This is a genomic window from Tsukamurella sp. II2bb, from assembly GCF_057815145.1.
The window spans coordinates 1-56,571 of record NZ_JBYPZI010000014.1 but is presented as its reverse complement, the minus strand read 5'-3'; the positions used below and the strand labels follow the sequence as shown (position 1 = coordinate 56,571).

54 protein-coding genes, 1 rRNA gene and 1 pseudogene (1 of these 56 only partly in view) are annotated in these 56,571 nt (G+C 70.2%); 38 read left to right on the top strand and 18 right to left on the bottom strand.

What is annotated here, in order from left to right; all coding sequences use genetic code 11:
• A protein-coding gene (locus AC21LY_RS23045) for a HelD family protein (RefSeq protein WP_489048904.1) crosses the window boundary here: on the bottom strand, window positions 1–388 show its 5' end (the start). It extends 1,937 nt beyond the left edge of the window; 388 of the gene's 2,325 nt are visible here — the first part of the coding sequence; the start codon lies at window positions 386–388; the stop codon falls past the left edge of the window.
• 561 nt (window positions 389–949) lie between these two features.
• On the opposite strand from AC21LY_RS23045, the gene AC21LY_RS23040 reads away from it, so the two are divergent.
• The 3 genes from AC21LY_RS23040 to AC21LY_RS23030 all read left to right on the top strand — a co-directional run bounded on the left by AC21LY_RS23040 (window position 950) and on the right by AC21LY_RS23030 (window position 4,231).
• A complete protein-coding gene (locus AC21LY_RS23040) occupies window positions 950–2,446 on the top strand; it encodes a long-chain-fatty-acid--CoA ligase (protein WP_489048903.1) in 1,497 nt (498 codons plus the stop codon).
• A 643-nt stretch (window positions 2,447–3,089) separates the two neighbouring features.
• Window positions 3,090–3,764 (top strand): hypothetical protein, encoded by a 675-nt coding sequence (locus AC21LY_RS23035; RefSeq protein ID WP_489048902.1) that lies wholly within the window; start codon window positions 3,090–3,092, stop codon window positions 3,762–3,764.
• A 29-nt stretch (window positions 3,765–3,793) separates the two neighbouring features.
• Window positions 3,794–4,231, top strand: a complete 438-nt coding sequence (locus AC21LY_RS23030) for a MarR family winged helix-turn-helix transcriptional regulator (protein WP_489048901.1) — start codon at window positions 3,794–3,796, stop codon at window positions 4,229–4,231.
• A 60-nt stretch (window positions 4,232–4,291) separates the two neighbouring features.
• On the opposite strand, the gene AC21LY_RS23025 is transcribed toward AC21LY_RS23030, so the two are convergent.
• The gene (locus AC21LY_RS23025) at window positions 4,292–4,861 is read right to left on the bottom strand and encodes an MBL fold metallo-hydrolase (protein WP_489048924.1); all 570 of its coding nucleotides are present in this window, start codon (window positions 4,859–4,861) and stop codon (window positions 4,292–4,294) included.
• A gap of 136 nt (window positions 4,862–4,997) precedes the next feature.
• On the opposite strand from AC21LY_RS23025, the gene uvrA reads away from it, so the two are divergent.
• Window positions 4,998–7,859, top strand: coding sequence for an excinuclease ABC subunit UvrA (gene uvrA, locus AC21LY_RS23020; RefSeq protein ID WP_489048900.1), 2,862 nt, complete (start codon window positions 4,998–5,000; stop codon window positions 7,857–7,859).
• A 124-nt stretch (window positions 7,860–7,983) separates the two neighbouring features.
• A complete protein-coding gene (gene nrdH / locus AC21LY_RS23015) occupies window positions 7,984–8,238 on the top strand; it encodes a glutaredoxin-like protein NrdH (protein ID WP_489048899.1) in 255 nt (84 codons plus the stop codon).
• A 64-nt stretch (window positions 8,239–8,302) separates the two neighbouring features.
• Here nrdH and AC21LY_RS23010 read toward each other — a convergent pair whose 3' ends face one another.
• Window positions 8,303–8,431 carry a hypothetical protein gene (locus AC21LY_RS23010; RefSeq protein ID WP_489048898.1) on the bottom strand — a complete coding sequence of 43 codons (129 nt, stop codon included), beginning with the start codon at window positions 8,429–8,431 and terminating at the stop codon, window positions 8,303–8,305.
• Between AC21LY_RS23010 and AC21LY_RS23005 the strand changes: the two genes are divergently transcribed.
• On the top strand, window positions 8,430–8,966 hold the full coding sequence (locus tag AC21LY_RS23005; RefSeq protein WP_489048923.1) for an SDR family NAD(P)-dependent oxidoreductase: 537 nt from the start codon (window positions 8,430–8,432) through the stop codon (window positions 8,964–8,966). The two genes, AC21LY_RS23010 and AC21LY_RS23005, sit on opposite strands and share 2 nt — an antisense overlap.
• 30 nt (window positions 8,967–8,996) lie before the next feature.
• Here the strand turns inward: AC21LY_RS23005 and AC21LY_RS23000 are convergent, their stop codons facing one another.
• From AC21LY_RS23000 to AC21LY_RS22985, 4 genes and pseudogenes are all read right to left on the bottom strand, one after another.
• Window positions 8,997–9,911, bottom strand: a complete 915-nt coding sequence (locus AC21LY_RS23000; RefSeq protein ID WP_489048897.1) for an NADP-dependent oxidoreductase — start codon at window positions 9,909–9,911, stop codon at window positions 8,997–8,999.
• 62 nt (window positions 9,912–9,973) lie between these two features.
• A complete protein-coding gene (gene sigJ / locus AC21LY_RS22995) occupies window positions 9,974–10,888 on the bottom strand; it encodes an RNA polymerase sigma factor SigJ (protein WP_489048896.1) in 915 nt (304 codons plus the stop codon).
• 272 nt (window positions 10,889–11,160) lie between these two features.
• Window positions 11,161–11,553 (bottom strand): aromatic-ring hydroxylase C-terminal domain-containing protein, encoded by a 393-nt coding sequence (locus tag AC21LY_RS22990; RefSeq protein ID WP_489048922.1) that lies wholly within the window; start codon window positions 11,551–11,553, stop codon window positions 11,161–11,163.
• Between the two features lie 130 nt (window positions 11,554–11,683).
• Window positions 11,684–12,685, bottom strand: a pseudogene (locus tag AC21LY_RS22985) (FAD-dependent monooxygenase); the annotation flags it as partial.
• Window positions 12,686–12,771: 86 nt separating this feature from the next.
• Between AC21LY_RS22985 and AC21LY_RS22980 the strand changes: the two are divergent.
• The gene (locus tag AC21LY_RS22980) at window positions 12,772–13,398 is read left to right on the top strand and encodes a TetR/AcrR family transcriptional regulator (protein ID WP_489048895.1); all 627 of its coding nucleotides are present in this window, start codon (window positions 12,772–12,774) and stop codon (window positions 13,396–13,398) included.
• A 138-nt stretch (window positions 13,399–13,536) separates the two neighbouring features.
• On the opposite strand, the gene AC21LY_RS22975 is transcribed toward AC21LY_RS22980, so the two are convergent.
• The gene (locus tag AC21LY_RS22975; protein ID WP_489048894.1) at window positions 13,537–13,899 is read right to left on the bottom strand and encodes a hypothetical protein; all 363 of its coding nucleotides are present in this window, start codon (window positions 13,897–13,899) and stop codon (window positions 13,537–13,539) included.
• An 83-nt stretch (window positions 13,900–13,982) separates the two neighbouring features.
• A complete protein-coding gene (locus AC21LY_RS22970) occupies window positions 13,983–14,369 on the bottom strand; it encodes a recombinase RecA (RefSeq protein WP_489048893.1) in 387 nt (128 codons plus the stop codon).
• Between the two features lie 280 nt (window positions 14,370–14,649).
• Here AC21LY_RS22970 and infC point away from each other — a divergent pair, with 280 nt between their 5' ends.
• The 4 genes from infC to AC21LY_RS22950 are packed head-to-tail and all read left to right on the top strand — an operon-like array spanning window position 14,650 to window position 16,760.
• Window positions 14,650–15,288 carry a translation initiation factor IF-3 gene (gene infC / locus AC21LY_RS22965; protein ID WP_146437343.1) on the top strand — a complete coding sequence of 213 codons (639 nt, stop codon included), beginning with the start codon at window positions 14,650–14,652 and terminating at the stop codon, window positions 15,286–15,288.
• A gap of 46 nt (window positions 15,289–15,334) precedes the next feature.
• On the top strand, window positions 15,335–15,529 hold the full coding sequence (gene rpmI, locus AC21LY_RS22960; protein ID WP_013127045.1) for a 50S ribosomal protein L35: 195 nt from the start codon (window positions 15,335–15,337) through the stop codon (window positions 15,527–15,529).
• 51 nt (window positions 15,530–15,580) lie between these two features.
• Window positions 15,581–15,961, top strand: coding sequence for a 50S ribosomal protein L20 (rplT, locus tag AC21LY_RS22955; protein WP_146437342.1), 381 nt, complete (start codon window positions 15,581–15,583; stop codon window positions 15,959–15,961).
• Window position 15,962: 1 nt separating this feature from the next.
• Complete coding sequence (locus AC21LY_RS22950) at window positions 15,963–16,760, top strand: TrmH family RNA methyltransferase (RefSeq protein ID WP_489048892.1); 798 nt, start codon at window positions 15,963–15,965, stop codon at window positions 16,758–16,760.
• A 3-nt stretch (window positions 16,761–16,763) separates the two neighbouring features.
• Here the strand turns inward: AC21LY_RS22950 and AC21LY_RS22945 are convergent, their stop codons facing one another.
• Window positions 16,764–17,495: a GAF and ANTAR domain-containing protein gene (locus AC21LY_RS22945; protein WP_489048891.1), complete on the bottom strand. Its 732-nt coding sequence runs from the start codon at window positions 17,493–17,495 to the stop codon at window positions 16,764–16,766.
• 389 nt (window positions 17,496–17,884) lie between these two features.
• On the opposite strand from AC21LY_RS22945, the gene AC21LY_RS22940 reads away from it, so the two are divergent.
• From AC21LY_RS22940 to AC21LY_RS22920, 5 genes are read left to right on the top strand one after another with little or no spacing between them, the layout of a single operon-like run.
• On the top strand, window positions 17,885–19,963 hold the full coding sequence (locus tag AC21LY_RS22940) for a catalase (protein ID WP_489048890.1): 2,079 nt from the start codon (window positions 17,885–17,887) through the stop codon (window positions 19,961–19,963).
• Between the two features lie 10 nt (window positions 19,964–19,973).
• The gene (locus AC21LY_RS22935; protein WP_489048888.1) at window positions 19,974–21,035 is read left to right on the top strand and encodes an acyl-CoA dehydrogenase; all 1,062 of its coding nucleotides are present in this window, start codon (window positions 19,974–19,976) and stop codon (window positions 21,033–21,035) included.
• Complete coding sequence (locus tag AC21LY_RS22930) at window positions 21,032–22,396, top strand: PIG-L family deacetylase (protein WP_489048887.1); 1,365 nt, start codon at window positions 21,032–21,034, stop codon at window positions 22,394–22,396. The genes AC21LY_RS22935 and AC21LY_RS22930 overlap by 4 nt, the downstream gene beginning before the upstream one ends.
• Window positions 22,393–23,172, top strand: a complete 780-nt coding sequence (locus tag AC21LY_RS22925) for a glycosyltransferase family 2 protein (RefSeq protein ID WP_489048886.1) — start codon at window positions 22,393–22,395, stop codon at window positions 23,170–23,172. The genes AC21LY_RS22930 and AC21LY_RS22925 overlap by 4 nt, the downstream gene beginning before the upstream one ends.
• Window positions 23,173–23,207: 35 nt before the next feature.
• Window positions 23,208–24,608 carry an acyltransferase family protein gene (locus AC21LY_RS22920; protein WP_489048885.1) on the top strand — a complete coding sequence of 467 codons (1,401 nt, stop codon included), beginning with the start codon at window positions 23,208–23,210 and terminating at the stop codon, window positions 24,606–24,608.
• Here AC21LY_RS22920 and AC21LY_RS22915 read toward each other — a convergent pair.
• Both AC21LY_RS22915 and AC21LY_RS22910 read right to left on the bottom strand, forming a co-directional pair.
• On the bottom strand, window positions 24,539–26,026 hold the full coding sequence (locus AC21LY_RS22915) for a nucleobase:cation symporter-2 family protein (protein WP_489048884.1): 1,488 nt from the start codon (window positions 26,024–26,026) through the stop codon (window positions 24,539–24,541). The two genes, AC21LY_RS22920 and AC21LY_RS22915, sit on opposite strands and share 70 nt — an antisense overlap.
• 61 nt (window positions 26,027–26,087) lie before the next feature.
• A complete protein-coding gene (locus tag AC21LY_RS22910) occupies window positions 26,088–26,690 on the bottom strand; it encodes a nucleoside deaminase (protein WP_489048883.1) in 603 nt (200 codons plus the stop codon).
• A 214-nt stretch (window positions 26,691–26,904) separates the two neighbouring features.
• Between AC21LY_RS22910 and pheS the strand changes: the two genes are divergently transcribed.
• Together pheS and pheT are read left to right on the top strand one after the other, a co-directional pair.
• Window positions 26,905–27,960, top strand: a complete 1,056-nt coding sequence (gene pheS / locus AC21LY_RS22905) for a phenylalanine--tRNA ligase subunit alpha (RefSeq protein WP_489048882.1) — start codon at window positions 26,905–26,907, stop codon at window positions 27,958–27,960.
• 49 nt (window positions 27,961–28,009) lie between these two features.
• The gene (pheT, locus tag AC21LY_RS22900) at window positions 28,010–30,505 is read left to right on the top strand and encodes a phenylalanine--tRNA ligase subunit beta (RefSeq protein WP_489048881.1); all 2,496 of its coding nucleotides are present in this window, start codon (window positions 28,010–28,012) and stop codon (window positions 30,503–30,505) included.
• Between the two features lie 71 nt (window positions 30,506–30,576).
• Here the strand turns inward: pheT and AC21LY_RS22895 are convergent, their stop codons facing one another.
• Entirely contained in the window at window positions 30,577–32,409 is a 1,833-nt protein-coding gene (locus tag AC21LY_RS22895) for a flavin-containing monooxygenase (protein ID WP_489048880.1), read from the bottom strand.
• Between the two features lie 138 nt (window positions 32,410–32,547).
• Between AC21LY_RS22895 and AC21LY_RS22890 the strand changes: the two genes are divergently transcribed.
• From AC21LY_RS22890 to AC21LY_RS22875, 4 genes are all read left to right on the top strand, one after another.
• On the top strand, window positions 32,548–33,750 hold the full coding sequence (locus AC21LY_RS22890; protein WP_489048879.1) for a GAF domain-containing protein: 1,203 nt from the start codon (window positions 32,548–32,550) through the stop codon (window positions 33,748–33,750).
• A 91-nt stretch (window positions 33,751–33,841) separates the two neighbouring features.
• Window positions 33,842–34,612, top strand: coding sequence for an acetoin reductase (locus tag AC21LY_RS22885; protein ID WP_489048878.1), 771 nt, complete (start codon window positions 33,842–33,844; stop codon window positions 34,610–34,612).
• Window positions 34,613–34,632: 20 nt separating this feature from the next.
• A complete protein-coding gene (locus AC21LY_RS22880; RefSeq protein WP_489048877.1) occupies window positions 34,633–35,826 on the top strand; it encodes a GAF domain-containing protein in 1,194 nt (397 codons plus the stop codon).
• A 27-nt stretch (window positions 35,827–35,853) separates the two neighbouring features.
• Entirely contained in the window at window positions 35,854–36,513 is a 660-nt protein-coding gene (locus AC21LY_RS22875) for a PIG-L deacetylase family protein (protein WP_489048876.1), read from the top strand.
• Here the strand turns inward: AC21LY_RS22875 and AC21LY_RS22870 are convergent, their stop codons facing one another.
• A complete protein-coding gene (locus AC21LY_RS22870) occupies window positions 36,514–36,732 on the bottom strand; it encodes a hypothetical protein (protein ID WP_489048875.1) in 219 nt (72 codons plus the stop codon).
• Between the two features lie 138 nt (window positions 36,733–36,870).
• Between AC21LY_RS22870 and AC21LY_RS22865 the strand changes: the two genes are divergently transcribed.
• Window positions 36,871–37,476, top strand: coding sequence for a TetR/AcrR family transcriptional regulator (locus tag AC21LY_RS22865; RefSeq protein ID WP_489048874.1), 606 nt, complete (start codon window positions 36,871–36,873; stop codon window positions 37,474–37,476).
• 1 nt (window position 37,477) lies between these two features.
• Here the strand turns inward: AC21LY_RS22865 and AC21LY_RS22860 are convergent, their stop codons facing one another.
• Window positions 37,478–38,275 (bottom strand): SDR family NAD(P)-dependent oxidoreductase, encoded by a 798-nt coding sequence (locus AC21LY_RS22860; protein WP_489048873.1) that lies wholly within the window; start codon window positions 38,273–38,275, stop codon window positions 37,478–37,480.
• Between the two features lie 107 nt (window positions 38,276–38,382).
• On the opposite strand from AC21LY_RS22860, the gene argC reads away from it, so the two are divergent.
• The 8 genes from argC to argH are packed head-to-tail and all read left to right on the top strand — an operon-like array spanning window position 38,383 to window position 47,106.
• Window positions 38,383–39,417, top strand: coding sequence for an N-acetyl-gamma-glutamyl-phosphate reductase (gene argC, locus AC21LY_RS22855; RefSeq protein ID WP_489048872.1), 1,035 nt, complete (start codon window positions 38,383–38,385; stop codon window positions 39,415–39,417).
• Window positions 39,372–40,622: a bifunctional glutamate N-acetyltransferase/amino-acid acetyltransferase ArgJ gene (gene argJ / locus AC21LY_RS22850; protein ID WP_489048871.1), complete on the top strand. Its 1,251-nt coding sequence runs from the start codon at window positions 39,372–39,374 to the stop codon at window positions 40,620–40,622. The genes argC and argJ overlap by 46 nt, the downstream gene beginning before the upstream one ends.
• Window positions 40,619–41,554 carry an acetylglutamate kinase gene (argB, locus tag AC21LY_RS22845; RefSeq protein ID WP_489048870.1) on the top strand — a complete coding sequence of 312 codons (936 nt, stop codon included), beginning with the start codon at window positions 40,619–40,621 and terminating at the stop codon, window positions 41,552–41,554. The genes argJ and argB overlap by 4 nt, the downstream gene beginning before the upstream one ends.
• A gap of 10 nt (window positions 41,555–41,564) precedes the next feature.
• Entirely contained in the window at window positions 41,565–42,758 is a 1,194-nt protein-coding gene (locus AC21LY_RS22840; protein ID WP_489048869.1) for an acetylornithine transaminase, read from the top strand.
• A complete protein-coding gene (argF, locus tag AC21LY_RS22835; protein ID WP_489048868.1) occupies window positions 42,755–43,693 on the top strand; it encodes an ornithine carbamoyltransferase in 939 nt (312 codons plus the stop codon). Before AC21LY_RS22840 ends, argF begins: the two co-directional genes overlap by 4 nt.
• Window positions 43,694–43,730: 37 nt before the next feature.
• Window positions 43,731–44,216, top strand: coding sequence for an arginine repressor (locus tag AC21LY_RS22830; protein ID WP_489048867.1), 486 nt, complete (start codon window positions 43,731–43,733; stop codon window positions 44,214–44,216).
• A gap of 35 nt (window positions 44,217–44,251) precedes the next feature.
• Complete coding sequence (argG, locus tag AC21LY_RS22825; RefSeq protein WP_489048866.1) at window positions 44,252–45,673, top strand: argininosuccinate synthase; 1,422 nt, start codon at window positions 44,252–44,254, stop codon at window positions 45,671–45,673.
• Window positions 45,674–45,681: 8 nt separating this feature from the next.
• A complete protein-coding gene (argH, locus tag AC21LY_RS22820; protein ID WP_489048865.1) occupies window positions 45,682–47,106 on the top strand; it encodes an argininosuccinate lyase in 1,425 nt (474 codons plus the stop codon).
• Here the strand turns inward: argH and AC21LY_RS22815 are convergent.
• From AC21LY_RS22815 to AC21LY_RS22805, 3 genes are read right to left on the bottom strand one after another with little or no spacing between them, the layout of a single operon-like run.
• Window positions 47,096–47,710, bottom strand: a complete 615-nt coding sequence (locus AC21LY_RS22815; protein WP_489048864.1) for a TetR/AcrR family transcriptional regulator — start codon at window positions 47,708–47,710, stop codon at window positions 47,096–47,098. The genes argH and AC21LY_RS22815 overlap by 11 nt on opposite strands.
• Window positions 47,707–48,465 (bottom strand): ABC transporter permease, encoded by a 759-nt coding sequence (locus AC21LY_RS22810; RefSeq protein ID WP_489048863.1) that lies wholly within the window; start codon window positions 48,463–48,465, stop codon window positions 47,707–47,709. Before AC21LY_RS22810 ends, AC21LY_RS22815 begins: the two co-directional genes overlap by 4 nt.
• Window positions 48,462–49,193: an ABC transporter ATP-binding protein gene (locus tag AC21LY_RS22805; protein WP_489048862.1), complete on the bottom strand. Its 732-nt coding sequence runs from the start codon at window positions 49,191–49,193 to the stop codon at window positions 48,462–48,464. Before AC21LY_RS22805 ends, AC21LY_RS22810 begins: the two co-directional genes overlap by 4 nt.
• 139 nt (window positions 49,194–49,332) lie before the next feature.
• Here AC21LY_RS22805 and AC21LY_RS22800 point away from each other — a divergent pair, with 139 nt between their 5' ends.
• The 7 genes from AC21LY_RS22800 to AC21LY_RS22770 all read left to right on the top strand — a co-directional run bounded on the left by AC21LY_RS22800 (window position 49,333) and on the right by AC21LY_RS22770 (window position 56,561).
• Window positions 49,333–49,857, top strand: coding sequence for a DUF4334 domain-containing protein (locus AC21LY_RS22800; RefSeq protein ID WP_489048861.1), 525 nt, complete (start codon window positions 49,333–49,335; stop codon window positions 49,855–49,857).
• A complete protein-coding gene (locus AC21LY_RS22795; protein WP_489048860.1) occupies window positions 49,854–50,927 on the top strand; it encodes an NAD(P)-dependent alcohol dehydrogenase in 1,074 nt (357 codons plus the stop codon). The genes AC21LY_RS22800 and AC21LY_RS22795 overlap by 4 nt, the downstream gene beginning before the upstream one ends.
• A 9-nt stretch (window positions 50,928–50,936) precedes the next feature.
• Complete coding sequence (locus tag AC21LY_RS22790; protein ID WP_489048859.1) at window positions 50,937–51,143, top strand: Trm112 family protein; 207 nt, start codon at window positions 50,937–50,939, stop codon at window positions 51,141–51,143.
• A gap of 23 nt (window positions 51,144–51,166) precedes the next feature.
• Window positions 51,167–51,724 carry a DNA-3-methyladenine glycosylase gene (locus AC21LY_RS22785; RefSeq protein WP_489048921.1) on the top strand — a complete coding sequence of 186 codons (558 nt, stop codon included), beginning with the start codon at window positions 51,167–51,169 and terminating at the stop codon, window positions 51,722–51,724.
• A 57-nt stretch (window positions 51,725–51,781) separates the two neighbouring features.
• The gene (locus AC21LY_RS22780) at window positions 51,782–52,969 is read left to right on the top strand and encodes a hypothetical protein (RefSeq protein ID WP_489048858.1); all 1,188 of its coding nucleotides are present in this window, start codon (window positions 51,782–51,784) and stop codon (window positions 52,967–52,969) included.
• A complete protein-coding gene (tyrS, locus tag AC21LY_RS22775) occupies window positions 52,959–54,227 on the top strand; it encodes a tyrosine--tRNA ligase (RefSeq protein WP_489048857.1) in 1,269 nt (422 codons plus the stop codon). The genes AC21LY_RS22780 and tyrS overlap by 11 nt, the downstream gene beginning before the upstream one ends.
• 813 nt (window positions 54,228–55,040) lie before the next feature.
• Window positions 55,041–56,561: ribosomal RNA gene (locus AC21LY_RS22770) — 16S ribosomal RNA — on the top strand.
• Window positions 56,562–56,571: the final 10 nt, after the last annotated feature.

The window sequence follows — 56,571 nt, the reverse complement described above, 5'->3', positions numbered from 1 at the left end:
CGACCCCCTCCGGCTGGGCGGGGGTGGCGAGGTAGAACGGGCGCGCGAGCGGCGCGCGCCAGTCGAGGAGCAGGGTGCTCAGGTCCTCGTCGTCATCGAGGACGCCGATCCGCCCGATGCGGCGGACCGCGTCGGTGTCCTCGCCGGCCATGTCGAGGCGGCCGAAGTAGAGGTTCTGCTCGGCGGCGTCGTACTTGGCGATGTCGTCGGTGTAGAGCTGGTGGTACGAGTCCCGCTCGGAGATCTCCTGCGGGTTCTCGCCGACCTCCTGCAGGTTGTCGGCCCGCCGGCGGTTCGCGGTGCTGCGCATGGCGTCGATCCGGGCGTACACGCGATCGAGGTGGGCCTGCTCCTCGGTGAGCAGGGGATCGACGGCGTCGGTGGTCACAGGACTCCTCGTGGACGGCTGCGCTGAATCAGACCGTCCATTCTCCACGATCCGCTGAGTTCGCGCTGCGACCCCCGTCCGGCCCGAGAGGGACGGGCGTCGGTCGGCGGCCCCGTCCGTCGCCCGAGCACACGTGAACCGCGTTCACGATTCATCCTTTCTGCCCGGTATTCGGCGTGATGCAACGAATACTCGCGTGATCACTGCTACTTCACAGTGTTCGATCTCATAGGAACAGCGGGGTGACGGAACGATTGTTGTTACTTACAGTAAAGCCGGAGAGCGCGTCACACGTGGTGGTGGTGGGATTCCGCCATTCACCCCGTAGTGGAGCCCGCTCTCGGAGTATCGGATGGATTGTGAGTATTTGCTGGTGCCGCGCTTCACTGTTGCGCTACTTCGGTAGACCTGCTCTGCATCGAAGAATGGAGCGCGGCGCCAGACCATGATCACCTCGGTACCCGGTTACCCGGCCGCTGCGGCACGATCGACGGCCACGGTCTGTGCGTCACAGCGCGTGCGGATCATCTGAGCTCTCAGGATGTTCCGAAGGGAGAGAACATGTCCAATCTCGCCGAGGCGTTGGTGACCACGGCCGGGGTCCGTCCGGACTCGCTGGCGCTCAAATGTGATGCAGCCGAGTACAGCTACGCCGCGTTGGACGAGGCTTCTGCTCGCGTCGCGTCGTTTCTCGGGGATTTGGGGGTGGGACCGGGGGATCGCGTGGGGGTGATGTTGCCGAATACGCCGGCATTCGCGATCGTCTTCTACGGGATTCTGCGACGCGGAGCGGTGGTGGTTCCGATGAATCCGTTGTTGAAAGCGGGCGAGGTGGAGTACTACCTGGCCAATAGTGGGGCGAGGATTCTGTTCGCTGATCCGGTGTTCGTGGAGGAGGCCGAGGCGGGTGCGCGGGCGGCCGGGGCGGCCGTGCACGTGGCCGATGACGACGCGCTCACGGCCCTGCTGTCCGGGGTCGAACCGCTGTGGTCGGTCGAGCCTCGTGCGGATTCCGACACCGCCGTCATCCTGCACACATCGGGTACGACAGGGAAGCCGAAAGGCGCGACCTTGACGCACACCGGGATGGGGCGCAATGCCGAGGTGTTCGGCCGGACGCTGGGGCAGTACTCACCGGATGACGTGGTGATGGGGTGCCTGCCGTTGTTCCACGTCTTCGGCCTGAGCTGTGGGCTTCTTGCATCCGTGTTGTTCGGTGCTTCGTTGACGTTGATGGCGCGGTTCGACGCGCGCAAGGCAATCGAGGTGATCGCCCGCGACCGCGTCACCGTCTTCCTCGGCGTCCCGACGATGTACGGCGCCATGGTCGCCGCGATTCGGCCCGACGACGACGTCTCCTCGCTCCGGACCTGCTGCTCCGGCGGCGCTGCCCTGCCGGTGCGGGTGATCTCCGACTTCGAGGAGGCGTTCGGCGCGATCATCATGGAAGGCTACGGACTCTCCGAGACGTCGCCGGTCGCGTCGTACAACCACCCGGACAAGCCCCGGAAGGCCGGGACCATCGGCACGCCCATCGAGGGCGTCGAGATGCGGGTGATCGGCGACGACGGTGCGCCCGTTCCCACGGGGGAGCGCGGCGAGATCCAGGTACGCGGCCACAACGTGATGAGGGGCTACTGGAACATGCCCGAGGCCACCGCCGCCGCGATCGACGAGGACGGGTGGTTCTCCACCGGCGACATCGGCATCGTGGACGAGGACGGCTACTTCTCCATCGTCGACCGCAAGAAGGAACTGATCATCCGCGGCGGATACAACGTCTACCCCCGCGAGATCGAGGAGGTGCTCTACGGGCACCCCGGGATCGCCGAGGCCGCCGTCGTCGGGCTCCCGCACGAGTCGCTCGGCGAGGAGGTCGGCGCCGCCGTGGTCCTCAAACCGGGCGTCACCGTCACCACCGATGAGATCCGCGCGTACGTCAAGGACCGGGTCGCCTCCTACAAGTACCCGCGCCACGTCTGGCTGATGCCCGAGCTCCCCAAGGGCGCCACCGGCAAGGTCCAGAAGCGCGACATCGACATCCCCTCGACGCTGTGACCCGTCCCCCCGGGAAAACCACGAGGGCGGACGGAGAGCGTCCGCGACGACCTTCGATCGGCCCGTGAAGCAGGGAAATCGGCATAGTCGTTCCGTGCTGCTCGTCGTCGACCTCGTGTCGATTCCCGTCGACATTCGCCTCATGTGATCCGGGCCACTCGCCCGTTAGTTTGCTCACTTCCGGCATCCGTACGGACGCAGGCGATTCCAGTCGATACCGGCGCGCACAGTGATTCACCTGGGAGTTTTGGTTAAGTAACGATTTTGCCAGGCGCGTCAGCGGCTCCCGGTGTGTTCGGTGGGGCGGTGCCACGGTTGCCCTGATCTCGAACGTGGGTCAATATACCGATCAACGTTGAAGCCGGTGTGGACCTCAGAACCCATGCGCCAGGCCTCGACGACCCTTCCTGGGGCAGCAGGAGAGGTGACGCTCGGATGCCGGTTCGGATGGCGCGGAATCGGATTCGAGTACAGATCGACGGTGTACCCCCGACTCCTGTGTGGATTGATGGGGCGGCTCAGGCGCACCATCCCGCTTGAGGGATGCCTTAACAGAGCTATGCCGATCGATGGTGTTCCCGCGGCCTCGCGCCGGCGGCGACGCCGAGTGCCGCACACATCGGAGTGAGAGGTGGGTAGACGTATGACGGATCCGTGGGGTAGCCGCACCGACAATGGGAAGGTCGATTCTCCCGACGATCCGCCGACGACCGGGCGCGAAACCCAGGGGGACGACCACGTCTGCCTCGCGGGTCTTCTGTCGCTGGTGACTCCGCCGGAGGTGGCGCCTCGTCCGAGGGATTGGGATTCCATCGAATCCGAACTGGGGCGGCTGCCCGACGACTACAAGGCGATCATCGACACGTACGGGCCGGGCCGATTCCGGTCGTGCATCAGCGTCTGGAGTCCTGAGCAGATCCTTGCTCGCCGACGCGATCTCAACAATCTGCTCGGCATGCTCAAGTTCTACTGTCAGCAGGGCGCCTACACGATCGACGTCGCACCGCTCGGCGTCGGCCACGAAGCGATCGGCGAGTGCGACGACACCTACTTGCCCTGGGGTGAGGCGCGGCGCGGAACCATCGGGCTGTGGCGGACCACCAGGTTCTCACCGGACGACTGGCCGGTTCTGCTGATGTCGCTGGGCGCCATCGACTACGAATCCGAGGGCCTCGCTCCGTACCTCGTCGCGAACCTCTCGGGCCGATTCCGAAGCCTCGTGGTCAACAACGCGGTCGTCCAAGCACGGAACTTCGAAGCCGACACCTGTGAGGCCTGTGGGCACCAACGTGGCGACGGAGACGTTCCAGAGCGCTGACGCCCACCATGGACGGAAAGGTACGCACCATGCCAGACGCGAACGAGGTGCTCGCCGGACGGATCGTCGCGGCCGTGACCGCTCTCGCGCGCCAACTGCGCTACCGCCATCTCCATGTCGAGCTGACGTTGTCGCCGATGTCGGCGCTCGCCACGATCGCCCACGACGGTCCGCTGACACTGCGCGAGCTCGCCCGCACCGAACACGTGCGCCCGCAGACATTGGCCCCGATCGTGGTCGCGCTGACCTGTAGTGGCCTGGTGGCACGGTACCGTCCGGACTGCACCGGGCGGCCGGTCCGGGTCGCCGCATCAGCCCGAGGCGAGAGTCTGGTCGAGTCGGACGAATCCGCCGAGTGGCGTTGGCTCGCCGCCAGGCTCGAAGCGCTCACCGTCACCGAACTGGCGACACTGGCCGACGCCACGGAGATCATCGACTCCCTCGCCGCAGCGGAGCGCACCGAGTAGATCGACGGCAGGAGCGTCCCGGTGGGTCGCCGGCCGCGCAGGGCGAGCCGGCCGCGTGAGTCACCAGCCGCGCTCGCGCCATTCGGCGAGGTGCGGGCGCTCGGCGCCGAGGGTGGTGCCCTTGCCGTGGCCGGGATGCACGACGGTGTCGTCGTCGTACCGGTCGAAGAGCTTGGTGGTCACATCGGTGTACAGGCGGTCGAAGTCCTCGGGCGAACCGGTCTTGCCCACGCCGCCGGGGAACAGGCTGTCGCCCGTGAACAGGTGGACCGGGGCACCGTCGAACTCCGGGCGTAGGGCGAGGGCGATCGATCCGGGTGTGTGTCCGACCAGCTCGATGACGTCGAAGGTGAGATCGCCCACGGTGAGCACCTCGCCGTCGGCGAGGGTTCGATCGGTGGGGGCGTCGATGCCCTCGGCGTCGTGGACGCCGGCGGCGGCGGGGACGACCAGGCCCTCGCGGACCTCCGCCAGCGCATACCAATGGTCCAGGTGACGGTGCGTGGTGACGATCAGCTCCACCCCGCCCGCGTCCCGCGCGAAGTCGAGGATCCGCGCGGCCTCGTTGGCAGCGTCGATCAGGAGCGCGTGCCCGGCGGAATCACTCACCAGGTACACGTTGTTGTCCATACCGCCGACGGAAATCTGATTGATCGTGGTGGTCACGGGCCTCACGCTACCGCGCGGAGAAAAACTTGTCGGTGGAGATCTCTAGCATTGATCCGGGCTCGTCTACGGGCCTGCAAGGCCGGACGAAAGGAAGACGGTGGCTGATCGCCTGATCGTGCGCGGGGCGCGCGAACACAACCTGCGGGGTGTCGATGTGGACCTCCCGCGCGACAGCCTGATCGTCTTCACCGGGCTGTCCGGGTCGGGCAAGTCCAGTCTCGCCTTCGACACGATCTTCGCGGAGGGGCAGCGGCGGTACGTCGAATCGCTGTCCGCGTACGCGCGGCAGTTCCTCGGGCAGATGGACAAGCCCGATGTCGACTTCATCGAGGGCCTCTCGCCCGCGGTGTCGATCGACCAGAAGTCGACCAACCGCAACCCGCGGTCCACGGTCGGCACCATCACCGAGGTGTACGACTACCTGCGCCTGCTCTACGCCCGCGCCGGCACCCCGCACTGTCCGGAGTGCGGCTCGGTGATCGCTCGGCAGACGCCGCAGCAGATCGTCGACCAGGTACTGGACATGGAGCCGGGTACCCGGTTCCAGGTGCTCGCCCCCGTCGTCCGCACCCGCAAGGGCGAGTTCGTCGACCTGTTCAATCAGCTGCAGACCCAGGGCTACTCCCGCGCCCGGATCGACGGGGTGGTGTACCAGCTCGCCGAGCCGCCGAAGCTCAAGAAGCAGGAGAAGCACGACATCGAGGTGGTGATCGATCGCCTCGCGGTGAAGGCGACGGCCAAGCAGCGTCTCACCGACTCGATCGAGACGGCCCTGCGGCTGGCCGACGGCATCGTCGTGCTCGATTTCGTGGACCGGGAGGAGAACGATCCCGAGCGGGAGCGTCGTTTCTCCGAGAAGATGGCCTGCCCCAACGGTCATCCGATCGCGGTCGACGACGTCGAGCCCCGCTCCTTCTCCTTCAACTCGCCGTACGGCGCCTGCCCCGAGTGCGATGGCCTCGGCGTGCGCAAGGAGGTCGATCCGGAGCTCGTCGTGCCCGACCCGTTGCTCTCGCTGGCCGACGGTGCCATCGCGCCCTGGTCGTCGGGGCAGAGCGCGGAGTACTTCCTGCGGTTGCTCTCGGGGCTGGCCGACGCGATGGGCTTCGACCTGAACACTCCCTGGAAGGACCTGCCGGCGAAGGCGCGCAAGGCCGTGATCGAGGGGTCCGAGCATCAGGTCCACGTGAAGTACCGCAACCGGTACGGCCGCACCCGCTCGTACTACGCCGAGTTCGAGGGCGTCATGCCCTTCCTGCACCGCCGCCTCGAGTCCACCGAGTCGGAGCAGATGAAGGAGCGCTACGAGGGCTACATGCGCGACGTGCCGTGTCCCGCGTGCTCGGGCGCGCGGCTGCGGCCCGAGATCCTCGCGGTCACGCTCGACCACCCGCGCTTCGGGGAGAAATCGATCGCCGAGGTCGCGGCCATGTCCGTGGGGGAGTGCTCGGACTACCTTTCCGATCTCAAACTCGGGGCGCGTGAGGCCGCGATCGCCGGCCGCGTCCTCAAGGAGGTACAGGCTCGCATCGCCTTCCTGCTGGACGTGGGCCTGGAGTACCTCTCGCTCTCGCGCGCGGCGGGCTCGCTCTCCGGCGGCGAGGCACAGCGCATCCGCCTCGCCACGCAGATCGGCTCGGGGCTCGCCGGCGTGCTGTACGTGCTCGACGAGCCGTCGATCGGACTGCACCAGCGCGACAACCGCCGCCTCATCGACACCCTCGTGCGCCTGCGCGACCTGGGTAACACGCTCATCGTGGTCGAGCACGACGAGGACACGATCCGGATGGCCGATTGGGTGGTCGACATCGGGCCGTACGCGGGCGAGCACGGCGGCAAGGTCGTGCACAGCGGCACCTACAAGGCGCTGCTCAAGAACAAGGAATCGCTGACCGGCGCCTACCTGTCGGGCAGGCGTTCGCTACCGGTGCCCGCTGTGCGGCGCCCGGTGAACAAGAAACGCCAGCTCAAGGTGGTCGGCGCGCGCGAGCACAACCTCAAGAACATCGATGTCTCGTTCCCGCTGGGTGTGCTGACGGCCGTCACCGGGGTGTCCGGCTCCGGCAAGTCGACCCTCGTCAACGACATCCTGGCGACGGTGCTGGCGAACAAGCTCAACGGCGCGCGGCAGGTCCCCGGGCGGCACAGCCGGGTGACCGGCTTGGACGACCTGGACAAGCTCGTCCAGGTCGATCAGTCGCCGATCGGCCGGACGCCGCGGTCGAACCCGGCCACCTACACGGGCGTCTTCGACAAGGTCCGCACCCTCTTCGCGGCGACGACCGAGGCGAAGGTGCGCGGCTATCAGCCGGGTCGGTTCTCCTTCAACGTCAAGGGCGGCCGCTGCGAGGCCTGTTCGGGCGACGGCACGATCAAGATCGAGATGAACTTCCTGCCGGACGTCTACGTCCCGTGCGAGGTCTGCCACGGCGCCCGGTACAACCGCGAGACGCTCGAGGTGCACTACAAGGGCAAGAACATCGCCGAGGTGCTCGACATGCCGATCGAGGAGGCCGCCGAGTTCTTCGAGGCGGTCACCTCGATCCACCGCTACCTCAAGACGCTGGTGGAGGTCGGTCTCGGCTACGTCCGGCTGGGGCAGCCCGCCACCACTCTCTCGGGCGGGGAGGCGCAGCGCGTGAAGCTGGCGGCCGAGCTGCAGAAGCGGTCCAACGGCCGCACGGTCTACATCCTCGACGAGCCCACGACGGGCCTGCATTTCGAGGACATCGCCAAGCTGCTGCAGGTGATCGACGGGCTGGTCGACAAGGGGAACTCGGTGATCGTCATCGAGCACAACCTGGACGTCATCAAGACCGCCGACTGGATCGTCGACATGGGGCCGGAGGGCGGTAGTGGGGGCGGCACCGTCGTCGCGCAGGGCACACCTGAGGACGTCGCCGCGGTGCCCGAGTCGTACACAGGCTCCTTCCTCGCGGAGGTGCTGCCCTCGTCGTAGGGCGTGTCGTCCTGGGGATGCGGCTGTGGACGAACGGTGGAGACGCTGGGGATGACTGTGGAGCGTCTTCCACAGCATCTTGTGTAAATTGCACGCATGTGACACTAGATGTAGTGTTGATGGCATGAGCAACGTGACCGTCTACACCAAGCCCGCGTGCGTGCAGTGCACGGCGACCTACCGTGCGCTCGACAAGGCCGGTGTCGAGTACAGGTCGGTCGACATCAGCCTCGACGAGGAGGCGCGGGAGTACGTCCTGGCGCTCGGCTACCTGCAGGCGCCGGTGGTCGTGGTCGACGGCACCGAGCACTGGTCGGGCTTCCGTCCGGACCTGATCAAGGCGCTGGCGTCCGCTCCGGTCGCCGTCGCCGGCGCGTAGCCGGTCAGCGCGCACGACGGACGGGCCCTCAGTCGCGGGGATGCGACTGAGGGCCCGTTCGTCGTCACCGATCCGTGTATCCGTTCAGCAGCGCGGTGAGGATCCTCGTCAGGCGCGGCTCGACGTCGACCACTGCGTGCCCGAGGTCCGGGTCGGTCTCGTAGAGGTCGCGCAGCGACGTCTTCGGCCTCATCGCCCTGAACAAGGCGTTCATCCCGATCTTCCGGGAGCAGCGGTCGGGGGTGATCGTCAACGTCAGCTCGATCAGCGCCGACGGCGGCTACCCGTACACCTCGGTGTACCAGGCGTCGAAGGCCGCCGTCGCGTCGCTCACCGAGGGCCTGCACGCGGAGCTCGCAGAGTTCGGCGTGCAGGTCAAGGCTCTGCACCCGGGCAGCCACGAAACGAAGATCTTCACCAAGGTCGACCGCGCTGAGGACGTACCTCCCGACTACGCCGAATCCGCGGCGAAGTTCGCCTCGCTCAACCTCACCCGCTCCGATCCTGCGATCACCGCCGACGTCATGTACCGAATGGTCGTCGACGGCGACCGGAAGAAGATCCACTACTACAGCGGCCCGGACTCCGAGGCGATCCCGCGCGTCAAGCAGCTGCTCGGCCAGGACTGGTACCTCGAAGAACTCGCCGCCCGAAACCGCAACGTCGCCAGCCCGCTCTGGCAGGCCCTGATGCCCAGCCCCGTCGCCACCGGCGCCGCCCCCGCATGAGGTGCACTCCACGCCTCCTGGCGTCGGCGTTCAGCCGATTGTCACAATGATCTTTCCCGCGGGTCGCGCGGCCCGGTTGAACGCCGCAGGGGCACCGTCGAGCGGGACACGTTCGCCGATGACGGTGCGGAGCCGACCGTCCGCGACCCGGCGCCCGATCTCGCGCAGCTGAGCCCGGTCGGATTCGACGACGAAGAAGATCGCCCGGCCGTCGGCCGGTTGTGTCGCCGGCGGACCGGCGATCGTGACGAGCGTGCCGCCGGCGCCGACCACCTCGGTCGACCGTGCGCCGATCTCACCGCCGATCACGTCGACGACCAGGTCGACGGGATCGAGCTCCTCCAGCCCGGGGCCGGCGAGGTCGATGAACTCGTGAGCGCCGAACTCGAGCGCGCGATCCCGATCCGCCGCCCGGCCGCCGCCGACCACGTACGCGCCCGCCTCCCGGGCGAGCTGGACCGCGACGGAGCCGACGCCGCCGGCGGCGCCGTGAATCAGGACCCGCTGCCCGACCTCGAGACGTCCGTGGGTGAAGAGGCACTGCCAGGCCGTCAGTCCGGAGATCGGCAGGCTCGCGGCGACGGCGAAGTCCACGTCGGCGCGGAGGGGCGCCAGGTTCCGCGCCTCGACGGCGACGTACTCGGCCATGGACCCGTCGCGGGTCCAGTCGGTGAGCCCGAACACCCGCTGGCCGACGGTGAACCCCGTCGTTCCATAGCCGAGTTCGGCGACGACACCGGCCACCTCGTGGCCCGGGATGCTCGGTGTCCTATTGCGGCCCGCACGGTCGGTCCACGTGCCGGGCCACGCCAGCTCGCCGGGCGTGAAGCCTGAGGCGTGAACGCGGACGATCACGTCGTTCTCGGCGGCGTGCGGGTGCGGACGGTCAGCGAGGTGCATGCCGCTCGTTCCGGCGGAGCGATCAGTGACGACGACGGCCTTCATGGGAGCCCTTTCGCATGGGTGATGGGGAGTCACTCATATCGACGAGGCAGCACGTCGGAATGTCAGGCGGTTCCGTCGTTCCAGGTCCGGAGCTTGTCCGGGTTCCACTGGATCCATACGTGTGACGTGCCGCTCGGTGTCGCCCGGAGGTTGAGGACGCCGGTGATCGCGCCGTCGCGGACCATCGCGAGCGCGGCACCGTCGCCCGTGGTGACCGGCCGCAACAGCACGCCCGCCTGTCTGTCGAGCACGCCGAGCACGAACCGTGCCACCTTGCTCGCGCCGTCGATGACGTTGCGAGCGGCCCGCGCCCTGCCGCCGCCGTCGGTAGTCAGGGAGACGGAGGGGTCGAGCAGTCCGATCAGCCCGTCGAGATCACCGCCCTCGCACGCAGTGGCGAACGCTGCGACCATCCGGCCGTGCTCCGTGGGTTCGACGCTGGCGGCACGCTCCTGGTCGATGCGACGGCGCGCCGACCACGCGAGCTGGCGAGCGGCGGCGGACGACCTGTCGACGATGGCCCCCACCTCGGCGAATCCGTATTCGAAGACGTCATGGAGCACGAACGCGACGCGCTCGGCCGGAGTCATCAACTCCATCACGACCAGCAGCGCCGTGCTGACGGACTCGTTCTGCACCGCCACCTGGAGCGGATCATCGGCGATCTGCGGATCGTCGACTGCCCGAATCGGCTCGGGCAGCCACGGTCCGACGTACGCCTCGCGCCGCACCCGTGCCGAGCGCAAGACGTCGAGACAGACCCGGCTGGTCACGCGCGTGAGCCAGGCCGCGGGGTTGAGCACGCCCGCACGTTCGGCCTCGGGGAGCCGATACCACCGCACGTAGGCCTCCTGCACGGCGTCCTCGGCGTCCGTCTTCGTTCCCAGCAGCCGGAAAGCGATGCCGGACAAGTGCGGTCGGGCATCGTCGGCCTCGGAGCCGGCGCTGGGAGACGACGAGTTCTTCGAGGCGGTCACCCTGTGATGGTAGGCACTGCAGCTCGTGTCATCTTCGACTCCTCGCGGTGCGCGCACTCCACCCCGCGGATCCGGTGCACCCCGCGCATCGTGGCGCTCCGGTACGCCGAGAGGATCCGAGCAGAACTCGTAGAGATCGCGTCAGCCGGGCAGCCCGCGGCGGCGACGGTCCCGCGAAGGTCGCAGTCGACCTGGTCGAGAGGCTCGCACGGGCCGCCGCCGCTGTCCGGTCAGGGGTGCTCGCGTCTGCCTCGCGGTGACCAGACGGTCCGTCACTGTGCTTGTGCCACAACGAACCCGGCGCTCAGCTCGTGCCGGAGCACACCGGAGTCCCTGTCCGCGTCGCCGGCCCAGGCGACGTACCCGTCAGGGCGCACGAGTACGGCTTTCGGGGTGGCGATCGTTCCGACGCCCGGCACGTCCCACTCGGTAGTGAGCGGCGTGGCGGAGACGTACCTGATGCGGTCGCCGCACTCGCTGATGAGCTTCGTCCAGTCCCGCGTATCGGGATCGGCCGCCAGGTCGAGGAAGACCGGTCGGGCGGGCGTGAGGAGTTCGAAGACGCGCCGCGCCCCGTCCGGCGTGGTGATGTCCGCATCGGGTACCCGGCGACCGGCGAGGGGGTGTGCGCTCGCCGTGGGGTACGCGAGGGCGAGCCCCGACACGATCGTGCTGAGGTGCGCGTTGGCCTCGTCCAGCTCCACGAAGTCGGCGACGACGTCGGCCAGGTCGGCGATTCCCGCCCCCGGGCTCGACGAGGAGGGATTGCGCGCGAATCAGTTCGAGCATCGCGGCGTCCGCGGCGTGGCGTTCGTCGTGGTAGCTGTCGAGCAGTTCGACGGGTGCGTCGCCGTGGATCACGGCTGCGAGCTTCCAGCCGAGGTTGAAGGCGTCCTGCATGCCCATGCTGATGCCGTGTCCGCCGACCGGGAGGTGGATGTGGGCGGAGTCGCCCGCGAGGAACATGCGGCCGGAGCGGTACCGGTCGGCCTGCCGGTTGGCATTCGTGAACGAGGAGATCCACCGCGGGCTGTGCATTCCGTAGTCGGTGCCGGCGACTCGGACGGCGGTCGTCTGGAGTTCTTCGAAGGTGACGGCGTCGTCGTACCCGGGCAGCCGTTCGTTCAAGGTGATGACGATGCGATACCACCCGGGGCGCAACTGCAGCACCGAGATCAAGCCTGCGGGACGGCGTTCGAGCTGTACCGGGTGCTCGGGCGGCGAGTCGAGTTCGACGTCCGCGAGGAGATTGATCGATGTCGCGTCCGTGCCCGGGAATCCGACGCCCATGATCTTGCGGACGGCGCTGCGGCCGCCGTCGCAGCCGACCAGGTAGGAGCCGTCGAGCGCGTCGGTTCCGGCGGGACCGTCGACGACGACCCGGACCCCTCCGTCGACCTCGTACGCGTCGGTCACGGTTCGACCCCATAGCGGCCGGGCTCCGAGCTCGTCCGCCACCTCTTCCAGGAGGCGCTCGGTTTCGATCTGGAGGATGTTGAGGCCGAACGGGAACCGCGTCGCGAGCACCGAGTAGTCGAGCTTGTTGCCCGCGAAGTTCGGCAGGTCACTTGCGGGGCCCGCCGCCAGGAACCGATCGACGACGCCCCGCTGATCGAGCATCTCCAGCGTGCGCGGCTGCAGCCCCGCCGCGCGCGAGCCGTCCATGTGGCGGGCCACCTGACGCTCGAGCAGGAGGACGTCCGCCCCGCCACGTCGCAACTCCGCGGCGAGCGTGAGGCCCGTTGGGCCGGCGCCGGCGATGATCACGGGGCGCCGGCGATCCTCGTTCGTTCCCATACGACATCCCTCCGGCGCCTCTAACAACGTTAGAGAAAACCGTATCATCGTTCGGGAAAGAGGTCGATCGGTGCTAATCTGCGGCAGTGGTGGAGCGAGTGACCCGCGACGCGATCGCGCGAGCCGGACTGCAGGTCCTCGACAGGGAGGGGATCGACGGCGTCACGATGCGCGCTCTCGCCGCAGAGCTGGGGGTTCGTGCTCCGACGTTGTACTGGCACCTGAAGTCCAAGCAGGACATCTTCGGGGCCATGGCCGCTGCTCTGAGTGCGGACGCCGCGGCGATGATGACGGCCGCGGACCGTCGTGCCCCGTGGCGCGAGTGCATCACGCGCTGGGCACGCGCGCTGCGTCGTGCAATGCTCAGTCACCGAGACGGCGCCCGCGTTTTCGCCGGTACCTTCGCCACGAACCCGGCCAGTCTGGACGTGATCGAATCCGTGCTGGCCGCGTGGCACGACGCAGGCCTGTCGGCGGAGGCCGCCGCGGAGCGCCTGGCGATCCTGCGGCACTTCGTGATCGGTACGTGCATCGACGAGCAGGCCCTCAACGCACTGCACGGTGACGCGACGAGGCTCGAGCAGATGCGATCATCGATCGACGTGACCCGCTTCCCGTCGACCGCGGCGGCGTTCCCGTCGATACTCGCCACTCCCGCCGGCGACCGATTCGAGCTCGGCGTACGCCTCCTGCTGTCCACGGCCATCGAGTAGGCCCCCACGCGTCGTGATTCGGACGCTACGCCGATCGCCCGTGGTCGTGACTACTGCTCACGAAAAAGCCGAAACGGGCCCTCGGTCGCGGGGATGCGACTGAGGGCCCGTCCGTTGTCGGCGAGGGATGGTCTGTGGTCAGCGCGGCGGGTAGCAGCGGCCGGGCTCCCAGCGGGCGGGGATCCACCGCCCCTGCTCGTACCAGCCCGGGTTCCATCGCGGCTGCACCCAGTAGCCGGGACGCCACCGATAGCCGTCGAACCAGCCCGGACGCCAGTAGCCGGGTGACCACCAGCCGGCGTGCCAGCGGCCCGGTGTCCAGTAGCCGGGCACCCACCGTCCGGGCTGGCACCATCCGCCCCCGGGGCCCCCGGGGTATGCGGGGTGCGAGACCGCGGGGGTCGGGGCGGCCGACGCGGTCGCGGCGGTCACGCCCCCGAGTGGGGCAAGTACTCCTGCAGCGACCAATACGCCGGCCGCGAGCGTTCGCATTCGTTTCATGAGAGAACGGTACGCCCGGTGTGACCTGGAACACTAGACCTGTTTACGCAGGTCAGGGTGTACTTGGGGGATAACCCTGAGGGTTATCCGTACACCGGTCCCGTGTATTTCTCGCCCGGACCGTGGCCCGGTTCGTCGGGATAGCTGCTGTACTCCCGGAAGGCGAGCTGGAGGGACTTGAGCCCGTCCCGGTACGGCCCCGCATGGGGGCCGAGGTACTCGACGGACGCCGTGGTCAGCCCGGCGAGCGCGGTGATGAGGCGGCGGGCCTCGTCGAGGTCGAAGTGCGGGCTCTCGCGCGGATCGAAGGCGCCGGTCCCGTCGCCGTCCGCGGCCGTGAGGCCGAGCTTCTCCGCCGCGGCGCTCATCAGCAGCATCCAGGCGCTCGAAATGACCTCGATCGATGGCGAATCCGCGACCAGGCGTTCCAGGGTGTCGGGCTCGGGGGACGAATTCGGATTCTCACTCACGACTGCTACACTGTCATGTGCGACCGCTCCGGCTATGCCCGGGGCAGCAAGTGGAGTCCACTCCCACCACGTCGACCCTTGGTCGGCTGGTCCGGTCGCCGCCACGGAATCCGTGAGGAATTCCTGTGGCGGTCTCCTTGTTCAAGGAGGGGTCGATCGCCGGCGTACGCCGTCGGGGGCCCGAATCGGTCGGTGTGGGCCCCGTCAGGTGAATTCCTGGTCGGGGCCTTTTCGCTGTGTGGGACTTGGTGGGCCTCGTCGGCTGCGCGGCGGTCTACGAGTGAAGACCGCTCGCAACGAGACACGAGCACCTATTCAAGGAGGCCCCATCAGCACTGAGACACGCACCAACGGTCAGATCCGCGTTCCCGAGGTCCGACTCGTCGGCCCCGGCGGCGAGCAGGTCGGGATCGTGCGAGTTGAAGATGCGCTCAAGCTGGCGTACGAGGCGGATCTCGACCTGGTCGAGGTGGCGCCGAACGCCCGCCCGCCCGTGTGCAAGATCATGGACTACGGCAAGTTCAAGTACGAGGCGGCGCAGAAGCTGCGCGAGTCGCGGAAGAACCAGCAGCTGACCGTGATCAAGGAGCAGAAGCTCCGCCCGAAGATCGACGACCACGACTACGAGACCAAGAAGGGGCACGTCGTCCGCTTCCTGGAGCAGGGCTCGAAGGTCAAGGTCACGATCATGTTCCGCGGCCGCGAGCAGTCGCGCCCGGAACTGGGATTCCGTCTGCTGCAGCGCCTCGGCGCCGACGTCGCCGAGTACGGCTTCGTCGAGACGTCGGCGAAGCAGGACGGCCGCAACATGACCATGGTCCTCGCCCCGCACAAGGGTGCGAAGACCCGCGCCAAGGCGCAGCAGGACAAGGAAGCCCCGGTGGCGCGGCCCGCCGCGCCCGAGGCTCCGGCCGAGTAGCGACGTACGTCGCGCCCGGCACGAACGAGACAAGAGAGACGAACACATGCCGAAGAACAAGTCCCACAGCGGTACCGCGAAGCGCTTCAAGATCTCGGGTAGCGGCAAGGTCCTGCGCCAGAAGGCCGGCCGCCGGCACCTGCTCGAGCACAAGAGCTCGCGCGTGACCCGTCGCCTCGACGGTGTGGCCGAGGTCGCGCCCGCCGACGTGCGTCGCGTCAAGAAGCTGCTCGGCAAGTAAGCCGCCTCGCCAGAACCCGCTAGAACTTTCATCACGTAAGGACGAAGACCTATGGCACGCGTCAAGCGCGCAGTGAACGCTCAGAAGAAGCGTCGTTCCATCCTCGAGGCCTCGAAGGGCTACCGCGGCCAGCGGTCGCGCCTCTACCGCAAGGCCAAGGAGCAGCAGCTCCACTCGCTGACCTACGCGTACCGCGACCGCCGTGCGCGCAAGGGCGACTTCCGCAAGCTGTGGATCACGCGCATCAACGCCGCGGCGCGGGCCAACGACCTGACCTACAACCGCCTGATCCAGGGCCTGAACCTGGCCGGCGTCGAGGTCGACCGCAAGAACCTCGCCGAGATCGCCGTCTCCGATCCGGCCGCCTTCACCGCGCTCGTGGAGATCGCCCGCAAGGCGCTCCCGGCCGACGTGAACGCGCCCGTCGCGTAACTTGACGCAGTACTCGCAACGACCCGCGGACCAGCTCTTCACGGAGCGGACCCCGCGGGTCGTTGCCGCATCCAAGCTCTTGCGCTCCGCAGGTCGCCGCAAGGCGGGCCGGTTTCTCGCGGAGGGCGCCAACGCGGTCACCTCCGCGCTCGAGGCGGGCCTCGTCGAGGAGCTCTTCGTCACCGAGGAGGGCGCTGCCCGGTACCCCGGCCTCCTCACCGGTCGCGAGGCGTACGTGACCGAGCGCGCCATGCGGGGCCTGTCGGACACCGTCACCCCGCCCGGCATCGTGGCGATCTGCCGGGCCCTGCCCCAGGCCCGGGTGCCCGACGGTGCGCGGCTGGTCGCCGTGCCCGTCGACATCGCCGAGCCCGGTAATGCCGGCACCGTCATCCGCGTGGCCGACGCCGTCGGCGCCGACGCCGTGCTCCTCGCAGGCGACGCCGTCGACCCGATGAACGGCAAGGTCGTGCGCGCCTCCGCCGGATCCGTCTTCCACCTGCCCGTCGTGCAGGAGCGCGATGCCATCGCCGCGATCACGCAGCTCAAGACCGCCGGCCTGACGGTGCTCGCCACCGCCGCCGACGGCGAGGTCTCCCTCGACGACGCCGACGAGCTGCTCGCCGGCCCCACGGCCTGGCTGTTCGGCAACGAGGCGCACGGGCTGCCGCGGGCACTGCAGGACCTCGCGGACCACCGCATCGCCATTCCGATCCGCGGCCGCGCCGAGTCGCTCAACCTCGCTACCGCCGCGTCGATCTGCCTGTACGCGAGTTCGCGCGTGCAGAACCGGGCGTAGCGGTCAGCGCCGGCCGGAGCCCCGCTCCGCGACGATCTTGGCGGCCAGATCCGCCAGCCGGATGTTGCGGTCACTCGACAGTGTCGACAGCAGCTCGAAAGCGCGCACGGCGTCGATGTCGTACCGCTCCATCAGGATCCCCTTGGCCTGGCCGATCAGGTCGCGGCTGGCGAGCGCCGAACGGAACTGCAGCTCCCGGTCGTTGGCGGTCATCGCGGTCGCCGCGTGGGTGGCGAGCATTCCGCCGATCGTCTCGGCCTCGTCGGAGAAGGCGTCCGTGGCCTCGGCGAAGAGGTTGAGCGCGGCGACACGCCGGTCGAAGGTGAACAGCCGGAACGAGAGCATGCTCCGCACCCCGGACGCGACGGCTGCGGGGCCGAAACGCGGCCATCGATCGTCCGCCGACAGATCGGGAGCCCGAGTCACCGCGTCGGACGTGGCCGCGTCCCAGCACGGTCCCTCCTGAAGACGGTTCTGCAGTTCGTCGAGGCTCGTCGCGAGCGCCGACGTCGGCCCCAATGAGCTGTGCTTCTCCGGCCCCTCGACGCTGAGGACCGACGCGGCCACCACGCAGGGGAGAAGATCGACGCAGGCGCGCGTCACGCTCGTCAGCGTCTCCTCGACCCCGGGCGTCCGTGCGATATCCCGCGATATCGCCGTCATTGCGCTCAGCACGGGAGGGAGGTCGCCGTCGGGCTCGGCGTCCGGTGCGCCGGACGTGCGCGACTGTGTCATGGTCGTCTCGATTCTGGAGGATCACGAACCGGCGGGCGTCGATCGCCGTCTGACGACACATCTAACAACACGGGCGGCGACGAGCGGGCGCGGGCCCGCCGATGTCGATCGGTTCACCTTCCCTTCGATGGAGCCGGGTGCTAACGTACCCGTTTGGAAGCTTGTCTAACGGCTGGCTTTCGTCGCATTGAGATCACGGTGCGGTGTGTTCGTGTGCGCACACACGCCCGTGAGGTCTCAGATTCGCGCCCTCCGTGACCGTGTACTCGCCGGACACTCCTGCCGCAACAGGAGATTGGAGTGACAGTTCCGACCCGAGGGCCGTCCAGCCCTACGCAGGTCCGTGGTGAGCGGAGCTCGCATTCCAGGACCATCGACGAGGAGAGAACGTGAACGAGGCCGCAGAACGGCGCCGCGTCACCGAGACCGGCAACGCCGGCGAGGTGCATCAGAGCTTCGACAGTGCGCCGGTGCTGACCACCGCGCAGGGTGCGCCGGTGGCGGACAACCAGAACTCGCTGAAGGCCGGTGCGCCGGGACCGACGCTGCTCGAGGATCAGGTGTTGCGGGAGAAGATCTTCCGGTTCGATCACGAGCGGATTCCGGAGCGCGTCGTCCACGCGCGCGGGTACGGCGCGCACGGCGTCTTAGAGGTGACCGACTCGCTGGCTGATGTCACCGTCGCGGACCTGTTCGCCCGCAAGGGCCGCACGACCCCGGTGTTCGTACGCTTCTCCACGGTCGCGGGCCGGGCCGGCTCCTTCGACCTCGCGCGCGACGTCCGCGGCTTCGCGGTGAAGTTCTACACCCAGCAGGGCAACTGGGACCTCGTCGGCAACAACATCCCGGTCTTCTTCATCCAGGACGCGATGAAGTTCCCGGACCTGGTGCACGCCGTGAAGGAGGAGCCCGATCGCGGGTTCCCGCAGGCGCAATCCGCGCACGACAACTTCTGGGACTTCATCTCGTTCATGCCCGAGGCCACGCATATGACGCTGTGGCAGATGTCCGACCGGGCGATTCCGCGATCGTTCCGGTTCATGGAGGGCTTCGGCGTGCACACCTTCCGGTTCCTCGACGCGGAGGGCGCCCCGACGTACGTCAAGTTCCACTGGAAGCCGGTACTCGGGTGCCAGTCGGTGATCTGGAACGAGGCGGTGAAGATCAACGGCGCCGACCCGGACTACCACCGCAAGGACCTGTGGAACGCGATCAAGGGCGGCGACCTTCCGCAGTGGGACCTCGCGGTTCAGCTGTTCGACCAGGAGACCGCCGACGCACTGGACTTCGACCCGCTCGATCCGACCAAGCTGATCCCCGAAGAGATGATCCCGCTGCGCATCGTGGGACGGATGACACTGGACCGGGTGGTGGACAACGAATTCGCGGAGATCGAGCAGGTGGCCTTCTGCACCGCTAACGTCGTTCCGGGCATTGATTTCACCGAAGACCCGCTGCTGCAAGGACGCAACTTCTCCTACCTCGACACGCAGCTGTCCCGGCTCGGGAGCCCCAACTTCACCCAGTTGCCGATCAACGCGCCGCGGTGTCCGGTCGCCAACTTCGCCCGGGACGGGCACATGCAGACCCTCGTGCCGTCCGGGCCGGTGAACTACGAACCCAACGGCCACCCCGATCCGGGACCCCGCGCGCGGCCGCAACTGGCGAGCGTGACGTCGCTGCGTACCGAGGTCGGCGGCCTGAAGGCACGCCTGCGGCCGGAGTCCTTCGCCGACCACTACAGCCAGGCGCGGGTGTTCTGGCTCAGCCAGACCGACGTGGAGCAAGACCACATCGTCGACGGATTCGTCTTCGAACTCAGCAAGGTCGAGGACCCGTCGATCCGCGAGCGCGTGGTCGCCAACCTGGTCAACGTCGACGAGGCCCTTGCCAGTCGCATCGCGGAGGGGATCGGCATCGCCACGCCGGCGGCGAGCGAGCCGTTCGCACCGGTGCGGACAGACCTGCCGCTCGCGCCCGAGGTGAGCATCCTCCGCAATCCGCCCGAGACCTTCGCGGGCCGCACGCTCGCGGTGCTCATCACCGAGGGCAGCGACGCGAAGCTGTTCGACCAGCTGCGGGAGGCGGCGGAGAAGGCCGGCGCGAACGTCGTCGTCCTCGCTCCGAAGGTCGCCGGCGTGACACTGGGCGACGGCTCGGCCGCGCCGGTGGACGGGCAGCTGGCGGGGTCACCGTCGGTGCTGTTCGATGCGGTGGCCGTGATCCCGTCCGTCGAAGGAGGCCCGGAACTCGCGCTCGACCCCGCGGCCAAGGACTTCGTCAACGACGCCTTCCACCACTTCAAGTTCCTCGGCCTGGGCGAGCACGCGGACGTGCTGCTGGAGAAGGCCGGGCTGCTGTCGCGGCTCGACGACGGATGCGCGCGACTGACCACCAAGAAGTCGGTGACCGCGTTCCTCGCTTCCTGCCGGGCGCTGCGGTTCTGGGACCGCGACGTCGTCGGATGACGGGCGAGGGATGACGGGCGAGCACAGCCGGGCCGCCGACGCCCCGGTCGATATCGGCGCCGGCCGGGCCTCCGCCCGTCTGCTGGCGGACGTGGCTGCCGCCGCGGACGACGTCCGCGGGGACCCCGTCGCGACGGTGGGTCGGCTGCCCGCTCTGACGGAGGCCTTCACGTCGGCGGCGGGCCTCGCGGAGGAGTGGTCGGTGATGGCCACGCTCGGCGCGGTCGACCTCACCGTCGCCCGCACGGTCGAGCCCCACGTGGACGCCCTGACCATCCTCGACGAGGCGGGGACGCGGCCTCCCCGGGCCGGCGCGGCCGGCGGGTGGGGCGTCTACGCCGCGGAGAGTTCGACCGCCAGGCTCACCGCGGAGGAGGTCGACGGGGCGTGGCTCCTCACGGGCACGAAGCCCTGGTGCTCCCTCGCCGGCCTCGTGGACAGCGCCCTGGTCACCGCGTGGACCGGCCCGACCACCCGCCGGTTGTTCGCGGTGCGGACCGCGGACGCCGAGATCGGCGACGATCCGTGGGTCGCGCGCGGGCTGACCGCGATCGCCTCCCCGGCACTGACTTTCACGCGAGTTCCCGCGGTGCCGGTCGGCGGCGACGACTGGTACCTGACCCGGCCGGGCTTCGCTGCCGGTGGGATCCGGGTCGCCGCGGTGTGGTTCGGCGCGGCCGTCGCGATCGGGCGCACGCTGCGGCGCGCCACCGCGGGAGGGCGCGGCGACCAGATCGGATCGATGCATCTCGGCGCGGTCGAGGCGGCCCTGCACCAGGCGCGGTGCGTGCTCGCGGATGCCGCGGCGCGGCTGACGGCACCGTCGGGTCGGGGCTCGGAGCCTGCGGACGCCCCGGCCCTCGCGCTCCTCGCCCGGCGGGCCGTGCGCGCGGCGGCGGAGGAGGTCATCGAACGGACCGGCCATGCGCTCGGGCCGACGCCGCTGGTCCGCGACCCCCGGCACGCCGCCCGCGTCGCCGACCTGGAGATCTACCTGCGCCAGGAACACGCCGAGCGTGACGAGGCCGCGCTGGGCCGCTGGTCGCTCGAACACGGAGGGCTCGTCCTGTGACCGCTACGTCTCCCGGAACCGCCGTCCCGCCGCGCTTCTCCTCGAACGATCCGGGCACGAGTGAGGCCTCCTGGCGGCCGGCACTCGCCGCCGCCGCGGCGCCCGCGGTCGGCGTGCGCCCCCGCCTCGTGGTGGTCTCCGCGCACCCCGACGACGAGACGCTCGGGTGCGGCGGGCTGATCCACGACGCGATCAACGACGGGGCGCAGGTGACGGTGGTCCTCGCGACCTGGGGTGAGGCGTCCCACCCGGGATCGCCGACGCACACCCCGGCCGATCTCGCCGCACTCCGGCGCACCGAGATGGAGCACGCGCTCGGGCTCCTCGCCGCCGGCGGCGCGCCTATCGGGCTCGTGGCCGTCGGCCTCCCCGACGGCCGGGTCGGCGACCACCACGAGCCGCTCACCGCGGCGATCGTCGACGCCGTCGGCCGCGACGGGCCCGGCACCGTCGTCATCGCGCCGTGGCGGGACGACGGTCACCCGGACCACGCCGCCGCCGGGCGTGCGGGCGCGGCGGCCGCGGCGCGCACCGACGCGGCCTTCCTCGAGTACCCGATCTGGTTCTGGCACTGGGCGACACCGGAGCGACTGGACGGCGTTCCACTGCGTAGTCACCGTCTCAGCCCCGCCGCGCGGGCGGCGAAGGCGACGGCGATCGACGCCCATCGGTCCCAGACCCTGCCGCTGTCACCGGCTCCCGAAGACGGCGCGGTGCTGCCGAGTCGGGTCGTCGCGCACTTTACCCGCGACGACGAGCACTACGTGCGCCCGCCGTCGCCGACCGACCACCAGGCGTTCGAGCCCTTGCACCGCACCTCGAACGATCCCTGGGACGTCGGGTCGCGGTACGAGCGGGACAAGCGTGCCGCGACCACGGCGGTGATCGACCGGCTGCCGCCGCTGCGACGCGTGCTGGAGATCGGCTGCTCGGTCGGTGCGCTGACCGCGGAGCTCGCGCAGCGCGCGCCCCACGTCGACGCGCTCGAGCCGTCGCCCAGCGCACGGGCCGCCGCCCGCGCCGCGACCGCGCACCTGAGCGGAGTGACGGTCCTTGCCGGTGCCGCCCCTGCGGACATCGGCGCCGCGCAGTACGACCTGGTCGTTCTCTCGGAGGTCGGCTACTTCCTGAGCCCTGCGGAGCTGCGCGCGACTCTCGACCGGATCCACGACGTGCTCGTGGCGGACCGTGGATGGCTGCTCGGCTGTCACTGGTGCCACCCGATCGAGGGCTGGCCGCTCGACGGCGCGGCCGTGCACCGGGCGATCGACGAGCACCCGGGGTTCGTCGAGCAGCGCCGGCACACCGACGCGGTTCCGCTGTCGCCCGACTACGAGCTCCGACTGTGGTGCGCGCGATGACGTCCGCATCGCTGTCGCGCATCACCGTGATCGTTCCCGCGCGCGACGAGGAGCGCGTCATCGGGCGGTGCCTGTCGTCGATCGCCGCCGCACGCGCGCATCTCTCCGCCGAACTCGGAGCGGATGCACCGGTCGTGCACACTCTGGTCGTGCTCGACACCTGCACGGACGCCACGGCGCTCATCGCCGAGGGGAACGCGGTGGCGACGCTCGCGCTCACCGTGGGGTCCGTCGGAGCGGCGCGCCGGACCGGCATCGCACACGTCCTCGCCGGGGCGACGGTGCCCGCGAGCAGCCACTGGCTGGCGAACACCGACGCCGACACCGTCGTGCCGCTCGACTGGCTGACCACCCACTACCGGCACGCCGCTGACGGAGCGGTCGTCCTGACCGGGCTCGTACGTCCCGACCCGACGGAACTCACGCCTGCGGAACGCGCTCGGTGGGACGACCTCCAGCCCGTGCGCAGCCGGCACGAGCACGTCTACGGGGCCAACCTCGGGATCCGCGCCGACGTCTATCAGTTCCTGGGCGGGTTCCCGGCCGTGCGCACCGGCGAGGACCGCGCGCTCGTCGGGGCCGCCCTCGCCGGGATGATCCCGGTGACCGCGACGACGAGCGGCACCGTGACCACCTCCGCCCGCACGCACTCCCGCGCCCCCAGCGGGTTCGGCGCGTGGCTGACCGAGAACGTGATCAGTGCCGGTTGCGATCCTGCGGCGGCGCGGACCGCGCTGGCATCGGAGTCGGGGATAGTCCCCGGGACAGTCGCGTAGGACTACTCATTCGCGAGGGCGTCCGCACCGGAAGCATGGTGATCATGAGATTGCTGCCCGCCCGCGCCGCCGTCCTCGACGGCACCCCGGATGCCCGCGACCGCGCCATCGACGTCGCCCGGCTCGTCAGTCTGCTCGTCGTCATGTTCGGCCACTGCGTGCTGCTGCTCGCGACGGTCACGCCGTCGGGCGTGTGGGTCGGCAACACGCTCGGCGCGCAGCCTTCACTGCAGCCCATCACGTGGGTGCTGCAGGTCATGCCGCTCTTCTTCCTGGCCGGAGCCGCGAGCAGCGCCTACGGGCTCACGCCCGGAACCGCGTGGGGTGGGTGGCTGCTCGGGCGGGCGCAGCGGCTGGCCCGGCCGGTGTTCTGGTACCTGGCGTTCTGGTCGCTCGCGCTGGGCGCGACCCGGGTGCTGCTGGGGGAGTCGAGTGCCGCGCGGCTCGGCGGGGAGGCGGTCGCGCTGCTGTGGTTCATCGGCGTGTACCTGCTGGTCCTGGCCTTCGTACCGGCGCTGATGCGATGCGGAGCCCTCGCGCTCGCCATGGTCGCCGTGGGCCTGCTCGTCGCGTCCGCCCTGGTCGACGGTGCGCGGCTCGCCACCGGGGCGATCGAGTGGGGCTTCCCGAACTTCCTGCTCGTGTGGCTGATCCCCGTCGTGATCGGCGTCGCCTACGCCCGGCGGATGATCCCGGTGCGGTTCGCACTGGCGACCGCCGGCCTCGCCTTCGCCGGCGCCGTCGCGGCGGTCGTCGTCGGTCCGTACGACGTGCCGCTCGTGGTCACCGGCACCGAGACCTTCTCCAACACCACGCCGCCGACGCTGCTCCTCGGCCTGCACTGCGTGTGGGCCGGCATGCTCTTCGTCGCGGCGGCGCCGGCGATCGGTCGCTGGGCCCGGAACCCCCGGGTGTGGTACCCGGTGGCCGTCGGTAACGGGGGAGCGATGACGCTCTACCTCTGGCACATTCCGGCGATCGCGGTCGCCGCCTTCGGCCTGCACGCCGTCGGGATCGATGCGACCGACCCGGCGCAGACCGGCTTCTGGGGCCTGATGGGGCTGCGCGCCGCGGTCTTCGCTGTGGTGATGTCCGCGCTGTTCGTCCTGCTCTCGCCGCTCGAGCATCGTCGTATCCCGTGGTGGGACGACCGCATCACGGCCTCCGGTGCGCGCGGCGGGGTGGTCGGCGGGCTCGTCTGCGTCGCCGGGGTCGCCGTGCTGCTCATGGCCAAGGAGGGACTCGGGTCGTCGACGGGGTGGTGGGCTCTCGGCGGGTTCGTCGGCGCGCTGATCGCAGCGCGCGCACTGGCCCGCGCGGAAGCTCCCGGCGCGGAGGACGGGGACGCAGCTGTCCGGGGGCGCGCTCAGGCGGACGTGCGCGCGCCCTGCGCTTGCGTGCCCGACGGTGCCGCGAGGGCCTCGTCGGACCGCTGAGCGGCATCGTCGACCTCGTCGGAGACCCCGACGGCGGGGCCGGCAGCCACGATCGACGGCTGCTCGGGCGCGCCGGGGAGGAGGACGTTGAACAGCAGGTTGAGGACCACCGCCACGATCGCAGCCGCGCTGATGCCGGAGTGGAAGATCACGACGAACCAGGCGGGGAAGGCGTGCCAGAAGTCGGTCGAGACGACGGGGATCAGGCCGAAGGCGATCGCCGCAGCGACCACCAGCAGGTTGTTGTTGCCCTGGTAGTCGACCTTGGCGAGGGTGCGGATCCCGCTGGCCGCGACGGTGCCGAACAAGACGATCCCGGCGCCACCGAGGACCGGCCCGGGGATCACGCTGAACGAGGCCGCCGCCATCGGCGACAGCCCGAGGAGCAGGAGGATCGCGCCGCCCGCAGCCACGGCGAACCGGCTCTTGACCCCCGTGAGCGCGACCAGCCCGACGTTCTGCGCGAACGCCGTGGCGGGGAACGAGTTGAACACCGGCGCCAGCAGCGAGGACGCCATGTCGGCCCGCATGCCGTCGGCGACGCGGCGCGCGTCGACCTTCGTGCCCACCACCTCGCCGACCGCCAGGATGTCCGCGGTGGTCTCGACCATCGTCACCAGGATCACGACGGTGAGCGAGATGATCGCGCCGATCTCGAACATCGGCCCGCCGAAGGCGAAGGGGTGGGGGAGCGAGAACACGGACGCGGATCCCACGGCGCCGACGTCGGCGCGACCGAAGATCAGGGCGGCGAGGGTGCCGACCATCAGCCCCAGCAGTACCGATAGCCGGGAGAACACACGCACCTTGCTGAGCAGGACGACGGTGAGGAACGTGAACATCGCGAGGCCGATGCTCGGCAGCGCGGCGAAGTCCGGATTGGCGACCCTCCGCCCGTCGACGGTGATCGTCGGCTGTCCCGTGATCCACCCCGCCGCGACCGGCATGAGCGACAGGCCGATCACCGTGATGATCGACCCGGTCACCACGGGTGGGAAGAAGCGGATCACCCGCGCGAAGAACGGGGTGATGGCCAGACCGACGGCCGCGGCGACCAGGAGTGACCCGAAGACCACGCGGAGCCCGTGTTCGGGGTCGCCGGCGAGGATCGTGAGGATGGTCGAGACGGTCGCGAAGCTGGTTCCCTGCACCAGCGGGAGCCGGCTGCCGAAGAACGGCACCGCGAGCGTCTGCAGGACCGTCGCCAGGCCGCTGACGAACAGGCCGCTCGCGACGAGGAGCGCCTTCTGCGCGGTGTCCAACCCGGCCGCGCCGCCCACGATCAGCGGAACGGCGATGACACCGCCGAACATCGCGAGGATGTGCTGGACTCCGTAGCCGAGAGTCTTCCCCACACCCAGGTACTCGTCCTCCGGTCGCGTGCGCGGCGTGCCGCCGTCCGTCGTCGTGATCGCCATGGCCCGACGGTAGGCAGCCCGATCCGTCGATCGATTGCCTCGATGTGACGGCGGTGTTGCATCATGCGAGGGCGATGTTGCCCGCCGCGGTGCCGTCCGCGTTCTTGCTCGCCTGGTACGTCCGGGAGAGCTCGTCGTAGACGGCGATCAGGCGGTCCACCTCGGCGGGTGCCTCCGCCCTCGCGAGGGGCATGAGGTCCGTCGATCGGAAGAACGCGTTCGTACGGTTGTACAGATCGCGCCCCGGCGCCGGCGCTGCGCGGTCCGGGTCGGGGACCGCGTACACCTCGGTCAGGATCCTGATGTCGTGCGGAATGGCGAAGGACCGCTCGGAATCGCTGTGGCTGAACAGGTAGGAGAAGTTGTCGAACCCCGACCACGCGATGCCGGACAGGCACAGCGAGCAGGGCTCGTGCGTGGCGAGGAAGACGCAGTCCGCGGGAGCCGGGCGGTCGTCGAGCTCGTAGAACTTCTTGATCGCGTGGATCTCGCCGTGCCACAGCGGGTTCGACGTCTCGTCGTTGGTCGCGGCGATGACGGTGCTCAGGTCGCTCTTGCGGAGGATCGCGGCACCGAACAGCTTGTTTCCGGCCGCGACACCGGCGCGGGTGAGCGGCACGATCTCGTCGGCGATCACGGCCAGTAGGCGGGTCAGGTCGGTCATGCATCCATCACACCGCACCGGCGCCGGATGTGCGCGACCGACGGCTCATGGCGGCCCGGGGTGAACTCGCGGGGGTCGTCGAGGACGCGTGGCTTCCCGAGCGGCGGTGAACCGCTCCGCGGGCGGAAGGCGGCTGTCATGCGTTTTCGGTTGAAAAGAGCCGTCGACTACTCTGGTCGGGTACCGTCCCACCCTCACCGAGGAGCCCAGACCAGTGTCGGAAGACCAGCTCGCCCCCGCCGATGACCTCAGCGAAGCCGCGCTCGACGCCTTCGCCGACGAGGCCGCGCGGGCGTTCGACGCCGCGTCCGACCTCGAGGCTCTCAACGCCGCGCGGCTGGCGCACCTCGGTGAGAAGTCGCCGCTCGCGCTGAGCAAGCGGGCACTGGGTTCCATTCCCAAGGAGGAGCGCAAGGACGCGGGTAAGCGCGTCAATGTCGCGCAGGGCCGGGCCCGGGCCGCCTACGAGCAGCGGAAGGTGGTCCTCGACGCCGAGCGGGACGCCGCGGTGCTCGTCTCCGAGTCCATCGACGTGACGCTGCCGTCGGCGCGCGCGCCGCAGGGCGCGCGGCACCCCGTGAGCATCATCGCCGACGAGGTGGCCGACTTCTTCGTCGGCATCGGTTGGGAGATCGCCGAGGGGCCCGAGGTCGAGACCGAGCACTTCAACTTCGACGCACTCAACTTCCTCCCCGATCACCCGGCGCGCTCCATGCAGGACACCTTCTACATCGCGCCCGAGGGCTCGCGGCAGGTGCTGCGCACCCACACCTCGCCGGTGCAGGTGCGCTCGATGCTCACCCGCGACGTGCCGATCTACGTGGCCTGCCCGGGCCGCACCTTCCGCACCGACGAGCTCGACGCCACGCACACCCCGGTGTTCAGCCAGGTCGAGGGCCTCGCCGTGGACAAGGGCCTGACGATGGCGCACCTGCGCGGCACCCTCGAGGCCTTCGCCAAGGCGATGTTCGGCCCCGAGACGACCACCCGCATGCGGCCCAACTACTTCCCGTTCACGGAACCGTCGGCCGAGGTCGACGTGTGGTTCCCGAACAAGAAGGGCGGGGCCGGCTGGATCGAGTGGGGCGGCTGCGGCATGGTCAACCCGAACGTGCTGCGAGCCTGCGGGATCGACCCCGAGGAGTACTCGGGCTTCGCCTTCGGCATGGGCCTCGAGCGCACCCTGCAGTTCCGCACCGGGCTGTCCGACATGCGCGACATCGTCGAGGGCGACGTCCGCTTCAGCCTGCCCTTCGGCGTCCGCGGCTAGCGCCCGGCGCGCCCCAGCACCAGACTCACCCAGGAGAAGGACTTCCACCGTGCGCGTTGCACAGTCATGGCTCACCGAGATCCTCCGCCGCGACACCCCCGACTGGGGCGTGAGCGCCGACGAACTGGACGCCGGGTTCGTGCGCGTCGGCTTCGAGGTCGAGGAGCTCGACTCGCTCGACACCGTGACCGGCCCGCTGAAGATCGGCCGCGTCGCGCACATCGAGGAGCTGACGAACTTCCGCAAGCCCATCCGGTTCTGCCAGGTGGACGTGGGCGAGGCGGAGCCGCGCGGCATCGTCTGCGGCGCCCGGAACTTCGCCGAGGGCGACCTCATCGTGGCCGCCCTGCCCGGTGCCGTGCTGCCGGGCGGCTTCGAGATCGCCACCCGCAAGACCTACGACCACGTCTCCGACGGGATGATCTGCTCGGTGTCCGAGCTCGGCCTCGGCACCGATCACTCCGGCATCCTCGTGCTGCCGGAGGGCACCGCGCAGCCCGGCGACGACGCCAAGCCCGTGCTCGGCATGGACGACACCGTCATCGAGCTCAACGTGACGCCCGACCGCGGCTACGCCTTCTCCGTCCGCGGCCTGGCCCGCGAGCTGGCCTGCGGCTACGACCTGCCCTTCACCGATATCACCACCCCGTCGGATCAGGTCGGCAGTGGCGAGGGCGGGGTCGACGTCACCGTCGAGGCGGAGTCCGGCTGCACGCGCTTCACCGCGCTCCGCGTCGAGGGCATCGACCCGAAGGCCGTCAGCCCGTGGTGGCTGCAGCGCCGGCTGCTCACCTCCGGCGTGCGCCCGATCAGCCCGGCGGTGGACGTGACCAACTACCTCATGCTGCTCACCGGCCAGCCGCTGCACGCCTTCGACGCCGACCGCGTACAGGGCGGCCTCGTCGTCCGCGCCGCCCGCGCCGGGGAGACCCTCGAGACCATCGACCACGTCGAGCGGAAGCTCGACCCCGAGGACGCCGTCATCGTCGACGAGTCCGGTCCGGTCTCGCTCGCGGGTGTCATGGGCGGCGCCACCACCGAGGTCGGCGACGACACGGTGAACGTCATCCTCGAGGGCGCGGTCTGGAACCCGGTGAAGGTCTTCCGCACCGGCAAGCGGCACAAGCTCAGCTCGGACGCCGCGAAGCGGTACGAGCGCACCGTCGACCCCGCGATCTCCGTGTGGACGGTCCGCGAGGCCGCGCGCCTGCTCACCGAGATCGCCGGCGGCACCGTCGTGGGCGAGCTCACCGACCTCGGCGGCTACGAGGAGCGTCCGCAGGTGACCATCGCGGCGGACCGCCCGGACCGGGTTGCGGGCATCGCCTACGCCCCGGGCACGACGGTGCGCCGCCTCACCCAGATCGGCTGCACCGTCGACGGAGTCGGCGCGTCGAGCACCGGCGAGGGCCCGCACAACCTCACGGTGACCCCGCCGACCTGGCGGCCCGACCTGACCATGGCGGCCGACCTCGTCGAGGAGGTGCTGCGGCTCGAGGGGCTCGAGCAGATCCCGCCGGTACTGCCCGCCGCGCCGGGCGGCCGGGGACTGACCGCCCGCCAGCGTCGCCGCCGGGTCGTGAGCCGGTCGCTCGCGCACACCGGCCACGTCGAGGTGCTGACCAGCCCGTTCCTGCCCGCCGACGTCTTCGACACCTGGGGCCTCGAGGCCGACGACCCGCGCCGGAACACCACCAAGGTGCTCAACCCGCTCGAGTCCGACCGCCCGTCGCTCGCGACGACGCTGCTCCCGGGCCTGCTCGAGACCCTGGCGCGCAACGTCTCCCGTGGTCAGCGCGACCTCGCGCTGTACACGATCGCGCAGGTCGTGCTGCCCACGGATTCGACGGCCGCGGTCGACCCGATCCCCGTCGACCGTCGCCCGACCGCGGAGCAGGTCGACGAGCTCAACGCCTCGTTGCCGCGGCAACCCGAGCACGTCGCGCTCGTCTTCGCCGGCGCCCGCGGCACCGCCGGCCCGTGGGGGCCCGCGCGTCCGGCGGATGCCACCGACGCCTTCGAGGCCGTCCGCGAGATCGGGCGCGCGAGCAATCTCGAGCTCACTCTGCGCGCCGCGCAGTACGCACCCTTCCACCCCGGCCGGTGCGCCGAGGTCCTCGCCGGCGAGACGGTCGTCGGGCACGCGGGCGAGCTGCATCCCGCCGTGCTCGAGCGGGCCGGCCTCCCGGCCCGGACCTGCGCCGTCGAACTCGACCTCGACGCGATCCCGCTGGTGGAGAACCTGCCCGCGCCCGTCGTCTCGCCGTTCCCCGCGGTCCTGCAGGACGTGGCGGTCGTCGTCGACGCCGCGGTGCCCGCGGAGGCCGTCCGGGCGGCTCTCGCCGACGGCGCAGGGGACCTGCTCGAGGCGATCTCGCTGTTCGACGTCTTCACCGGCACGCAGGTGGGCGAGGGACGCAAGTCCCTGGCGTTCTCCCTGCGCTTCCGCGCGGGCGATCGGACGCTCACCGAGGACGAGGCGTCTGCGGCTCGTGACGCCGCGGTGGCGAAGGCGTCGGAGGCCGTGGGGGCGGTCCTGCGGTAGCGACCCGGACATGGAGCCGGCCCCGGCGGCGCACGAGGTGCAGCCGCCGGGGCCGGAGTCTTTCGGTGGGGCTAGCTGGTGTGATGCACGTCCGCCAGCTTGTAGACGGGAGTGTCGATGCCCTCGTACCGGGCCTTGAGCTGCAGCGCCAGGTACAGCGAGTAGTGCCGCGACTGGTGCAGGTTGCCGCCCATCATCCACAGGCCGGGCACCCGCGTGGGCTTCCACATGTTGCGCTGCTCGCCCTCCCAAGGGCCCGGGTCCTTGGTGGTCTCGGAACCGAGGCCCCAGCACTTGCCCAGTTTGTCCGCGGTCTCCTGGCCCATCAGGTCGGCGGCCCAGCCGTTCATCGAGCCGTAGCCGGTCGCGTAGACCACCAGGTCGGCGGGTAGGACCGTGCCGTCCCGCAGCACGACGGCGTCCTCGGTCAGGTGGTCCACCTGCCCCTTCGCCAGCTTGATCGAGCCGTCGATGATGAGCCCCGCGGCGCCGACGTCGATGTAGTAGCCCGAGCCGCGGCGCAGGTACTTCATGAACAGGCCCGAGTCGTCGTCGCCGAAGTCCAGCTCGTACCCGGCGTCCTCCAGCCCCCGGTAGAAGTCCGCGTCGATCTCGCGGACCTTGTCGTAGATCGGCTTCTGGAACTCGTGCATGATCCGGTACGGCAGCGAGGCGAAGATCATGTCGGCCTTGTCGGTGGTCACGCCCGCTGCGAGGGCCCGCTCGCTGTAGAGGTCGCCGAGGCCGTGCTCCATGAGGGAATCGGACTTGATGATGTGGGTCGAGCTGCGCTGCACCATGGTGACCTCGGCACCGGCCTCGATCAGCGCCTTGCTGATGTCGAGCGCGGAGTTGTTCGCGCCGATCACCACGACCTTCTTGCCCGCGTAGGCGTCCGGTCCCGGGTGCTGCGAGGAGTGGTGCTGCTCGCCTCGGAAGACGTCCATGCCGGGGAAGTCGGGGATGTTCGGCTTGCCCGACATTCCCGTCGCGAGGACCAGCTGCTTCGGGTGCAGCGTGAGGCGCTCGCCGTCGCGATTCACCTCGACGGTCCACTCGCCCTTCGCCTCGTCGTACGACGCGGACAGGGCCTCGGTACGCGACCAGTACGGCACCTCCATGACGCGGGTGTACATCTCCAGCCAGTCGCCGATCTTGTCCTTGGGGGCGAAGACGGGCCAGTTGGCGGGGAAGGGCAGGTACGGCAGGTGGTCGTACCAGACGGGGTCGTGCAGGCACAGCGACTTGTACCGGCCGCGCCACTGGTCGCCGGGCCGGTCGTGCTTGTCGATCACGAGCGCGGGGACGCCGAGCTGCCGCAGGCGCGCCCCGAGCGCGATGCCGCCCTGCCCGCCGCCGATCACCAGGGTGTCGGGTTGGACGGTGTAGCCGAGCTCGGCCTCCTCCTGCTCGCGCCGCTCGGCCCAGGTCGGGGCGCTCATGTGCGCGCCGTGCACGGCACCCATGGGGCGCGTCGGGCCCTGCCCCTCCTCGTGGCCCTTGAGCTCGCGCAGCGTGGTGAGCAGGGTCCAGGCCCGGTCGACGCCGTCCTCGCCCTGGCGGATGCGCACGTGCCCCTTGCCGCGGCCGACGCCCGTCTCGAACTCGAGGAAGGCCTCGGCGACCTCGTCGCCGGACGCCGGGTCCGTGGTGGCGAAGCCGCTCGGCGCGGCGTCGTCGAGGCGCTCGGAGAGCATCGCCGCGATCTCCTCACGGCCCTCGCTGGTGTGCAGGTTCCAGGTGAACGACACCAGGTCGCGCCAGAAGCCGCCGGGTTCGAACAGGTCCGCCGCCGCGGCGATGTCGCGCGCGGCGAGAGCCGCCCCGAACTGCGCGAGCCAGGCGTCGACCCGCTCCTGGGGCCCGGAGCTGACGCTGGGTGCCGATTCCGCGATCGCGGTCATGTGTGGTCTCCTTCACGGTCGGTGCTGCTGTGGTCTGAATCACACGCCTGGGCCGGTGGGTGCGACAAGGGTTGCGTCCCGTTGCACCGTTCCGCACGATCGCGCCTCCAGACGCGCACGGCGATGCAGAATTAAGGGGTGGCACACGCAGTGGAGCCCGCGGTGGCGCACGGAGACGACCCCAGGGCCTACGCGCGCCTGCTGGCAGAGGTGTACGACGCGACGATGGCCGGGGAACGGCCGCCCGCGCGTCCCCGCGAGGTGATCGGCGACTCCTGGGAGCGCGTCCTCGCCGCAGGCCTGCGCCCCGATTCGGGCGCGGGCCCGGCCATCCACTCGGCGGATCTGTCCCGGCTGCGGCGCGAATCGGGGCTCGCGGGCCTGGTCGGTGACTTCGCCGCCGGCCTCGCGCCGATCATCGACGGCGGGTCCAGCATCATGGTCGTCTCCGATGCCGAGGGGCGGCTGCTGTGGCGCAGCGGCTCGCCCCGCGTGCTCCGCGAGGCCGATCGGCTCGGCTTCATCGAGGGCGCGGCGTGGACGGAGAACGACGTCGGCACCAACGCGATCGGCACGGCGCTGGCGTCGCGGACGCCGGTGCAGACCTTCTCGGCGGAGCACTTCGCCCGCAACCAGCACCCTTGGACCTGTTCGGCGGCGCCGATCCGGGACCGCCGCACCGGCCGGGTGCTCGGCGTGGTCGACGTCAGCGGTCCCGCCTCCACCGTGCATCCGACGACTCTGGCGCTGGTCGCGGCCGTCGCGGGCCTGGCCGAGGCGACGCTGCGCGAGGCGCACCTGGCGGGCCTGGACCAGCTGCGCACCGTCGCCGCGCCGCTGCTGGCCGGCCTCGCCGGGCCGGGGCTGGTGGTCGACGCGCACGGCTGGGTCGCCGCCGTGGGTCATCTCGCGCCGTGCTCGCGCGTCACCCTGCCGACGGTCGTCGACTCCGCGCACCTGTGGCTCCCGGAGCTGGGGCAGTGCACCGTCGAACCGCTCCCCGGCGGGTGGCTGCTGCGCCCCGTGGCGCACGAGCCGCGGGATGCGGCCGCACGGGTGACTCTCGACCTGCGGGCCGGACGGCCCGCGTCGGTCACCGTCGCCGGGGCGGCCGGCGAGTGGCGGCACCAGTTGACGCCCCGGCATGCTCAGATCCTCGAGCTGCTCGCCGACGGTGGCGGGCACACCGCCGCGCAGATCGCGCAATCACTGTTCGGGGACCCCGCGCGGGTCGTCACGGTCCGGGCGGAGATCTCGCGGCTGCGGCGCGTGCTCTCCGGGCTGATCGCCGCCCAGCCCTATCGCTTCGCCGACGCGGTGGTGGTCGAGACGCTCCGGTGACCGCCCGCGAGGACGCAACCCCCCGCAACCTTTGGTCGATGTGTTGCGCATCACATACACCCGTGTGACACATCGACGAAAGGACGCACGGATGGCGCGCATCGCACTGGTGACGGGAGCGGGACGAGGGATCGGCGCGGGGATCGCGCGACGGCTCGCCGCCGACGGCTTCGACCTGGCCCTGGTGGACCTGACGGCGGACGGCGTCGAGGCCGTCGCCGAGGAGGTCCGCGCCGCGGGGCGGCGTGCCGTCGCACTCACCGCGGACGTCTCCGACCGGGACGCGGTCTTCGGCGCCGTCGCCGCGACCGTCGACGCCCTGGGCGGGCTCGACGTGATGATCAACAACGCCGGCGTCGCGCTCGTGGGACCCGTCTCCGACGTCACCCCCGACGAGCTGCGGCGGCTGTTCTCGATCAACGTCGACGGCGTGCTCTGGGGGATCCAGGCGGCGGCGTCGTCGTTCATCGACCGCGGCGTGCGCGGGAAGATCATCAACGCGGCGTCGATCGCGGGACACGAGGGCTTCGCCATGCTCGGCGCGTACAGCGCCACCAAGTTCGCGGTGCGCGGTTTCACGCAGGCCGCCGCGAAGGAGTACGCGACGCACGGCATCACCGTCAACGCCTACTGCCCGGGCGTCGTGGGGACCGATATGTGGGTCGAGATCGATCGCCGCTTCGCCGAGTTGACCGGCGCCGAGGTCGGCGCGACCTACGATCAGTTCGTCGGCGGTATCGCGCTCGGCCGGGCGCAGACCCCGGAGGACGTCGCGGCCTTCGTCTCCCATCTGGCCTCGCCCGACTCCGACTACATGACCGGACAGTCGGTCCTCATCGACGGCGGCCTGGTCTACCGCTGACGCACCGGAAGGGAACGAGCATGACGGAACCGGCGATGGCGGCGGGCGAGGATCCGCGTCGCTACGCCCGCCTGTTGTCCGAGGTGTACGACGCGACCATGAGCGGTTCGCGGCCGCCCGCGCGGCCGCGGGGCGTGATCGGCGAATCCTGGGACCGCGTGCGCGCCGCGGGGCTCGCTCCCGACACCGATCCGGGGCCGGCGCTGAGCTGGATGGACGTCGAGCAGGGCCGGCAGGAGTCCGGCCTCGCCCTCGTCCTCGACGAGCTCACCGCCGGTCTCGCGCCGCTCACGGCCGACGGCGACAACATCCTGGTGGTGGCCGATCGGTTCGGCCGCGTGCTGTGGCGATCCGGTTCCTCGCGGGTCCTCGCGCACGCGGACCGGCTCGGCTTCGTCGAGGGTGCCGGCTGGGCCGAGGACCAGGTGGGCACGAACGCGATCGGCACGGCCATCGCCTCGCGGGCGCCCGTGCAGATCTTCTCCGCCGAGCACTTCGCGCGCAGCCACCACGCGTGGACCTGCGCCGGCGCGCCGATCCGCGACGTGCACACCGGCCACATCCTCGGCGTGGTGGACGTCTCCGGCCCCGCCGCGACGGTGCACCCGACCACCCTCGCGCTGGTCTCCACCGTCGCGAAACTCGCCGAGGCGCGGCTGCGGGAGGTGCACCTGGCGGGCCTGGAGCGGCTGCGCTCCGTCGCCGCGCCCATGCTGGCGGGGCTCGGCCGCCCGGGCCTGGCCGTCGACGTCGACGGCTGGGTCGCCGCCGTCGGCGACCTGCCGCCGCGCGCCCGGATCACGCTGCCCGCCGACCTGGCCGGACCGTCGGTGCTGCTGCCCGAACTCGGGCGGTGCACCGTCGACGCGCTGCCCGGCGGCTGGCTCCTGCAACCCGACCAGGGCGACGGCGCGAACACCGTCACCCGGGTGACGATCGACCTGCGGCCCGGCCGCGCGCCGGAGGTCGCGGTGGCCGGGGCCGCCGGCGTCTGGCGGTACCAGCCCTCGCCCCGGCACGCGCAGATCCTCGGTCTCCTCGCCGACGGTGCCGGCCGCACCGCCGCGCAGCTCGCGCAGGCCCTCTTCGGCGACTCCGGTCGGGTGGTCACGGTACGGGCGGAGATCTCCCGGCTGCGGCGCGTGCTGTCCGGCGTGATCGCGGCCCAGCCCTACCGGTTCGCCGACGGCGTCTGCGTCGAGTTGCTGCGCTGACCGGCCCCGGCCTCTAGCGTGGGAGGGGTGAGCGAGCCGCAGATCTTCCCGGAGGATTGGACCACGGCGCTCGTCCTGGTGGCGCACCCGGACGACCCCGAGTACGGGTTGGCGGCCGCGGTCGCCCGCTGGACCTCGTCGGGCAGGACCGTGGCCTACGGCCTCGCCACCTCCGGGGAGGCCGGGATCGCCGGCATGTCCCCGGGCACCGCGGGGCCGGTGCGGGAGGAGGAGCAGCGACGGTCCGCCGCGGTCGTCGGGGTCGACGAGGTGCGGTTCTGGGGATATCCCGACTCGCAGCTGCGCAACACGCCGGAGTTGCGGGAATCGATTCGCAAGTCGATCGCACGGTACTCGCCGGACATCGTGATCACGCTGTGGGGCGGCCCGGACTGGGGCAACGGCGTGGCCAATCAGAGCGACCACATGGAGTTCACTCGGGCGGTCGCCGAGGCGGCCGCGGAGGAGGGGGTGACGGCCTACCAGACGGCGCCGGAGCCGACCCTGATCGTCGACGTCACCGGGTTCACCGAGCGAGCCGTCGAATCGCTCGCCGAGCACAGGCAGTACCTGTCGGTGCTGGACCCGTCGACGCCGGTGATCGAGCAGGCCCGCGCGCAGGTCGCGAGGGTGACCGGGCCGCGGGGCGACTTCCGGCACGCCGTGGGCCTGCGCGAGCTGTCGTAGCTACCCGAGGTGGAAGGCCTGGGTGATGTGGTTGCCGCGGCGGTGATCGCCGACGAGGCTCGGGCGCCCGCGACCCATCTTCACCAGCATGGCGCGGTTCTCCACGCGGGGCGCGACGGTGTCGAGCATGCGGCTCACGGTGCCGCGGATGCCGCGCTCGCCTCGCGCGGCGCCGAGCGACAGCGGCTGGGTCACGGCGTTGGAGTGATCTCTGTACATGGACGTTCCTTCGGATCGGACGGGTGATTCGTTACCGAGAGTGCCGACCGTCCCTGAACGGCGACTGTGAACGGCCTGCGGTGACGGCATGATGGAATCCCGGGGTCCGACCGGCGGGAGCAGCGTAGGAGGGGGGCCATGGCGAGCACGCGCGGCGAGCCCACGCGCCGTCGTCTCCTCGACTCGGCCCTCGCCGTGTACGCCGAGGTGGGCGCCGAGGGGTTCACCTCGACGGCGGTGCTCGCCCGGTCCGGAGTCAGCGTCGGCAGTATGTATCACCACTTCGGGAGCTTTCCCGGCCTCGCCGCGGCGCTGTACACCGAGTCCATGGCGAGCCTGCTCGACGAGATCGTCGGCGCGCTGACCCGCACCCGGACCGCGCGCACCGGCGTGCGCGCCGTCGTGGACGCGTACCTCGGGTGGGCGCTGGCGCAGCCCGCCCGGGCGCGGTTCCTGCACGGCTCGGCGTACGCGACCTACCTTGCCGCCGGTGAGGGCGCTCTCGCCGGGATCAAGGAGCCGCGGATGGCGGCGATGGCGCGGTGGCTGGCCCCTCACATCGCGGCCGGACGGATCGCCGACCTACCGCTGCCGCTGCTCGAGATGCTGATCATCGGGCCGCCGGCCGAGGCCTGTCGACGGTGGCTGGCCGCCGACCCCGGTATCGACCTGGCGCGGGCGCGCGAGGTCCTGCCCGAGCGGGTGTGGCGCGCGGTCCGCGGCGAGGACGCGCCGGCGGATTGAATCAGTTCCGCGGGACGCCGACCGCCTCGGCCGCGGCGTCCCACAGCCGGCGGGCCGGAGCGGGATCCGTGGCGATCGGTGCCAGCGGAACGGGGCGCTCCTCGTCGAAGTACCGACCGCTGCCGTCGGCGCCGAGCAGGTCGACGACGTGCCGCGCGCCCGAGGCGGCCGGACTCCACGTGGTCTTCACCGCGCGCAGCAGGAGGCCGAGCGGACCGGGACGGTCGCCGAGCCCGGTGCGGAGCACGCCGGGGTGAATCGCATCGATGGTCCGTCCGGCGTCCCGCCAGCGCTCGGCCCAGAGCGGCAGCATCATCACGTTCGCGAGCTTGGTGTTCGCGTACGTCGCCAGGGCGCCGAAGTCGTCCCCGGTGGGCGTGCGATCAGGGTCGACGGTGCCCTTGACGTAGAGCCCGGCGCTCAACTGCACCACCCGCCGCAGGCGCTCCTCGAGCAGGCCGTTGAGCTGGAACGGTGCGAGGTGGTTGGTGAAGAAGGCCTGTTCGAAGCCGTCCGCGTTGAGGACGCGGCGGCTCGGCCAGACGCCCGCGTTGTGCACCAGGACGTCGATCCGGTCCACGGCACCGTCGAGCGCGGCGACGGTGCCGCGGACCCCGCTCGTGTCCGACAGGTCTCCGACGACGAGGCGCGCCCCGGTCTCGGCGGCCGCCCGCGCGCCGGCGTCCGGGTCCCGGCAGACGATGACCACGCGGTGCCCGGCCGTCGCGGCCAGCTCCGCGACGGCGCGGCCGAGGCCGCGGGATCCGCCGGTGACCACGATGTCCAGGGTGCGTGCCATGCGCCGAGGCTACGCCCGACTAGAGAAAGATTCTAGAAATTCGATGCGGTTCATCGGACGCGGGGAAACTGTGTGCATAGGATTGCAGGTTCGCGCATAATCATCACATGACTGTTTCCGTGGCGATCGCGGGTGCGAGCGGCTACGCCGGAGGAGAGATCCTCCGGCTGCTGCTGAACCATCCGCAGTACCTGTCCGGTGAGCTCACGATCGGCGCGCTCACGGCCGGCGGCAACGCCGGCAGCACGCTCTTCGAGCACCACCCGCACCTGCTGCCGCTCGCCGACCGCGTGCTGCAGGAGACCACGCCGGAGACGCTGCGCGGCCACGACGTCGTCTTCCTCGGCCTCCCGCACGGCAAGTCGGCCGAGATCGCCGAGGCGCTGCCGCCGTCGACCCTCATCATCGACTGCGGCGCCGACTACCGGCTCAAGGACGCAGCGGAGTGGGAGCACTACTACGGCAGCGCCCACGCCGGCACCTGGCCGTACGGCCTGCCGGAGCTCCCGGGCAACCGGGAGGTCCTCGCGGGCGCGTCGCGGATCGCCGTCCCGGGCTGCTACCCGACGGTGTCGACCCTCGCCTTCCTGCCCGCCGTCGCGGCCGGCATCGTCGCCCCCGAGGTCACCGTCGTCGCGGTGAGCGGCACGTCCGGCGCCGGGAAGTCCCTGCGGACCGACCTGCTCGCCTCCGAGGCCATCGGCTCGGCGCGGGCCTACGGCGTGACCACCCACCGGCACACGCCCGAGATCACCCAGAACCTCTCGGCCGCCGCGAATTCCCCCGTCACCGTCTCGTTCACGCCGATCCTCGTGCCCATGGCCCGGGGCATCCTCGCCACCGTCTCCGCCCCGACGACGGTGACCGCCGCGCGGGCCCGGGAGGTGTACGCGCAGGCGTACGCCGACGAGCCCTTCGTCCACCTGCTCCCCGAAGGCGTGCAGCCGCAGACGAAGTCGGTGCTCGGCAGCAACGCCGTGCAGGTGCAGGTCGCCGTCGACGAGCGGGTCGGCCGGCTGATCGCCACCGCCGCGATCGACAACCTCACCAAGGGGACCGGCGGCGCCGCCGTCCAATCCATGAACCTCGCGCTCGGATGGCCCGAGACCGCAGGACTTTCCACCGTAGGAGTCGCGCCGTGACCGCTGGGAGTTTCAAGCTCGTCCGGAACCAGGGCGTCACGGCGCCCCTGGGTTTCAAGGCCGCCGGCATCGCAGCGGGCATCAAGGTGTCCGGTAAGCCCGACCTGGCCCTGGTCTTCAACGAGGGGCCGCATTACGCCGCAGCCGGAGTCTTCACCCGGAACAAGGTGAAGGCCGCGCCCGTCCTGTGGAGCGAGCAGGTGATCAAGGACGGACACCTGCGGGCCGTGATCCTCAACTCGGGCGGCGCCAACGCCTGCACCGGTCCGGGCGGCTTCCAGGACGCGCACGCCACCGCGGAGAAGGTGGCGGAAGTACTGAGCCACTGGGGCACCGAGACCGGCGCCGGCGAGGTCGCGGTCTGCTCCACCGGTCTCATCGGCGACCGGCTCCCCATGGACAAGGTCCTCGCCGGCGTGACCGAGATCGTGCACGAGATGGGTGGAGGGCTCACCGGCGGGACCGACGCCGCGCACGCCATCATGACCACGGACACCGTGCCCAAGGAGGCCGCGCTGCACCACTCGGGCGGCTGGAACGTGGGCGGCATGGCGAAGGGCGCCGGCATGATGGCGCCCTCGCTCGCGACGATGCTCGTGGTGCTCACCACCGACGTGCACGCCTCGCCCGCGCAGCTCGACGAGGCGCTGCGGTACGCGACGACCTACACCTTCGACCGGCTCGACGTGGACGGCTCCACCTCCACCAACGACACGGTGCTGCTGCTCAGCAGCGGCGCCAGCGAGAAGACCTGCACGCAGGAGGAACTGAACGCCGCCGTGCGCGAGGTCTGCGACGACCTCGCGAAGCAACTGCAGGGTGACGCCGAGGGCGTGACCAAGCGGATCCTGATCACCGTGACCGGAGCGGCCTCGGAGGACGACGCGCTGATCGGCGCCCGCGCCATCGCCCGCGACAGCCTGGTCAAGACCGCGCTGTTCGGCAGCGACCCCAACTGGGGCCGCGTCATGGCCGCGATCGGCATCGCGCCGATCGAGCTGGTGCACGACAAGCTGACGGTCTCGTTCAACGGGCAGCCGATCGCCGAGAACGGTTGCGGCGTCCCCGGAGCCCGCGACGTGGACCTCTCCGGACCGGAGATCGACGTCACCGTCGACCTCGGGCTCGGTCGGGGCACCGCGACGATCCGCACCACGGATCTCTCGCACGCCTACGTCGAAGAGAACTCGGCGTACTCCTCATGAGCGCACCCGATCCCACCCCGCTCGACCTCACCCCGCTCGACCTCACCCCGCTCGACAAGGCCGGTGTGCTCGCCGAGGCGCTGCCGTGGCTGCTCGACTTCCACGGCAGGACGGTCGTAGTCAAGTACGGCGGCAACGCCATGGTCGACGACGAGCTCAAGCGCTCCTTCGCCCAGGACATGGTCTTCCTGCGCACCTGCGGCCTGCACCCCGTGGTGGTGCACGGCGGCGGCCCGCAGATCAACGCCATGCTGAAGCGTCTCGGCATGGAGGGCGAGTTCAAGGGCGGCTTCCGGGTGACCACACCCGAGGTGATGGACGTGGTGCGGATGGTGCTCTTCGGCCAGGTCGGGCGCGAGCTCGTCGGGCTGATCAACGGCTACGGGCCGTTCGCCGTCGGCATGTCCGGCGAGGACGCGCACCTGTTCACGGCCACCCGCCGGGAGGTCGTCGTCGACGGTGCCCCCACCGACATCGGGCTCGTCGGCGACGTCACCGAGGTCAATCCCGAGGCTGTCAACGACCTCATCGCCGCCGGCCGCATCCCGGTGATCTCGACGATCGCGCCCGACGCCGACGGGGTGGTGCACAACATCAACGCCGACACCGCCGCCGCCGCGCTCGCCGAAGCGCTGGGCGCGCAGAAACTGGTGGTGCTCACCGACGTCGAGGGCCTCTACACGAACTGGCCCGACCGGTCCTCGCTCACCTCTGAGATCGACACGGACGCGCTGACCGAGCTGCTCCCGAGCCTCGACTCCGGCATGGTGCCGAAGATGGAGGCGTGCCTGCGAGCCGTGCACGGGGGCGTCCCCACCGCGCACGTCATCGACGGGCGGGTGCCGCACTCCGTGCTTCTCGAACTGTTCACGAGCAAGGGCATCGGCACCATGGTGACCCCGCCGAAATCCCCTCACAAGACCTGGATCTGACGACAAAGACATGACGAACGAAACGATGCAGCAGCGGTGGAACGCCGCGCTGATGGACACCTACGGCACCCCGCCCATCGCGCTGGTCTCCGGTCGCGGCGCGACCGTGACCGACGCCGACGGCAAGGAGTACGTCGACCTGCTCGGCGGCATCGCCGTCAACGCGCTCGGCCACACCCACCCGAAGATCATCGAGGCGGTGACGCAGCAGGTCTCGACGCTCGGGCACGTCTCGAACCTGTACATCAGCGAGCCGGTCGTCCGCCTGGCCGAGCGGCTCACCGAGGCCGTGGGCGTTCCCGGCACCCGCGTCTTCTTCAGCAACTCGGGCGCGGAGGCCAACGAGGCCGCGATCAAGATCGGCCGGCGTACGGGCCGCACCCGGATGGTCGCCGCGGAAGGCGCCTTCCACGGCCGGACCATGGGTTCGCTGGCGCTGACCGGCCAGCCGGCGAAACGGGCACCCTTCGAGCCGCTGATCGAGTCCGTGACGCACGTGCCCTACGGCGACGCATCCGCACTGCGGGCGGCGGTGTCCGGCGAAAGCGGTGCGGTCGCTGCCGTTTTCCTGGAGCCGATCATGGGCGAGGGCGGCGTCGTCGTTCCCCCTGAGGGCTACCTCGCGCAGGCCCGCGCTGCCGCGACCGAGGCCGGCGCGCTCCTCGTCCTCGACGAGGTGCAGACCGGGATCGCCCGTACCGGAACGTTGTTCGCGTACCAGCGGGCGGGCGTGACCCCCGACGTCTTCACCCTGGCCAAGGGACTCGGCGGCGGCCTGCCCATCGGCGCGACGGTGGCCGTCGGCGCCGCGGGTGAGCTGCTCACGCCCGGCCAGCACGGCACGACCTTCGGCGGCAACCCCGTCGCCGCGGCGGCGGCCAACGCCGTCCTCGACGTGGTCGAGGCCGAAGGACTCGCCGAGCGGGCCGACGCGCTCGGCAAGCACATCGCCGCCACCGTCGAGGGATACGGTCATCCGCTCGTCACCGGCGTCCGCGGCTCCGGCCTCCTGCTCGGGATCACACTGGCGCAGCCCGTCGCCAAGGCGATCGAGACCGGCGCCCGCGACGCGGGCTTCCTGCTCAACGCCGCGCAGCCCGACGTGGTCCGCCTGGCCCCGCCCCTCGTCCTCACCGACGAGCAGGCCGACCGCTTCCTGACCGCGCTTCCCGCCCTGCTCGACTCAGCCCAGGAGACCCCATGACCCGCCACTTCCTCCGCGACGACGACCTCAGCCCGGCCGAGCAGCGCGAGGTGCTCGCGCTCGCCGCGGAGCTGAAGGCGGCGCCGTTCTCGCGGCGCCCGCTGGAGGGCCCGAAGGGCGTGGCGGTGCTGTTCGACAAGAACTCCACCCGCACCCGGTTCAGCTTCGACGTCGGCATCGCGCAGCTCGGCGGCCACGCCGTGGTGGTGGACACCAAGTCCACGCAGATGGGCCGCGACGAGTCGCTCGCCGACACCGCGCGCGTGCTCTCCCGGTTCGTCGACGCCGTCGTCTGGCGCACGTACGCCCAGTCGGGCCTCGAGGAACTGGCCGAGTACTCGACGGTTCCCGTCGTCAACGCCCTCTCCGACGACTTCCACCCCTGCCAGATCCTCGCCGACCTGCAGACCATCGCCGAGCGCAAGGGCGCCGAGGGCACCGGCTCGGTCGCCGGTCTCAAGCTCACCTACCTCGGCGACGGCGCCAACAACATGGCGCACAGCTACATGCTCGGGTGCGTGACGGCCGGGATGGACGTGACCATCAGCGCACCGTCGGGCTTCCAGCCGGACGAGCGCTTCGTCGAGGCGGCCCGAGTACGGGCGAAGGAGACGGGCGCGGAGGTGAGCATCATCTCCGACCCCGTGCTCGCGGTGGCGGGCGTCGACGTGGTGGTCACCGACACCTGGGTGTCGATGGGGCAGGAGAACGACGGTGTCGACCGCAACGCGCCGTTCCGGCCCTACCAGATCAACGCGGAGCTGCTCGCCCACGCCGATCCCGACGCCATCGTGCTGCACTGCCTGCCCGCGCACCGCGGCGACGAGATCACCGACGAGGTGATCGACGGGCCGCAGTCCGCCGTCTTCGATGAGGCCGAGAACCGCCTGCACGCGCAGAAGGCGCTGCTCACCTGGCTGCTGGAGCGATCGTGAACCGGGGGCCCGCAGTGACGACGCACGGGGGCCCGACGTGACCGACCAGCCGCTCGCCACCCGCGCCGGGCGACAGGCGGCCATCGTCGAGATCCTGGCGAACCACCAGGTGCACAGCCAGGCCGAGCTGCAGGCCCTGCTCGTGCGCGGCGGCTACGAGGCGACGCAGGCCACGATCTCCCGCGACCTGGACGAGCTCGGCGCCGTCAAACTGCGCGGAGTAGACGGCGGGACCGGTGTCTACGTGGTGCCCGAGGACGGTTCGCCCGTGCGCGGGGTGTCGGGCGGCACCGAGCGGCTCTCCCGCCTGCTGGGCGAACTGCTCGTCTCCACCGATCACAGCGGCAACATCTGCGTCCTGCGCACCCCGCCCGGCGCCGCGAACTTCCTCGCGAGCGCGCTCGACCGCTCGTCGCTGCCGGAGGTAGTCGGCACCGTCGCGGGCGACGACACCGTCCTGGTCGTCGCGCGCGAGCCCCTGACCGGCAAGGACCTCGCCGAGCGCCTCGTGGCGCTCGCCTGAATCCGCACACTCACCACCAGATAGGCTTATCGACCATGTCTAAGGTCCTCTCCACCCTGCCCGTCGGCGAGCGCGTCGGCATCGCCTTCTCCGGCGGCCTCGACACCTCCGTGGCCGTCGCCTGGATGCGCGACAAGGGCGCCGTGCCCTGCACGTACACCGCGAACATCGGCCAGCCGGACGAGCCCGACATCGACGCGGTGCCCGGCCGCGCCAAGGAGTACGGCGCCGAGATCGCGCGCCTGGTGGACGTGCAGCCGCTGCTGGTGCAGGAGGGCATCGCCGCGCTGCAGACCGGCGCCTTCCACATCCGGTCGGGTGGCAAGACCTACTTCAACACCACCCCGATCGGCCGCGTCGTGACCGGCACCATGCTGGTGCGGGCCATGAAGGAGGACGGTGTCGACATCTGGGGCGACGGCTCCACGTACAAGGGCAACGACATCGAGCGGTTCTACCGCTACGGCCTGATGGCCAATCCCGCGCTGCGCATCTACAAGCCGTGGCTGGACTCGCAGTTCGTCACCGAGTTGGGCGGCCGCAAGGAGATGAGCGAATGGCTCGTCGCGCACGGCTTCCCGTACCGCGACTCCACGGAGAAGGCCTACTCGACGGACGCGAACATCTGGGGCGCCACGCACGAGGCGAAGGACCTGGAGTTCCTCAACACCGGTGTGCTCATCGTCGACCCGATCATGGGCGTCGCCCCGTGGGACGAGTCGGTCGAGATCGCCACCGAGGACGTCACCGTCACCTTCGAGGCGGGCGTGCCGGTCGCGATCAACGGCGTCGAGTACTCCGATCCGGTCGAGCTGGTGCGCGAGGCGAACCGCATCGGCGGCCGCCACGGCCTGGGCATCTCCGACCAGATCGAGAACCGCATCATCGAGGCCAAGTCGCGCGGCATCTACGAGGCGCCGGGTATGGCGCTGCTGCACGCCACCTACGAGCGCCTGGTGAACGCGATCCACAACGAGGACACCATCGCGACGTACCACAACGAGGGTCGCCGCCTGGGCCGCCTGATGTACGAGGGTCGCTGGCTGGACCCGCAGTCGCTCATGCAGCGCGAGGCCATCATCCGCTGGGTCGCGTCGGCCGTCACCGGCTCCGTCACGCTGCGCCTGCGCCGCGGCGACGACTACTCGATCATCGACACCACCGGCCCGAACCTCTCGTACCACCCCGAGAAGCTCTCGATGGAGCGCGTCGGCGACGCCGCCTTCGGCCCCGACGAGCGCATCGGTCAGCTCACCATGCGCAACCTCGACATCGCGGACTCCCGTTCGCGCCTCGAGCAGTACGCGGCGCAGGGCATCGTCGCGGGCGAGACCGCGGCGCTGGTCGGCGAGCTGGAGCAGGGCGGCGCCGAGGCCATCGTCTCGGGCGGCGAGCAGATCCCGTCCGCCCTCGACGAGGCCAGCAACCACGCCGCCTTCGACCTCGGCACCGACTAGGAGATCCGTTGAGCGAGAAGCACGGCACCAACGAGGGCAGCCTGTGGGGCGGACGCTTCGCGTCCGGCCCCGCCGAGGCGATGGCGGCGCTGAGCAAGTCCACGCACTTCGACTGGGCGCTGGCCCCGTACGACGTGCGCGCCTCGAAAGCCCATGCCCGCGTGCTGAACCGCGCCGGCCTGCTGACCGACGAGGATCTCGAGGCCATGCTCGCGGCCCTCACGCGGCTCGGGGACGACGTGGCCTCCGGCGCCTTCCTGCCCGCCGAGTCCGACGAGGACGTGCACGGCGCGCTGGAGCGCGGGCTCATCGAGCGCGCGGGTGCCGAGGTCGGCGGGCGCCTGCGCGCCGGCCGGTCGCGGAACGACCAGGTGGCCACCCTCTTCCGGATGTGGCTGCGCGACGCCGTACGGCTCGTCGCCGTCGGCGTGCTCGACGTGGTCGACGCCTTCGTCGCGCAGGCGCAGGCCAACCCGGAGACGATCCTGCCCGGCAAGACGCACCTGCAGGCGGCGCAGCCGATCCTGCTCGCGCACCACCTGCTCGCCTACACCCACCCGCTGCTGCGGGACGTGCAGCGGCTGCAGGACCTGGATAAGCGGATCGCGGTCTCGCCCTACGGCTCCGGCGCGCTCGCCGGGTCCTCGCTGGGCCTCGACCCGGACGCCATCGCCGCGGATCTCGGCTTCGACTCCGCGGCGGACAACAGCCTCGACGCCACCGCCTCCCGGGACTTCGCCGCCGAGGCCGCGTACGTCTTCGCGCAGATCGCGGTCGACCTGTCGCGTTGGTCGGAGGACGTGATCCTGTGGAGCACCGCCGAGTTCGGCTACGTGACCCTCGCGGACGCGTGGTCCACCGGCAGCTCGATCATGCCGCAGAAGAAGAACCCGGATGTCGCCGAGCTCTCCCGCGGCAAGGCGGGCCGGCTGATCGGCAACCTGTCGGGCCTGCTGGCGACGCTCAAGGCGCAGCCGCTCGCCTACAACCGGGATCTGCAGGAGGACAAGGAGCCGGTCTTCGACTCGGTGGAGCAGCTGCGGCTGCTGCTCCCCGCCGTCGCCGGGCTCACGGCCACGCTCACCTTCCACCCCGAGCGCATGGGTGCGCTGGCCCCCGCCGGCTTCACCCTGGCCACCGATGTGGCCGAATGGATGGTGCGGCAGGGCATTCCCTTCCGCATCGCGCACGAGGCGGCGGGTGAATGCGTCCGCGCCGCCGAGTCCCGAGGCGTGGGGCTCGACGGCCTGACGGACGAGGAGTTCGCCGCGATCCACCCGGCTCTCACCCCGCAGGTCCGCGAGGTCCTGACGGTTCGCGGCTCGGTCTCCTCCCGCAGCGCCCGCGGCGGCACGGCACCGTCGGCCGTGGCGGCGCAGCTCGACCGCCTGACCGCCACCCTCCCCGCGCTCCGGGAGTGGGCTACCGCCTGACGCGGGGGAGGGGGCCGGTGATCACCTGCTGCAGCGGGGGCGCGGCGAGGGCGACGACCTCGTCGACGGTGAGCGAGGCGAGCGGTTCGAAGCCGACGACGTACCGGGCGACCAGCAGCCCGAAGACCTGGGCCACCATGAGATTCGCGCGGAGCACGCCGTCGCCGGGGCCGGCCTCCATCCGTCCGATCAGTTCTGCCAGCGCGATCTCCAGGAGGAAGCCGCGCACGATCGCGGGATCCGCGTCGGTGCCGAGGTTGGTGCGCACCACCGCGACGCCGACCTCGCGGAAGGGCCCGTCCCACAGTGTCAGCAGCGCGCGCAGGAGGGTGCGCGCGGCGTCCTCGAGGGGTGCCTCCCGCAACGGCGCCCGCACGAGCTCCGGGTCGACGGGGATCGCCAGCGCCGCCAGGTAGAGCTGCTGCTTCGTGCCGAAGTAGTGGTGCACCAGCGCGGAGTCCACACCCGCGGCCTCGGCGATCGAGCGCACCGTCGTCCCCGCGAGACCGCCGCGGGCGAACGCGGCGCGCGCGGCCTCGAGTATCTCGGCCCGGGTGTCCGGGCTGCCCGTGCGCCGGCCCGACCTGCGCGCCCGGCCGCTCACGCGACCTTGCGCGGCAGCGTGGCGGCCGCCAGCGCGAGGGCCGCCACCGCGAACCCCGCGACCACCGCGAGTGAGGTCCACATCGTGCCCGTGGGCTCGGTGTGCGCGCCCACCTCCTGCAGGGCCTTGACCGCATAGGTCATCGGCAGGACGTCGGCGATCGCCTGCAGCCAGCCCGGCATCGCCTCGTGCGGAACGAGCAAGCCGCACAAGAAGATCTGCGGGACCACAACGATCGGCATGAACTGCACCGCCTGGAACTCGGTGCGGGCGAAGGCGCTGAACAGCAGGCCCAGCGCGACGCCCAGCCACGCGTCGACCACCGCGATGAGCACCACGAGCCACACGCTGCCGGCGGTGTCCATGCCGAGCAGGTAGGCCGCCACCGTGGTCGCGATCGCGGCCTGTGCCGTCGCCGCCAGCGAGAACGCCGCCGCGTAGCCGAGCAGCAGATCCGCTTTCGCGAGCGGGGTGGTCAGCAGCCGCTCGAGCGTCCCCGAGACCCGCTCGCGCTGCATCGCGATCGAGGTGACGATGAACATCAGGGCGAACGGGAGCACGCCCAGCAACACCAGCGCGACGCGGCCGAACAGCGCCGGACCGCCGGGGGAGTCGCGGTAGAGGAAGTACAGCAGCGTCAGCAGTGCGGTCGGCACCACCACGATCATCGCGATCGTGCGCGGGTCGGCATGCAGCTGGCGGAGCACGCGGACAGCGGTGGCGCGGGTGATGCTCGGGTTCAGGACGGTGCTCATGCGGCCGCCTCCTGCTCGCGGGCGAGCGCCAGGAAGGCCTCGTCCAGGGTGGGTGCGCCGGTGCGGGTCAGCAGGTCCGACGGTGCGAGCGAGGCGACGAGCCGTCCGTCGCGCAGCAGGACGAGGCGGGTGCAGTGGGCGGCCTCGTCCATGACGTGGCTGGAGACGAGCAACGTGGTCCCGCCGGCGGCCATGGCGGCGAACCGCTCCCACAGCTCGGCGCGGAGCAGGGGATCCAGGCCGACGGTGGGCTCGTCGAGGATGAGCAGTTCGGGGTGCGCGACCAGCGCGCACGCGATGCTCACCCGTGAGCGCTGCCCACCGGAGAGGGCGTCGGCCCGGCGCCCGGCGAAGGCGTCGAGGCCGACGGCGGCGATCGCCTCGGCGACATCGGCTTCCGCCCTCGCGCGCCGGCCCGGATACAGGGCCGCGAAGTACTCGACGTTCTGCGCCACGGTCAGATCGCCGTAGACGGCGGGGGACTGTGTCGTGTACCCCACGCGGGAGCGCAGGTCGGGACTGCCCGCCGGACGGCCGAGCACCGTCGCCGTGCCGCCGGTGATCCGCTGGGCGCCGACGACCACCCGCATCAGCGTGGTCTTGCCAGAGCCGGACGGGCCGAGCAGGCCGGTGATGGCGCCGGTCGCGATCTCGGCGTCGACGTGGTCGAGGACGGTGCCGCCCGAGCGGGTGACGGTCAGTCCGGACAGGGTGATCGCGCTGGTCATGGCGCCTCCAGATAATTCACTCGATGATGAATTCATCGTAGAGTGAATTATGCGCCGCTATCGCGCCTGCCGTCAACACCTGGTGAAACGTGTTTCTGTTTTCGGTCCGCGGGCGGAGAATCACCGATAACATCTCGGCATGACCGCAGAGCGCACCGTCCGCGGGCTCATCGACGAGCCCCGCCACTGTGAACCCGCCGAACTCGCGGGGCTGTTCGCCCAGCTCGAGCCCGTCCCGATCGACTTCCTGCTCGGGGACTGGCGCGGCGGCGAACTGCTCTCGGGGCACCCGATGGACGGCGCGCTGGGCAGGGCCCGCTGGTACGGCAAGAGCTTCCGCTCGGCGAACGACGTCCAGCCGCTGGTCTGCCTGGACGACGCGGGGGAGAAGTTCTCCAACGTCGCGCTCGGTAAGGGTGAGGCGACTCTGCGGCTCGTCGACTTCGAGGGCCGCGTCACCGCGTCGATGATCTACGACGGACAGCCCGTGATCGACCACTTCGCGAAGGTCGACGGCGACACCGTGATGGGCGTGATGACCGGGAAGAAGCTGGTCGCGCCCTATTTCTACTTCTATCTCGAGCGCGACCACGGCCGTTCGGCCTCCTCCGGCGGGCGCGACGGCGACACCGCGGGCTCCGGCGCACATGGAGCGGACCGGTGACGGGCACGACCGCGCGGGTCGTCGCCGCGCCGGGTGCGGCACCGTCGCCCCTGGAGATCGACGTTCCCGCGCCCACCGGTAACCAGGTGCTCGTGCGGATCCACGCGGTCGGCGTCTGCCACACCGACCTGACGCTCGCCGCGCAGTGGCCCGAGCAGGGCCTGCCCGTGATCCTCGGCCACGAGGGCGCCGGTGTGATCGAGGCCCTCGGGCCCGACGCGCGGGGCCTCGCGGTGGGCGACCGGGTCAGCCTCACCTTCGACAGTTGCGGTGCGTGCGAGTTCTGCGCAGCCGGCACACCCGGCTACTGCGAAGAGTCGATCACCCGCAACTACCTCGGGCTCCCCGGTATCCGCGCGGGCGAGACGCCCGTGACCGGCGGCTTCTTCGCTCAGTCCAGCTTCGCCGGGCTGGCGCTGGCGACCGACCGGAACACGGTCCCCATCGGAGACCTGCCCTTCGAGCTCGCCGCGCCGCTCGGCTGCAGCGTGCAGACGGGCGTGGGCACCGTGACTCGCGCACTGCGGGTGCGGGCGGGCCAGTCCGTCGTCGTCTTCGGCACCGGCGCGGTCGGCCTCGCCGCGGTCATGGGCGCGAAGCTGGCCGGGGCCGCCACGATCGTCGCCGTCGACCCCAGGGACGACCGTCGCGCCCTCGCGCTGGAGTTGGGCGCGACGCACGCGGTCGAGGCGGGACCGCAGGCGGCGCAACAGGTCATCGAGGCGACGGGCGGGGGCGCGCACGCCGCGGTCGACACCACCGCGCGCGCCGATGTGCTGAGCCAGGCGGTGCTCGCCCTGCGGCCGCGGGGCACGCTCGCGGTGGTCGGGCTCGGCGCACCGTCGGCGGATCTGCCCGTCATGCTCATCATGGCCCGCGGGCTGCGCGTGATCGGCGTGATCGAGGGCGACTCCGAGCCCGCCGAGTTCCTCCCCGAGCTCGCCGCCGCGGTGGGCGAGGGGCGGCTGCCCGTCGATCGGCTGGTCACCACCTTCACCGATTTCGACGAGGCCTGGGCCGCGGCCCGCGAGGGCACCGCCGTCAAGCCGGTGTGGCTGCCCGCTGGGTAGCATGGCGCCATGGCCATCGACGCGACGCTGCTGAAGATCCTCGCCTGCCCGCAGGACAAGGGACCGCTGCTGTACGTGCCGGACGAGCTGTTCTACAACCCGCGCCTGCGCCGCGCCTATCCGATCGAGGACGGCCTGCCCGTCCTGCTCATCGGCGAGGCACGCGACGTCGACGAGGCCGAACACGAGGCGATCCTGGCCCGCGCCGCGCAGTGACGCCGGACGGTGCGCGGACACGTCTGTCGGCACACCCGCTCACGGCGGCCAGACTCGTCCTCGGCTCGGTCCTGACCGTCGGGACGGTGCGTGCGCGCATCGTCGAGGTGGAGGCCTACGGCTCGCCCGCCGACGGTCCCTGGCCCGACCCGGCCGCGCACACCTACCCCGGACCCACGCCCCGCAACGACGTGATGTTCGGTCCGGCCGGTCATCTCTACGTCTACCTGTCCTACGGTATCCACCAGTGCGTGAACGTCACCGCGGGGCCCGACGGCGTCGGCTCGGGGGTGCTGCTGCGCGCGGCCTCCATCGAATCCGGTCTCGACGTGGTCCGTGAGCGGCGCGCCGTGCGCGATCCGGATGCGCGGCTCGCCGCCGGTCCGGGACGGCTCGGCCAGGCGCTGGGGATCACCGTGGCCGACAAGGGGACCGACGTGCTCGATCCGGCGTCGGAGATCAGGCTCGAGATCGCGGCCCGACGGGGCCCCGTCGCCGCCGGCCCGCGGATCGGGATCAGTAAGGCCGTCGACCTGCCCTGGCGGCTGTGGCTGGCCGGACACCCGGCGGTGAGCCGCTGAGCAGCGCGCTTGGCGGGAGCCAAGCGCGCCGCTGGCGGGTCCGGGTGAACTGTCCGGGTGACTCCTCTCGACCGTGATCGCGGGCTCAACGCCGTCAATGCCCGCACCTTCGCGCACCCCGACGAGGACCGGGCCGTCCGCGCGGTGATGGGTGCACCCTTCCCGGCGACCACCGTCGGGCTGTTCGAGGCGGGATGGGCGCTGGTGCCGATCCTGCGGTCCCGTTCGGCGACGGCGCTCGCGACGGCGGCCGAGGCCAGGCTCGCGTCCATCCTCGGGCTCCTGGACCTGCGGCGTCTCGACCCCCAGGCGATGCGGGCGTACACCGAACTCGACCGGCACCGCCGCGCCGCGTATCGGAATCACATCCCGGTGGAACTGGCGGCGGCCTTCGTGATCGGCTTGACCCTCGCGGCCGTTGGAACCGCAGCGGTGTGGCTGGCGTCCATGCTCGGTACCGCATTCGCGGTCGGCACACTGATCGCGCTGGTGATCGGGGCCGCCGCGGTCTTCGTGATCCTGCGCGCGATGACCCGCGCCGAGCTCGTCGCAGGCATCGTCGACGTCCGCGGACTTCGCATCGCCGCGTGGCTCGCCGGACTGCCGCCGGCCTCCGCCGCCGCAGTGCAGATGTTCCTCGACCTTCCCTACGAGCTCGTCCCGACGGTCGTCCCGGACCGGGACGTGATCACGATCGACGACGGTGCCGGCACCTCCGCCGTCGTCGCCTGCGGACGTTTCCTCGACGATGTCGCGCGGACGGCACCGTCGACCACCGACGACGTGCGGGACCTGCTCGCCGGGTATCTGACGGGCGCCGGTCCGGGAGCGCTGGTCCTGCGCGGCGCACTGCCGGCGGTACCCGAGTGGCGCCGGGGTCCGTTCGACGGATGGGAGCGCCTGTTCGACCGGTTCGGGGCCGTCAGCCCGATCACCGTGCGGTGGACGGTGCGCGGCGGAGCACTGTTCGCGGCCCTGTCGGGGGAGTACGACGAGGAGCCGGCCGCGGTGATGGTCGCCGATCTGGTGTCCCTCGCCGAGGTCTGTGGTGCCGGGCGGCTCGCGTCCGCGGACCGGGCCGCCCGGGCGATCGCCGATCTCCTGGTGAATCAGCTGGTGCACGGGGACCGGGTGATGTTCAGCCGCGGCGGCGGCCCCGCCGATCGCGAACTCCTGATCACCGCATTGCAGGGCGGCGACCTGGACGAGGCGGCGGTTCGTTCACAATGGACCGGTGAGCACTGACATCCTCGACGAACTGACCTGGCGCGGCCTGATCGCGCAGTCCACCGACATCGAGGCGCTCCGTGCGCGCCTCGCCGCCGGGCCGATCTCCCTCTACGCGGGGTTCGATCCGACGGCCTCGTCGCTGCACGCCGGTCACCTCGTTCAGTTGCTGACCCTGCGTCGCTTTCAGGAGGCGGGGCATCGGCCGATCGTCCTCGGCGGCGGAGCCACCGGCCAGGTGGGCGACCCGCGTGATGTGGGTGAGCGGGTGATGAACTCGGTGGACACCGTGGCCGAGTGGGCCGCGAAGATCGACACCCAGCTCCAGCGGTTCGTCTCCTTCGACGGGGACAACGCCGCGATCCTGGCCAACAACCTGGACTGGCATGGACAGATGAACGTGCCCACCTTCCTACGGGACGTGGGCAAGCACTTCTCGATCAACGTGATGCTGGCGCGCGAGACCGTCAAGCGGCGCCTCGAGTCCGACGGGATCAGCTACACCGAGTTCAGCTACATGCTGCTGCAGGCCTACGACTACGTGGAGCTCGCGCGCCGCTACGACGCCGCGCTGCAGATCGGTGGCTCCGACCAGTGGGGGAACATCATCGCCGGGGTCGACCTGAACCGGAAGGTCGACGGCCGGCACGTGCACGCACTCACGACGCAGCTGGTCACCTCCTCCGACGGCAAGAAGTTCGGCAAGTCCACGGGCGGCGGCTCGTTGTGGCTCGACCCGGAGATGACCAGCCCGTACGCCTGGTACCAGTACTTCGTGAACACGGCGGACGCCGACGTGATCCGCTACCTGCGCTGGTTCACCTTCCTCACTCGGGAGGAGATCGCGGAGCTCGAGCGCGAGACCGAGGAGGCCCCGCAGAAGCGGACCGCACAGAAGCGACTCGCGGCCGAGATGACGACCCTGGTGCACGGAGAGGAGCACACGCGCGCCGCCGAACTGGCATCGCAGGCGCTTTTCGGACGCGGCGAGCTTGCGGATCTGCCCGAGTCCACGCTGGCGGCCGCGCTTGAGGAGGCGTCGGTGGTGGAGGTCGCGGCGGGGGAGCCGCGCACCATCGTCGATCTGCTCACCGCGTCGGGGCTGTGCGAGTCGAAGGGCGCGGCCCGGCGCGCGGTCAAGGAGGGCGGCGCCTACGCGAACAACGTGAAGGTCGAGTCGGAGGACTGGGAGCCGGCCGCCGCCGACCTCCTGCACGGCCGCTGGCTGGTGCTCCGTCGGGGCAAGAAGAACTTCGCCGGCGCTCGTCTCGGCTGAAACACCTGGTCATGACCACAGAGGCCGCCCCGCTGATCCGCGCGGGGCGGCCTCTGTGCGACAGGTCACACGAGCGCGGTTCGACGGTGCCGCCCTCACCTCGGGCTGTTTGACCTGCGCAGATGAACATGGTGTTACGTGTTGACCTGGGGATTTGTGCTTGCGTTCCCCGGTGCGTAACTTATTCGAAGTCAGCGCGACACCGACCAGGACGGGGCCGAAAAGCCCAGGTCAGACGGTAGAAACGCGGATGGTTTGACAACCTGGAGCCGGACCCGGTTTGACACCGGGATCGACTCCGATATAGGCTGGAACGGTTGCTTCGAGCAGCCAGCCCCACGGGAGAACGTCACTGTCGGCCGCTTTGCGCGGTCGGGAGGGTTCTCGCGTGTGACTGGTGGGTTTGAAGCGCTTCCGGTGAGCGGCCCGCGAGAGCGAGTTGCGAACGGAAATCCGGTCTGCTAAGCTTGAACGGTTGCTCCGAGCAGCCCGGCAAGGTGAGTTTGACTCGCTTGCGGGGATGGGGTAGCTTGAACGGCCTGCGAGGGTGCGGTTCACACGGAAATTTGTTTGGTGTGGGCGGCCGCGTTTGGCGTGTTCTTTGAGAACTCAACAGTGTGTCGATGAAATTGTCAGTGCCAAAATTTTTTTGGCACGCATGGACAATCAGTATTAGTACTTGGTTGTTTGTGTTGTGGCTTTTCTCGTTTATTTCTTTGCGAGATGTATTTCTGGAATCATTGATTTTTGTCAGTGGTTTCGTTTTGTTCAGGATTTCCTGGATTATGCTGAAACCTTGTGTTTCTAGTGTTTTTTATGGAGAGTTTGATCCTGGCTCAGGACGAACGCTGGCGGCGTGCTTAACACATGCAAGTCGAACGGTAAGGCCCTTTCGGGGGTACACGAGTGGCGAACGGGTGAGTAACACGTGGGTGACCTGCCCTGTACTTCGGGATAAGCCTGGGAAACTGGGTCTAATACCGGATATGACCTGCTCCTGCATGGGGGTGGGTGGAAAGCTTTTGCGGTATGGGATGGGCCCGCGGCCTATCAGCTTGTTGGTGGGGTAATGGCCTACCAAGGCGACGACGGGTAGCCGGCCTGAGAGGGCGACCGGCCACACTGGGACTGAGACACGGCCCAGACTCCTACGGGAGGCAGCAGTGGGGAATATTGCACAATGGGCGGAAGCCTGATGCAGCGACGCCGCGTGAGGGATGACGGCCTTCGGGTTGTAAACCTCTTTCAGTAGGGACGAAGCGTAAGTGACGGTACCTACAGAAGAAGCACCGGCCAACTACGTGCCAGCAGCCGCGGTAATACGTAGGGTGCGAGCGTTGTCCGGATTTACTGGGCGTAAAGAGCTCGTAGGCGGTTTGTCACGTCGTCTGTGAAAACCCGAGGCTTAACCTCGGGCCTGCAGGCGATACGGGCAGACTTGAGTACTGTAGGGGAGACTGGAATTCCTGGTGTAGCGGTGGAATGCGCAGATATCAGGAGGAACACCGGTGGCGAAGGCGGGTCTCTGGGCAGTAACTGACGCTGAGGAGCGAAAGCGTGGGTAGCGAACAGGATTAGATACCCTGGTAGTCCACGCCGTAAACGGTGGGTACTAGGTGTGGGTTTCCTTCCACGGGATCCGTGCCGTAGCTAACGCATTAAGTACCCCGCCTGGGGAGTACGGCCGCAAGGCTAAAACTCAAAGGAATTGACGGGGGCCCGCACAAGCGGCGGAGCATGTGGATTAATTCGATGCAACGCGAAGAACCTTACCTGGGTTTGACATATAGAGGATCGCCGCAGAGATGTGGTTTGCCTTGTGCCTTCTATACAGGTGGTGCATGGCTGTCGTCAGCTCGTGTCGTGAGATGTTGGGTTAAGTCCCGCAACGAGCGCAACCCTTGTCTCATGTTGCCAGCACGTTATGGTGGGGACTCGTGAGAGACTGCCGGGGTCAACTCGGAGGAAGGTGGGGATGACGTCAAGTCATCATGCCCCTTATGTCCAGGGCTTCACACATGCTACAATGGCGCGTACAGAGGGCTGCGATACCGTGAGGTGGAGCGAATCCCTTAAAGCGCGTCTCAGTTCGGATTGGGGTCTGCAACTCGACCCCATGAAGTCGGAGTCGCTAGTAATCGCAGATCAGCAACGCTGCGGTGAATACGTTCCCGGGCCTTGTACACACCGCCCGTCACGTCATGAAAGTCGGTAACACCCGAAGCCGGTGGCCTAACCCCTTGTGGGAGGGAGCTGTCGAAGGTGGGATTGGCGATTGGGACGAAGTCGTAACAAGGTAGCCGTACCGGAAGGTGCGGCTGGATCACCTCCTTTCTAAGGAGCA

What these genes read in the sequence shown, in the direction of transcription:
- argG (WP_489048866.1), top strand. Translation starts at nt 44,252, where the DNA reads ATGTCTAAGGTCCTCTCCACCCTGCCCGTCGGCGAGCGCGTCGGCATC.
- AC21LY_RS23000 (WP_489048897.1), bottom strand. Translation starts at nt 9,911, where the DNA reads ATGAAGGCCGTCGTCGTCACTGATCGCTCCGCCGGAACGAGCGGCATG.
- nrdH (WP_489048899.1), top strand. Translation starts at nt 7,984, where the DNA reads ATGAGCAACGTGACCGTCTACACCAAGCCCGCGTGCGTGCAGTGCACG.
- AC21LY_RS22885 (WP_489048878.1), top strand. Translation starts at nt 33,842, where the DNA reads ATGGCGCGCATCGCACTGGTGACGGGAGCGGGACGAGGGATCGGCGCG.
- AC21LY_RS23040 (WP_489048903.1), top strand. Translation starts at nt 950, where the DNA reads ATGTCCAATCTCGCCGAGGCGTTGGTGACCACGGCCGGGGTCCGTCCG.
- AC21LY_RS22865 (WP_489048874.1), top strand. Translation starts at nt 36,871, where the DNA reads ATGGCGAGCACGCGCGGCGAGCCCACGCGCCGTCGTCTCCTCGACTCG.
- AC21LY_RS22870 (WP_489048875.1), bottom strand. Translation starts at nt 36,732, where the DNA reads ATGTACAGAGATCACTCCAACGCCGTGACCCAGCCGCTGTCGCTCGGC.
- AC21LY_RS22935 (WP_489048888.1), top strand. Translation starts at nt 19,974, where the DNA reads ATGACGGGCGAGCACAGCCGGGCCGCCGACGCCCCGGTCGATATCGGC.
- argB (WP_489048870.1), top strand. Translation starts at nt 40,619, where the DNA reads ATGAGCGCACCCGATCCCACCCCGCTCGACCTCACCCCGCTCGACCTC.
- AC21LY_RS22790 (WP_489048859.1), top strand. Translation starts at nt 50,937, where the DNA reads ATGGCCATCGACGCGACGCTGCTGAAGATCCTCGCCTGCCCGCAGGAC.
- AC21LY_RS22840 (WP_489048869.1), top strand. Translation starts at nt 41,565, where the DNA reads ATGACGAACGAAACGATGCAGCAGCGGTGGAACGCCGCGCTGATGGAC.
- AC21LY_RS22800 (WP_489048861.1), top strand. Translation starts at nt 49,333, where the DNA reads ATGACCGCAGAGCGCACCGTCCGCGGGCTCATCGACGAGCCCCGCCAC.
- rpmI (WP_013127045.1), top strand. Translation starts at nt 15,335, where the DNA reads ATGCCGAAGAACAAGTCCCACAGCGGTACCGCGAAGCGCTTCAAGATC.
- AC21LY_RS22920 (WP_489048885.1), top strand. Translation starts at nt 23,208, where the DNA reads ATGGTGATCATGAGATTGCTGCCCGCCCGCGCCGCCGTCCTCGACGGC.
- AC21LY_RS23035 (WP_489048902.1), top strand. Translation starts at nt 3,090, where the DNA reads ATGACGGATCCGTGGGGTAGCCGCACCGACAATGGGAAGGTCGATTCT.
- AC21LY_RS23025 (WP_489048924.1), bottom strand. Translation starts at nt 4,861, where the DNA reads ATGGACAACAACGTGTACCTGGTGAGTGATTCCGCCGGGCACGCGCTC.
- AC21LY_RS22945 (WP_489048891.1), bottom strand. Translation starts at nt 17,495, where the DNA reads ATGACACAGTCGCGCACGTCCGGCGCACCGGACGCCGAGCCCGACGGC.
- AC21LY_RS22915 (WP_489048884.1), bottom strand. Translation starts at nt 26,026, where the DNA reads ATGGCGATCACGACGACGGACGGCGGCACGCCGCGCACGCGACCGGAG.
- AC21LY_RS23030 (WP_489048901.1), top strand. Translation starts at nt 3,794, where the DNA reads ATGCCAGACGCGAACGAGGTGCTCGCCGGACGGATCGTCGCGGCCGTG.
- AC21LY_RS22880 (WP_489048877.1), top strand. Translation starts at nt 34,633, where the DNA reads ATGACGGAACCGGCGATGGCGGCGGGCGAGGATCCGCGTCGCTACGCC.
- rplT (WP_146437342.1), top strand. Translation starts at nt 15,581, where the DNA reads ATGGCACGCGTCAAGCGCGCAGTGAACGCTCAGAAGAAGCGTCGTTCC.
- argC (WP_489048872.1), top strand. Translation starts at nt 38,383, where the DNA reads ATGACTGTTTCCGTGGCGATCGCGGGTGCGAGCGGCTACGCCGGAGGA.
- AC21LY_RS22810 (WP_489048863.1), bottom strand. Translation starts at nt 48,465, where the DNA reads ATGAGCACCGTCCTGAACCCGAGCATCACCCGCGCCACCGCTGTCCGC.
- AC21LY_RS23010 (WP_489048898.1), bottom strand. Translation starts at nt 8,431, where the DNA reads ATGAGGCCGAAGACGTCGCTGCGCGACCTCTACGAGACCGACCCGGAC.
- AC21LY_RS22975 (WP_489048894.1), bottom strand. Translation starts at nt 13,899, where the DNA reads ATGAAACGAATGCGAACGCTCGCGGCCGGCGTATTGGTCGCTGCAGGA.
- AC21LY_RS22895 (WP_489048880.1), bottom strand. Translation starts at nt 32,409, where the DNA reads ATGACCGCGATCGCGGAATCGGCACCCAGCGTCAGCTCCGGGCCCCAG.
- AC21LY_RS22860 (WP_489048873.1), bottom strand. Translation starts at nt 38,275, where the DNA reads ATGGCACGCACCCTGGACATCGTGGTCACCGGCGGATCCCGCGGCCTC.
- argF (WP_489048868.1), top strand. Translation starts at nt 42,755, where the DNA reads ATGACCCGCCACTTCCTCCGCGACGACGACCTCAGCCCGGCCGAGCAG.
- AC21LY_RS22910 (WP_489048883.1), bottom strand. Translation starts at nt 26,690, where the DNA reads ATGACCGACCTGACCCGCCTACTGGCCGTGATCGCCGACGAGATCGTG.
- AC21LY_RS22925 (WP_489048886.1), top strand. Translation starts at nt 22,393, where the DNA reads ATGACGTCCGCATCGCTGTCGCGCATCACCGTGATCGTTCCCGCGCGC.
- argJ (WP_489048871.1), top strand. Translation starts at nt 39,372, where the DNA reads ATGGCCCGAGACCGCAGGACTTTCCACCGTAGGAGTCGCGCCGTGACC.
- AC21LY_RS22805 (WP_489048862.1), bottom strand. Translation starts at nt 49,193, where the DNA reads ATGACCAGCGCGATCACCCTGTCCGGACTGACCGTCACCCGCTCGGGC.